Source organism: Falsiroseomonas selenitidurans (assembly GCF_012103215.1).
Lineage (GTDB): Bacteria > Pseudomonadota > Alphaproteobacteria > Acetobacterales > Acetobacteraceae > Falsiroseomonas > Falsiroseomonas selenitidurans.
Genome location: NZ_JAAVNE010000018.1, coordinates 1 through 54484, shown reverse-complemented (window position 1 = coordinate 54484; position 54484 = coordinate 1). Strand labels below are relative to the sequence as shown.

Annotated in this window: 58 protein-coding genes (1 of these 58 cut by a window edge); 33 read left to right on the top strand and 25 right to left on the bottom strand. The window is 72.6% G+C overall.

Annotated elements, in window-relative coordinates:
* From HEQ75_RS12820 to thiS, 5 genes are all read right to left on the bottom strand, one after another.
* A protein-coding gene (locus tag HEQ75_RS12820; RefSeq protein WP_168031066.1) for a class I SAM-dependent methyltransferase crosses the window boundary here: on the bottom strand, positions 1-19 show its beginning. It extends 755 nt beyond the left edge of the window; 19 of the gene's 774 nt are visible here — the first part of the coding sequence; its start codon is at positions 17-19; its stop codon lies beyond the left edge, outside the window.
* 58 nt (positions 20-77) lie between these two features.
* On the bottom strand, positions 78-800 hold the full coding sequence (locus tag HEQ75_RS12815; RefSeq protein WP_168031064.1) for a YdcF family protein: 723 nt from the start codon (positions 798-800) through the stop codon (positions 78-80).
* Between the two features lie 104 nt (positions 801-904).
* A complete protein-coding gene (locus tag HEQ75_RS12810) occupies positions 905-2035 on the bottom strand; it encodes a type III PLP-dependent enzyme (protein WP_168031062.1) in 1131 nt (376 codons plus the stop codon).
* 808 nt (positions 2036-2843) lie between these two features.
* Positions 2844-3686 (bottom strand): thiazole synthase, encoded by an 843-nt coding sequence (locus HEQ75_RS12805; protein ID WP_168031060.1) that lies wholly within the window; start codon positions 3684-3686, stop codon positions 2844-2846.
* Position 3687: 1 nt separating this feature from the next.
* Positions 3688-3909: a sulfur carrier protein ThiS gene (thiS, locus tag HEQ75_RS12800; protein WP_168031058.1), complete on the bottom strand. Its 222-nt coding sequence runs from the start codon at positions 3907-3909 to the stop codon at positions 3688-3690.
* A 143-nt stretch (positions 3910-4052) separates the two neighbouring features.
* On the opposite strand from thiS, the gene aroQ reads away from it, so the two are divergent.
* The 6 genes from aroQ (at position 4053) to HEQ75_RS12770 (ending at position 10958) form a co-directional block, all read left to right on the top strand.
* Complete coding sequence (gene aroQ, locus HEQ75_RS12795) at positions 4053-4508, top strand: type II 3-dehydroquinate dehydratase (RefSeq protein ID WP_168031056.1); 456 nt, start codon at positions 4053-4055, stop codon at positions 4506-4508.
* On the top strand, positions 4508-4966 hold the full coding sequence (accB, locus tag HEQ75_RS12790) for an acetyl-CoA carboxylase biotin carboxyl carrier protein (RefSeq protein ID WP_168031054.1): 459 nt from the start codon (positions 4508-4510) through the stop codon (positions 4964-4966). The genes aroQ and accB overlap by 1 nt, the downstream gene beginning before the upstream one ends.
* 31 nt (positions 4967-4997) lie before the next feature.
* The gene (gene accC, locus HEQ75_RS12785) at positions 4998-6341 is read left to right on the top strand and encodes an acetyl-CoA carboxylase biotin carboxylase subunit (RefSeq protein WP_168031052.1); all 1344 of its coding nucleotides are present in this window, start codon (positions 4998-5000) and stop codon (positions 6339-6341) included.
* A 294-nt stretch (positions 6342-6635) separates the two neighbouring features.
* Complete coding sequence (locus HEQ75_RS12780; protein WP_168031050.1) at positions 6636-7445, top strand: PRC-barrel domain-containing protein; 810 nt, start codon at positions 6636-6638, stop codon at positions 7443-7445.
* 53 nt (positions 7446-7498) lie between these two features.
* Complete coding sequence (locus tag HEQ75_RS12775; RefSeq protein WP_168031048.1) at positions 7499-7948, top strand: hypothetical protein; 450 nt, start codon at positions 7499-7501, stop codon at positions 7946-7948.
* A 253-nt stretch (positions 7949-8201) separates the two neighbouring features.
* Positions 8202-10958, top strand: a complete 2757-nt coding sequence (locus tag HEQ75_RS12770; RefSeq protein WP_168031045.1) for an HWE histidine kinase domain-containing protein — start codon at positions 8202-8204, stop codon at positions 10956-10958.
* 30 nt (positions 10959-10988) lie between these two features.
* On the opposite strand, the gene HEQ75_RS12765 is transcribed toward HEQ75_RS12770, so the two are convergent.
* Positions 10989-12038, bottom strand: a complete 1050-nt coding sequence (locus HEQ75_RS12765) for a maleylacetate reductase (protein WP_168031043.1) — start codon at positions 12036-12038, stop codon at positions 10989-10991.
* Between the two features lie 193 nt (positions 12039-12231).
* Here HEQ75_RS12765 and HEQ75_RS12760 point away from each other — a divergent pair, with 193 nt between their 5' ends.
* Genes HEQ75_RS12760 through HEQ75_RS12750 form a run of 3 tightly spaced genes read left to right on the top strand, consistent with a single transcriptional unit; the run spans position 12232 to position 15049 of the window.
* Entirely contained in the window at positions 12232-13527 is a 1296-nt protein-coding gene (locus HEQ75_RS12760; protein ID WP_168031041.1) for a 3-isopropylmalate dehydratase large subunit, read from the top strand.
* Positions 13524-14069 (top strand): 3-isopropylmalate dehydratase small subunit, encoded by a 546-nt coding sequence (locus HEQ75_RS12755; protein ID WP_168031039.1) that lies wholly within the window; start codon positions 13524-13526, stop codon positions 14067-14069. The genes HEQ75_RS12760 and HEQ75_RS12755 overlap by 4 nt, the downstream gene beginning before the upstream one ends.
* The gene (locus HEQ75_RS12750) at positions 14066-15049 is read left to right on the top strand and encodes a Bug family tripartite tricarboxylate transporter substrate binding protein (RefSeq protein WP_168031037.1); all 984 of its coding nucleotides are present in this window, start codon (positions 14066-14068) and stop codon (positions 15047-15049) included. Before HEQ75_RS12755 ends, HEQ75_RS12750 begins: the two co-directional genes overlap by 4 nt.
* A 4-nt stretch (positions 15050-15053) precedes the next feature.
* Here the strand turns inward: HEQ75_RS12750 and HEQ75_RS12745 are convergent, their stop codons facing one another.
* The 5 genes from HEQ75_RS12745 to HEQ75_RS12725 all read right to left on the bottom strand — a co-directional run bounded on the left by HEQ75_RS12745 (position 15054) and on the right by HEQ75_RS12725 (position 20425).
* Entirely contained in the window at positions 15054-15755 is a 702-nt protein-coding gene (locus HEQ75_RS12745) for an ATP-binding cassette domain-containing protein (protein ID WP_168031035.1), read from the bottom strand.
* Positions 15755-16963, bottom strand: a complete 1209-nt coding sequence (gene devC, locus HEQ75_RS12740; protein ID WP_328733797.1) for an ABC transporter permease DevC — start codon at positions 16961-16963, stop codon at positions 15755-15757. Before devC ends, HEQ75_RS12745 begins: the two co-directional genes overlap by 1 nt.
* Entirely contained in the window at positions 16960-18000 is a 1041-nt protein-coding gene (locus tag HEQ75_RS12735) for an HlyD family efflux transporter periplasmic adaptor subunit (protein WP_168031033.1), read from the bottom strand. Before HEQ75_RS12735 ends, devC begins: the two co-directional genes overlap by 4 nt.
* Positions 17997-18557, bottom strand: a complete 561-nt coding sequence (locus HEQ75_RS12730) for a TetR/AcrR family transcriptional regulator (protein WP_168031031.1) — start codon at positions 18555-18557, stop codon at positions 17997-17999. Before HEQ75_RS12730 ends, HEQ75_RS12735 begins: the two co-directional genes overlap by 4 nt.
* A 131-nt stretch (positions 18558-18688) precedes the next feature.
* Complete coding sequence (locus HEQ75_RS12725) at positions 18689-20425, bottom strand: cation:proton antiporter (protein ID WP_168031030.1); 1737 nt, start codon at positions 20423-20425, stop codon at positions 18689-18691.
* 114 nt (positions 20426-20539) lie between these two features.
* Between HEQ75_RS12725 and HEQ75_RS12720 the strand changes: the two genes are divergently transcribed.
* On the top strand, positions 20540-21343 hold the full coding sequence (locus HEQ75_RS12720) for an alpha/beta hydrolase (RefSeq protein WP_168031029.1): 804 nt from the start codon (positions 20540-20542) through the stop codon (positions 21341-21343).
* On the top strand, positions 21340-22062 hold the full coding sequence (locus HEQ75_RS12715; protein WP_168031028.1) for an SDR family oxidoreductase: 723 nt from the start codon (positions 21340-21342) through the stop codon (positions 22060-22062). The genes HEQ75_RS12720 and HEQ75_RS12715 overlap by 4 nt, the downstream gene beginning before the upstream one ends.
* Before the next feature lie 23 nt (positions 22063-22085).
* Here HEQ75_RS12715 and HEQ75_RS12710 read toward each other — a convergent pair whose 3' ends face one another.
* The 3 genes from HEQ75_RS12710 to HEQ75_RS12700 all read right to left on the bottom strand — a co-directional run bounded on the left by HEQ75_RS12710 (position 22086) and on the right by HEQ75_RS12700 (position 26216).
* A complete protein-coding gene (locus tag HEQ75_RS12710; protein ID WP_235961556.1) occupies positions 22086-24113 on the bottom strand; it encodes a TRAP transporter permease in 2028 nt (675 codons plus the stop codon).
* A gap of 140 nt (positions 24114-24253) precedes the next feature.
* Complete coding sequence (locus tag HEQ75_RS12705; RefSeq protein ID WP_168031026.1) at positions 24254-25273, bottom strand: TAXI family TRAP transporter solute-binding subunit; 1020 nt, start codon at positions 25271-25273, stop codon at positions 24254-24256.
* Positions 25274-25373: 100 nt separating this feature from the next.
* Positions 25374-26216, bottom strand: a complete 843-nt coding sequence (locus HEQ75_RS12700; RefSeq protein ID WP_168031025.1) for an FCD domain-containing protein — start codon at positions 26214-26216, stop codon at positions 25374-25376.
* Between the two features lie 94 nt (positions 26217-26310).
* Between HEQ75_RS12700 and HEQ75_RS12695 the strand changes: the two genes are divergently transcribed.
* The 6 genes from HEQ75_RS12695 (at position 26311) to HEQ75_RS12670 (ending at position 32640) form a co-directional block, all read left to right on the top strand.
* Complete coding sequence (locus tag HEQ75_RS12695; protein WP_168031024.1) at positions 26311-27519, top strand: CaiB/BaiF CoA transferase family protein; 1209 nt, start codon at positions 26311-26313, stop codon at positions 27517-27519.
* Between the two features lie 61 nt (positions 27520-27580).
* Positions 27581-28387, top strand: coding sequence for an enoyl-CoA hydratase (locus tag HEQ75_RS12690; RefSeq protein WP_209318519.1), 807 nt, complete (start codon positions 27581-27583; stop codon positions 28385-28387).
* Positions 28388-28495: 108 nt separating this feature from the next.
* Positions 28496-29473, top strand: a complete 978-nt coding sequence (locus HEQ75_RS12685) for a Bug family tripartite tricarboxylate transporter substrate binding protein (RefSeq protein ID WP_168031022.1) — start codon at positions 28496-28498, stop codon at positions 29471-29473.
* Positions 29474-29475: 2 nt separating this feature from the next.
* On the top strand, positions 29476-30750 hold the full coding sequence (locus HEQ75_RS12680; protein WP_168031020.1) for an MmgE/PrpD family protein: 1275 nt from the start codon (positions 29476-29478) through the stop codon (positions 30748-30750).
* Positions 30740-31888 carry an FAD-dependent oxidoreductase gene (locus tag HEQ75_RS12675; RefSeq protein WP_168031018.1) on the top strand — a complete coding sequence of 383 codons (1149 nt, stop codon included), beginning with the start codon at positions 30740-30742 and terminating at the stop codon, positions 31886-31888. The genes HEQ75_RS12680 and HEQ75_RS12675 overlap by 11 nt, the downstream gene beginning before the upstream one ends.
* An 8-nt stretch (positions 31889-31896) precedes the next feature.
* Positions 31897-32640, top strand: a complete 744-nt coding sequence (locus HEQ75_RS12670; RefSeq protein WP_168031016.1) for a maleate cis-trans isomerase family protein — start codon at positions 31897-31899, stop codon at positions 32638-32640.
* Between the two features lie 375 nt (positions 32641-33015).
* Here the strand turns inward: HEQ75_RS12670 and HEQ75_RS12665 are convergent, their stop codons facing one another.
* Entirely contained in the window at positions 33016-33453 is a 438-nt protein-coding gene (locus tag HEQ75_RS12665; protein ID WP_168031014.1) for a DUF6481 family protein, read from the bottom strand.
* 198 nt (positions 33454-33651) lie between these two features.
* On the opposite strand from HEQ75_RS12665, the gene HEQ75_RS12660 reads away from it, so the two are divergent.
* From HEQ75_RS12660 to HEQ75_RS12650, 3 genes are read left to right on the top strand one after another with little or no spacing between them, the layout of a single operon-like run.
* Entirely contained in the window at positions 33652-34404 is a 753-nt protein-coding gene (locus tag HEQ75_RS12660) for a DUF1796 family putative cysteine peptidase (protein WP_168031012.1), read from the top strand.
* Positions 34401-35615, top strand: coding sequence for a sulfotransferase family 2 domain-containing protein (locus HEQ75_RS12655; protein WP_168031010.1), 1215 nt, complete (start codon positions 34401-34403; stop codon positions 35613-35615). The genes HEQ75_RS12660 and HEQ75_RS12655 overlap by 4 nt, the downstream gene beginning before the upstream one ends.
* 52 nt (positions 35616-35667) lie before the next feature.
* The gene (locus HEQ75_RS12650; RefSeq protein ID WP_168031008.1) at positions 35668-37287 is read left to right on the top strand and encodes a peptide chain release factor 3; all 1620 of its coding nucleotides are present in this window, start codon (positions 35668-35670) and stop codon (positions 37285-37287) included.
* A gap of 1 nt (position 37288) precedes the next feature.
* Here HEQ75_RS12650 and HEQ75_RS12645 read toward each other — a convergent pair whose 3' ends face one another.
* Positions 37289-37672: an OmpA family protein gene (locus HEQ75_RS12645; protein WP_168031006.1), complete on the bottom strand. Its 384-nt coding sequence runs from the start codon at positions 37670-37672 to the stop codon at positions 37289-37291.
* 105 nt (positions 37673-37777) lie between these two features.
* Here HEQ75_RS12645 and recF point away from each other — a divergent pair, with 105 nt between their 5' ends.
* From recF to HEQ75_RS12615, 6 genes are all read left to right on the top strand, one after another.
* On the top strand, positions 37778-38926 hold the full coding sequence (gene recF / locus HEQ75_RS12640) for a DNA replication/repair protein RecF (RefSeq protein WP_209318526.1): 1149 nt from the start codon (positions 37778-37780) through the stop codon (positions 38924-38926).
* A gap of 202 nt (positions 38927-39128) precedes the next feature.
* Positions 39129-41585 (top strand): DNA topoisomerase (ATP-hydrolyzing) subunit B, encoded by a 2457-nt coding sequence (gyrB, locus tag HEQ75_RS12635; protein ID WP_168031004.1) that lies wholly within the window; start codon positions 39129-39131, stop codon positions 41583-41585.
* A gap of 112 nt (positions 41586-41697) precedes the next feature.
* Positions 41698-42204, top strand: a complete 507-nt coding sequence (locus HEQ75_RS12630) for an anthrone oxygenase family protein (protein WP_168031002.1) — start codon at positions 41698-41700, stop codon at positions 42202-42204.
* A 108-nt stretch (positions 42205-42312) separates the two neighbouring features.
* The gene (locus tag HEQ75_RS12625; RefSeq protein ID WP_168031000.1) at positions 42313-42660 is read left to right on the top strand and encodes a DUF1428 domain-containing protein; all 348 of its coding nucleotides are present in this window, start codon (positions 42313-42315) and stop codon (positions 42658-42660) included.
* Between the two features lie 14 nt (positions 42661-42674).
* On the top strand, positions 42675-43445 hold the full coding sequence (locus HEQ75_RS12620; protein ID WP_168030998.1) for a VOC family protein: 771 nt from the start codon (positions 42675-42677) through the stop codon (positions 43443-43445).
* Positions 43442-43879 carry a VOC family protein gene (locus HEQ75_RS12615; protein ID WP_168030996.1) on the top strand — a complete coding sequence of 146 codons (438 nt, stop codon included), beginning with the start codon at positions 43442-43444 and terminating at the stop codon, positions 43877-43879. The genes HEQ75_RS12620 and HEQ75_RS12615 overlap by 4 nt, the downstream gene beginning before the upstream one ends.
* 128 nt (positions 43880-44007) lie before the next feature.
* On the opposite strand, the gene fliP is transcribed toward HEQ75_RS12615, so the two are convergent.
* From fliP to flgF, 9 genes are all read right to left on the bottom strand, one after another.
* On the bottom strand, positions 44008-44733 hold the full coding sequence (fliP, locus tag HEQ75_RS12610) for a flagellar type III secretion system pore protein FliP (protein ID WP_328733785.1): 726 nt from the start codon (positions 44731-44733) through the stop codon (positions 44008-44010).
* Positions 44730-44996, bottom strand: a complete 267-nt coding sequence (locus HEQ75_RS12605; RefSeq protein ID WP_168030992.1) for a flagellar biosynthetic protein FliO — start codon at positions 44994-44996, stop codon at positions 44730-44732. Before HEQ75_RS12605 ends, fliP begins: the two co-directional genes overlap by 4 nt.
* A gap of 73 nt (positions 44997-45069) precedes the next feature.
* Positions 45070-45429 (bottom strand): hypothetical protein, encoded by a 360-nt coding sequence (locus HEQ75_RS12600; RefSeq protein WP_168030990.1) that lies wholly within the window; start codon positions 45427-45429, stop codon positions 45070-45072.
* A complete protein-coding gene (locus tag HEQ75_RS12595; protein WP_168030988.1) occupies positions 45426-45707 on the bottom strand; it encodes a rod-binding protein in 282 nt (93 codons plus the stop codon). Before HEQ75_RS12595 ends, HEQ75_RS12600 begins: the two co-directional genes overlap by 4 nt.
* A gap of 5 nt (positions 45708-45712) precedes the next feature.
* Positions 45713-46807 (bottom strand): flagellar basal body P-ring protein FlgI, encoded by a 1095-nt coding sequence (locus HEQ75_RS12590; RefSeq protein ID WP_168030986.1) that lies wholly within the window; start codon positions 46805-46807, stop codon positions 45713-45715.
* 2 nt (positions 46808-46809) lie between these two features.
* Positions 46810-47532 carry a flagellar basal body L-ring protein FlgH gene (gene flgH / locus HEQ75_RS12585; RefSeq protein ID WP_168030983.1) on the bottom strand — a complete coding sequence of 241 codons (723 nt, stop codon included), beginning with the start codon at positions 47530-47532 and terminating at the stop codon, positions 46810-46812.
* On the bottom strand, positions 47529-48518 hold the full coding sequence (flgA, locus tag HEQ75_RS12580) for a flagellar basal body P-ring formation chaperone FlgA (RefSeq protein ID WP_168030981.1): 990 nt from the start codon (positions 48516-48518) through the stop codon (positions 47529-47531). Before flgA ends, flgH begins: the two co-directional genes overlap by 4 nt.
* Positions 48518-49303: a flagellar basal-body rod protein FlgG gene (gene flgG, locus HEQ75_RS12575; RefSeq protein WP_168030979.1), complete on the bottom strand. Its 786-nt coding sequence runs from the start codon at positions 49301-49303 to the stop codon at positions 48518-48520. Before flgG ends, flgA begins: the two co-directional genes overlap by 1 nt.
* 12 nt (positions 49304-49315) lie before the next feature.
* Entirely contained in the window at positions 49316-50059 is a 744-nt protein-coding gene (flgF, locus tag HEQ75_RS12570) for a flagellar basal-body rod protein FlgF (protein ID WP_168030977.1), read from the bottom strand.
* Between the two features lie 162 nt (positions 50060-50221).
* On the opposite strand from flgF, the gene HEQ75_RS12565 reads away from it, so the two are divergent.
* The 7 genes from HEQ75_RS12565 to HEQ75_RS27850 all read left to right on the top strand — a co-directional run.
* Complete coding sequence (locus HEQ75_RS12565; RefSeq protein ID WP_168030975.1) at positions 50222-50725, top strand: flagellar basal body-associated FliL family protein; 504 nt, start codon at positions 50222-50224, stop codon at positions 50723-50725.
* Positions 50722-51924 carry a flagellar motor switch protein FliM gene (fliM, locus tag HEQ75_RS12560; protein ID WP_168030973.1) on the top strand — a complete coding sequence of 401 codons (1203 nt, stop codon included), beginning with the start codon at positions 50722-50724 and terminating at the stop codon, positions 51922-51924. The genes HEQ75_RS12565 and fliM overlap by 4 nt, the downstream gene beginning before the upstream one ends.
* A complete protein-coding gene (locus HEQ75_RS12555) occupies positions 51921-52373 on the top strand; it encodes a DUF6468 domain-containing protein (protein WP_168030971.1) in 453 nt (150 codons plus the stop codon). The genes fliM and HEQ75_RS12555 overlap by 4 nt, the downstream gene beginning before the upstream one ends.
* The gene (locus HEQ75_RS12550) at positions 52370-52966 is read left to right on the top strand and encodes a MotE family protein (RefSeq protein WP_168030969.1); all 597 of its coding nucleotides are present in this window, start codon (positions 52370-52372) and stop codon (positions 52964-52966) included. The genes HEQ75_RS12555 and HEQ75_RS12550 overlap by 4 nt, the downstream gene beginning before the upstream one ends.
* Positions 52967-52987: 21 nt before the next feature.
* Entirely contained in the window at positions 52988-53374 is a 387-nt protein-coding gene (locus tag HEQ75_RS12545) for a chemotaxis response regulator CheY (protein ID WP_168030967.1), read from the top strand.
* Positions 53367-53903, top strand: a complete 537-nt coding sequence (locus tag HEQ75_RS12540; protein WP_168030965.1) for a protein phosphatase CheZ — start codon at positions 53367-53369, stop codon at positions 53901-53903. Before HEQ75_RS12545 ends, HEQ75_RS12540 begins: the two co-directional genes overlap by 8 nt.
* Before the next feature lie 7 nt (positions 53904-53910).
* A partial coding sequence (locus HEQ75_RS27850) for a hypothetical protein (protein WP_456237390.1) occupies positions 53911-54484 on the top strand: 574 nt, incomplete at its 3' end.

The window sequence follows — 54484 nt, the reverse complement described above, 5'->3', positions numbered from 1 at the left end:
GCTGCGCGGTGGGAAGCATTTCTCGATTCCGTGAGCGGTCTGTTGCAACAGGCTCGGAATTAGCATGCGACCGACGCTCAGGTCGATGTGGCCCATAGGCGGTAGTAGGCCAGGCCCAGCCACTCGTGCAGCGCGAAATAGCTGTCCCGCCAGCCCGAAGCGCGGGGCACGAAGGCGCCGAGTGTCCAATCCGGCCAAGGGCTTGGCCGGACCGGCGCGGCAATCGGGTCGAGGCCGGCCCGGCGGAAGGCGAGCAGCGCCCGGCGCATGTGCCAGGCATGGGTCACCACCAGCACCCTTGCAATGCCGGCCTCGTGAAGCAGGGGGGCGCTCAGCGCCGCATTCTCCCAGGTGTTGCGGGAGGCTTCCTCCAGCCAGCGCGGCGCCAGGCGGAAATCATCGCGCAGGCTGCGCGCCATCATGGCGGCGAGCGAGGTGGTGGCGGGCGGCAGCAGGCCACCGGTCAGCAGCACCGGCAGGCCGCTCTCCCGCGCCAGGGCGGCGCCGGCGCGCAGCCGGTCGAGCGTCAGCGGGCCGGGCTGCGGCGCGGCGGGCGGGTTGCGGATGATGTCGCCGGACAGGATGACGATGGCCTGTGCCGCCGCCGCCGCGGCGGGCCGCGGCGGATCGAGGCTGGCCAGCAGCGGCTGCGACACCACGGGCATGCCGAGCAGCAGCAGCAGCACCAGCAGGCAGGCGGCCAGCGCCCGGCCGATGCGCGGCAGCAGCAGCGCCAGCAGCGCCGCCAGCGCCAGGCCGGTGGGTGGCAACAGCAATTCGGCCAGCAGGGTGCGGGACATGCGCCGGCTTCAGCATGGCGGGGCGGCCGCCGCCAGACACAAGCCGCGGAACGCCGGCGGCAGGGCGTCCGGCCCCGGGGCGTGTCCCGGGGCCGGAGCCAGGTTCAGATGTAGTGTTCGGCCAGCGGCCGGAAGCCGTTGAAGGCCTGGCTGGCATAGGTGGTGACGTAGGCGCCGGTGGAGAGCAGTTCCACCCGGTCGCCGGCGTCGAGCGCCATCGGCAGACGGTAGTTCGACTTCTCGTACAGCGTGTCGGTGCTGTCGCAGGTCGGGCCGGCGATGGTCACGGGACCCTCGGAGGCGCCGTCATGCGGCGTGCGGAACTCGTAGCGGATGGACTCGCCCTCGGTCTCCGCCAGCCCGCCGAAGCGGCCGATGTCGAGGTAGACCCAGCGGACCGGGTCCTCCTCCCCCTTGCGGGACACCAGCACCACCTCGGCGGAGACGACGCCGGCATCGCCCACCATGAAGCGGCCCGGCTCCACCACCATCTCCGGCAGCGCATTGCCGAAATGCTGCGTCATGGCGCCCATGATGGCGTCGCCGAAGGCGTCGATCTCCGGCACCTCGGCCCGGTAGCGCACCGGGTAGCCGCCGCCCAGGTTCACCATGCGCAGGTTGATGCCGGCATCCTTCAGATCGGTGAAGATCATCGCGACGCGGGCGATCGCCGCCTCATAGGCGCCGGTCTGGGTCTGCTGGCTGCCGACATGGAAGGAGATGCCGTAGGGGTCGAGACCCCACTCGGCGGCCTTCACCATCAGTTCCTTCGCCATTTCGGCCTCGCAGCCGAACTTGCGCGACAGTGGCCATTCGGCGCCCTTGTTCTCCACCAGGATGCGGCAATAGACGCGCGCACCCGGCGCGGAGCGGGCGAGCTTCTTCAGCTCCGGCTCCGAGTCGAAGGCGAACATGGTGACGCCGGCGGCGAAGGCGGCCTTGATGGCGCTCTCCTTCTTCACGGTGTTGCCGAAGGAGATGTCGGCCGGGCGCGCGCCCGCCTCCAGGCAGGCCTGGATCTCTTCCCAGGACGCCGCGTCGAAGGACGAGCCGAGGTCGGCCAGACGGTCGAGGATCGGCGCCGCCGGGTTGGCCTTCACCGCGTAGTAGACGCGGGCCAGCGGCAGGGCGGCCTTCAGGCGGCCGTAGTTCTGCGCGACGCGGTCCACGTCGAGCACCAAGCAGGGCGTGGCCGGCGCGCGGTCATGCAGGTATGCGGCGATTTTCGGGTTCATCGCGCCCGTACTCCCCTGGATAGAAGGAGACAGCCCCCGATGCGAGGGCAGCCCCGAGATTGACGAAACGGTCGAACGAACCAGCGACCAAGTGAGACCGGCGGGGTGAGCCGCCGGGGTTGCCAGAACGCCTGACGTCGTTGCGTGAACCTTGCGCCGCGGTGGACCGCTTCCTCAGCGGGCTCCGTGGGCCTGGGGCCATTGGCACGTGCGTACTTGCGTCTGCCGGCGATATAGGCCCGGTCGGGCGGGCGCGAAAGTGGAAATCGCATCGCCGGCCCGTTTTTTTTCCGTGGCCGATGGGTAAACGCCGGAAAGCCCCCCTGTCCCTCCCCCGGTCCCGCCGGGAAGCCTCCTGCGGAACCGATCATCCTCAAGCGAATCCGCCGGTAACGGCGAAGCCCACCCTTCCGCCACCCTGCCCCGGGGCCGCGAGGCCCTGCCGCGCGGCAGGGCCGGTCGCGATTCGCCATGGCGATGCCGGTGCCGCCGCCCTGCGTCACCGGGCGCGACGCCGGCCTCGACGCAGCAGCTCGCCCGCCGGCGCGGCGGTGCCTCGGCGTGTGTGAAGGATCGCGCTGACGCCCCCATGCCCCTTGCCATCCGCCGGCCGATTCCTGCGACCGCGGCGCCTTCGGGCAGGACCGCACGACGGCTCAGGGACCGCTTGGGAATGCCGGCGGCTGAGGGTCGGCAGGCGATTCTTCGGCCCGGCAAGGCGCCGGGCGCTGCCGATGCGGGTTGCATCGGCAAGCTTGCCAAGGCAGCGGGGAAGAAAAAGCGTCGCCGGACCGACCCGCTGGTGGTCTCAGACGGTGTCTCGGCGGATCAGGCCGCCGGTGGGGCTGGAGGGATCCGCCGCCGCGCTGCGCGGCATGCGGCCGGCCAGGAAGGCGTCCCGCCCCGCCTCCACCGCCGCCTTCATGGCGCGCGCCATGCGCACCGGGTCGCCGGCATGGGCGATGGCGGAATTCAGCAGCACCGCGTCGCAGCCCAACTCCATCGCCAGCGCGGCGTCGGAGGCCGTGCCGATGCCGGCATCGACCAGCACCGGGACCTTGGCCTGGGCGATGATGGCGCGGATCATGAAGGGGTTCGCGACGCCGAGGCCGGAGCCGATCGGCGCGCCCAGCGGCATGATGGCGACGCAGCCCATCTCCTCCAGCCGCTTCGCCGCCACCGGGTCGTCGGCGCAATAGACCATCACCTCGAAGCCATCGGCGATCAGCGCCGCCGCGGCCTCGAAGGTCGCCGCCATGTCCGGGTACAGGAAGGGCGGCGGGCCCAGCACTTCCAGCTTCACCAGGTTCCAGCCGCCGGCCTCCCGCGCCAGGCGCAGCGTGCGCACCGCATCCTGGGCGGTGAAGCAGCCGGCGGTGTTGGGCAGGTAGGTGTAGCGGTCGGGGGGGACGAAATCCTGCAGCATCGGCTGCGAGGCGTCCGACAGGTTCACCCGCCGCACCGCGACGGTGACCATCTCCGCGCCCGAGGCCTCGATGGCGCGCTGCGTTTCCGGCAGGTCCTTGTAGCGGCCGGTGCCGACGACGAGACGGGAGCGGAAGCGCCGCCCGGCCACCGTCCAGCCTTCATCGACCAGGCGCTCATCTGCCGCCCCATCGACCGGGGCATTCCTCTGCGGGATTCCGTCCATCTCAGCCGCCTCCGATGAAATGCACGATCTCCAGCCGGTCGCCCGGCGCCAGCTGCGTGCTGGCCCAGGCGGAACGCGGCACGATCTCCAGGTTCCGCTCCACCGCCACCTTGGGCGCGGCCAGCCCGATCAGCGCCAGAAGCTCCGCCACGGAAGCGCCTTCGGGCACCTCCCGCCGCTCTCCATTCACCTCGATGGCGATCTGCATGGCTGTCCCCGTCATGGCGCGAAGATGGCCGCCGGGCGGGCGGCGAACAAGACGCGTCGGGCGCGGGGCTGCCATCGCGCGGCTTGAGGTGGGGGGAAGCCCGTGCTAGCCCCGGCCACCCCGCTGATGCGGCTCCGCACAACCTGGGACGCACCCCCGTGACCCCGCCGCTGATCGCCGTGCTGAACGGCCCCAACCTGAACCTGCTCGGCACCCGCCAGCCCGAGATCTACGGCGCCGAGACGCTCGACGACGTCGAGGCGCTGTGCGCGGAATCCGCCGAGGGGCTCGGCCTTGCCATCGACTTCCGCCAGACCAACGGGGAAGGCGAGCTGGTGACCTGGGTGCAGGAATGCCGCGGCCGCGCCTCCGGCATCATCATCAACCCGGCCGGCTACAGCCACACCTCCATCGCCCTGATGGATGCCCTGAAGGCCGTGGACCTGCCGGTGATCGAGGTCCACATTTCCAACATCCACCGCCGGGAGGAGTTCCGGCACCTCAGCTACGTCTCCAAGGTCGCCACCGGCGTCATCGCGGGGCTCGGGATCACCGGCTACGCCCTGGCGCTGCAGGCGATGGCGGAGCTGCTGGCCGAAGAAGGAGAGCCCTGATGTCGGGCGTGATGTTCGACCCCGCGGCGATCCGCGAACTGGCCCGCATCCTGCGGGAGACCGACCTGACCGAGATCGAGCTGGTCGAGAAGGACAGCCGCATCCGCGTGGCGCGGCAGGTGACGGTGCAGGCGGTGGCGCATCTGCCGGCCGCCCCGGCGGCGGCGGCGGCGCCTGCCGTCGCCGCCCCTGCCGCGGCGGAGCCGGTCTCCGACGCCGCGCATCCGGGCCTCGTCGCCTCGCCCATGGTGGGCGTCGCCTATCTGGGGCCGGAGCCGGGCGCCGCGCCCTTCGTCACCCCGGGCAGCCGCGTGGCGCAGGGCCAGACCCTGCTGCTGATCGAGGCGATGAAGACCTTCAACCAGATCCGCGCGCCGCGCGCCGGCACCGTCACCCGGATCCTGATCGAAAGCGGCTCCCCCGTCGAATACGGCGAGCCGCTGATGATCATCGAATGAGGCCGCGCAGCCCGCGGCGGAACCGGCGCTGATGTTCCGCAAGGTCCTGATCGCCAATCGCGGCGAGATCGCGCTGCGGGTGCACCGCGCCTGCCAGGAGATGGGCATCCGCACCGTCGCCGTGCATTCCACCGCCGACAACACGGCGATGCATGTGCGCCTGGCCGATGAGAGCGTCTGCATCGGCCCGCCCTCGGCCCGCGACAGCTACCTGAACATGGCGGCCATCCTGTCCGCCGCGGCGATCACCGGGGCGGAGGCGATCCACCCCGGCTACGGCTTCCTGTCGGAGAATGCGAACTTCGCCGAAATGGTGGAGGCGCACGGCCTGGCCTTCATCGGCCCTTCCGCCGCGCATATCCGCATGATGGGCGACAAGATCGCCGCCAAGGACGCGATGCGCCGGCTCGGCGTGCCGCTGGTGCCCGGCTCGGAGGGGGCGGTGACCAGCGTGGACGAAGCCCGCGCGGTGGCCGAGCAGGTGAAGTACCCGGTGCTGATCAAGGCGGCTGCCGGCGGCGGTGGCCGCGGCATGAAGGTCGCCCGCTCCGAGGACGAGCTGGAGGAGGCGTTTCGCGTCGCCCGCGCCGAATCCAAGGCCGCCTTCGGCGATGACAGCGTCTATCTGGAGAAGTACCTGGACCGGCCACGGCACATCGAGTTGCAGGTGCTGGCCGACAGCCATGGCAATGTGGTGCATTTCGGCGAGCGCGATTGTTCCCTGCAGCGCCGCCACCAGAAGCTGGTGGAGGAGGCCGGCAGCCCGGTGCTGACCGGGGCGGAGCGCGATGCGCTGGGCGCACAAGTGACCCGGGGCCTGCGCCAGCTGGGCTACCGCAATGCCGGGACGCTGGAGTTCCTGTGGCAGGACGGCCAGTTCGCCTTCATCGAGATGAACACCCGCCTGCAGGTGGAACATCCGGTGACGGAGATGGTCTGCAACGTGGATCTGGTGAAGGAACAGGTGCGCATCGCCGCCGGCGAGACGCTCGGCTACGACCAGTCCGAGATCCGCTTCTCCGGCCATGCGATCGAATGCCGGATCACGGCCGAGGACCCCGTGACCTTCGCCCCCAGCCCCGGGCGGGTGGACGTGTACCACGCCCCCGGCGGGCTCGGCGTGCGCGTCGACAGCGCGCTCTACGCCGGCTACACGGTGCCGCCGCACTACGACAGCCTGGTGGCCAAGCTGGTGGTGCATGGCGCGACCCGGCCGGAGGCGATCGCGCGGCTGAAGCGGGCGCTGGCGGAGATGGTCGTCTCCGGCATCAAGACCACCCTGCCGCTGCACCAGCGCATCGTGGCCGACCCGGAATTCCAGGCCGGCGACTACACCATCCACTGGCTCGAGCAGTTCGTCGCCCGCCAGGGCTGACAGTTCCCGCATCCGGCGGCGCGGCCGGGCCTTCCCCGGCCCGGCCTGCCGAGGCGATCCAGGGCGCGCCGGCCGCCGCCGGCCCCTGGCCACCACCCTCCCCCCCCCACCGGCCGCCATCACCTTGCCGCGACCCCCGCCGGCCGGCACCGCGGCGGGCGCGTGGTGGTGGCCGTCTCCCGCCGGCCAGGGGCGGCGGCGCGCCGTGGCGGCGGCCGGGGGGGATGAGGCTGCGCCGCAACCCCGGCGCCGGCGAGGGGTTAGCCCGGCTGGACACTCGCGAAGGAGATGACGATGGCAGGCCGGCTTTCCACGCTCTGGCAATCCTCGACCATCATCGGCAGCAGCGTGCGCGCCAGCGATGGCGGCATCGGCAGCGTTGCGGACATCCTGTTCGACGATCAGGCGTGGACGGTGCGCTGGGCGGTGGTGGACACCGGCACCTGGCTGCCGGGCAAGCGCGTGCTGCTGCCGACCGCGGTGCTGGGGGAGCCGGATGCGGCCAGCGGCAGCTTCCCGGTGCAGGCAACGCGGCAACAGGTGAAGGACAGCCCCGGGGTGGAGCAGGACCAACCGGTCTCGCGCCAGCTGGAGACGGACATCCATGGCTACTACGGCTGGTCGCCCTACTGGTCCGCGGGCATCGCCACCCATCCAGGCATGGTGCCGCCGATGATGGGGGTGGCGGGCGCGCCCTCCCTGGCCGGGCGCGTGCCGGAGGGTGAGGCACCGCCGGGGCAGGCCGGGGCCGGTGCGGCGGTGCAGCGTGGCGACCCCCGGCTGCGCAGCCTGAACGAGGTGCGGGGCTACTACATCCAGGCCAGCGACGATTCGATCGGCCATGCCGAGGAATTCCTGCTGGATCCGCAGGGCTGGGCGATCCGCTACCTGGTGGTGGATACGCGCAACTGGTGGCCCGGGCGCAAGGTGCTGGTCGACCCGAAATGGATCGGCGAGGTCGATTGGAACGGCCAGATGCTGCATGTCGGCCTGACGCGGGAGCAGGTGCGCGGCAGCCCGGAATACGATCCCGCGGCAACGGCCGACCAGGACTACGAACAGCGCCTTTACGGCCATTACGGACGCATCCCGTATTGGCGCTGAGAACGGGCGGCCTCGCGGGGCGTTCTGGCAGGAACCGCAGGAAGCACCGCCCCATGACGCCTCAGCCCCTCAAGCCCGTCTCCGGTCGGGCCACGCCGGTCCGGCTGCCGGCGCTGCTGCTGGCCTGCACCGCGCTGCTCGCCGGCAATGCCGCCGCGCAGACCAGCCTGACCGAGCCCGCGCTGCCCCCGGGTGCCACGCGGCCGGCCCAGGCGGAGAGGGCGCCGCGTGGCGACGACACGCAGGCGCCGCGTGGCGACGACACGCAGGCGCCGCGTGGCGACGACACGCAGGCGCCACGTGGCGACGACACGCAGGCGCCGCGTGCCGACGACACGCAGGTGCCGCGTGAGCAGCCCGGCATCGCCCGTGGCGTGGTGCCGCCTCCACCCGGCATCGACCCGGGCATCCAGGGCAGCGTGCCGGAGCCGACGCCGAACACCACGCCGGTCATCCCGCCGCCCGGCACGCCGCAGGGCGCGCCTGGCGCGCAGCCGCGCTGAGGCCGCTTCGCCGAGAGCACGCTGCGTTCGCGTGAACGCAGCGTGCTCTGGAAGTCTCTGATTCCAGTGCAAGACATGCGCTCAGATGATTCCATCTGAACGCCTCTTGCTCCAGCCGCCGCCAGGCCGGGCGCATCCGGGCCGCCGGGCGCCGCTTCACGCAAGCGTGCGGCCCGGCCCCGCACCGCCGGCCAGCAACTGTGCCAAATATACATGTTCGGCCCGGGAGGGGCTGCCCTTGGGGATCAGAACAATGCCTAGCGTGCGGGGGGCGGGGCGGGGCGCGGCGGCGTCATTGGGGCGCGGTGGCCTTGGCCTGCGGGCGCATCTGCTGATCCTGGTGATCTGCGTGCTGTCGCCCGCCCTGCTCATCGGCAGCATCACCGCCTGGCAGCTCGGTGCCGCCTATCAGGAGGTCGCGGATCAGGGGCTGCGATCCGGTGCGCGCGGCCTGGCGGTCGCGGTCGATCGCGACATCGAGGTGGCGGTGGCCACCGCCACCGCCCTCGCCGGCTCCCGCGCGCTGCGGCTGCTGGAGGATGCCACCATCCCGCCGGGCGGCGCCGGCCTGCCGGCGGAGGATGAGGCGCTGGCCGATGTCGTGGCCCGGGCCACCGCGGTGGGAGAGGCCTTCGGTGGCTGGGTGGTGCTGGTGGATGCGGCGGGACGGCAGATCTTCAACTCCCTGCGCAGCCTCGGCACCGTCCTGCCACGGCCGAACAGCATGCCGTGGATCGAGCAGGCCCTGGCCACGGGCCAGCCGGTGGTCACCAACCTGTTCCATGGCAGCGTCTCCGGCCAGGCGGTGCTGGCGGTGGTGGCGCCGGTCATCCCGCGGCCCACGGCCCAGCCGCCGGGCGGCGTGCCGCCGATCCGCTTTGCGGTCATCCTGGCCTTCGACCCGGCGCGGCTGGCCAGCCTGCTCGGCCGGGTGCGCAACGGCGAGGTCGCCGGGCTGATCCAGACCGCGGATGGCACCATCCTGGCCCGCTCGGTCGGCCATGCCGCGGCGGTGGGCACGCCCGCACCGGGCTGGATCGCCGGCCCGATCGCCCGCAGCGCCAGTGGCCTGGCGGATGGCCCTTCCCTGGAAGGACCGCCCATCGTCGCTGCCCATGAACGGCTGGACCGGGTGCCCTGGAGCGTGGTGGTGACCATGCCGCTGGCGCGCTATTCGGCCGCCTGGAGACGGCCGATGCGCCGCCTGGCGCTGGGCGGCGCGGTGGCGCTGGGGCTCGGCCTGCTGCTGGCCGGGCTGCTGGCGCGGCGCCTGCTGCGGCCGGTGGACGCGCTGGCGCGCGAGGCCGAGGCCACCCAGGCCGGCCTGCCGCCACCGCCGCCGCAGGGCCGCTTCCCCATCGCGGAGTTCGAGGCGCTGCGCCTGGCGCTGGACCAGGCGGCCGAGTCGGCGCGGGTGCGGGCGGTGGCGGAAGGCCGGCTGGCGGCGGCGGAGGAAGCCGCGGCCGCGCTGCGGACGGAACGCGACCGGGCGCGGCTGTATTTCGATGTCGCCCAGGCCGTGCTGGTGGTGCTGGGCCCGGATGGACGGGTGGCCGGGATCAACCACCACGGGCTGGCGGTGCTGGGCCTGGAAAGCGAGCAGGCGGCGCTGGGCCGCGACTGGTTCCGCGATTTCCTGCCCGAACGCCTGCGCGGCCCCCTGCGCCAGGCCTTCCTGGCGTTGCACCACGGCGAAGCGCCGGAGACCTCGGCGCGCGAAGGCCCGGTGCTGCGCGCCGATGGCGCGGAGCGGCTGCTGGTCTGGCGCGACTGCGCGCTGCGCGATGACGAAGGCCGGCTGGTGGCGCTTGTCGCCGCCGGCGAGGACATCACCGAACGCCGCGCCGCCGAACAGCGCCAGACCGTGCTGGTGCGGGAGGTGGACCACCGCGCCAAGAACGTGCTGGCGGTGGTGCAGTCCATCCTGCGGCTGACGGAGGCGGAGCGGCCGGCGGATTTCGTGGCGGCCGTGGAAGGCCGCATCGGGGCGCTGGCGCGGGCGCACACGCTGCTGTCGCGGGAAGGCTGGGCGGGCGGGGCGCTGCGCGACCTGGTGGCGGCGGAGCTTGCCCCCTTCGCCGGGCGGCCCTTCGACGCGGCGGCGCCGGACGGTGCCGATGCCGGTGTGCCCCAGGGCAGCGCCCGGGCGGGCGAGCGCGTGTGGATCGAGGGGCCGCCGCTGCGGCTGGTGGCCGAGGCGGTGCAGCCCGTCTCCCTGGTGCTGCACGAACTGGCCAGCAACGCGGCGCGACACGGCGCACTCTCCCGCCCCGGCGGGCGGCTCACGCTGCGCTGGGCGTTGCAAGCCGGCGGGCGGCTGCGGCTGGACTGGCTGGAGCGCGGCGTGGCGGTGCCGGGCGTGCCGACCCGGCGCGGCTTCGGCTCCCGCCTGATCATGGCGACCATGGCGGGGCAGCTGGGCGGCAAGGCGCATTTCGACTGGCAGCCGGAGGGCCTGTCCTGCCGGCTGGACATCGCCGCCGACCGCCTCGCCCGGCCGCCGGGCCGTGACGGGCCGGCAGAGCCCGGCCCGTCCGACGAGGCCCAGGGCCAGCCCGCCACGGGGCGCCTGATCGGGCGCCGCGTGATGGTGGTGGAGGACGAACCCCTGGTGGCGATGACGGTGGAGGCGGAGCTGCGCGCGGCGGGCTGCCGCGTGCTCGGCCCCGCCGGCACGCTGCGGGAGGCCCTCGGCCTGCTGGAAGCACAGGGCGACCAGCCGCCGGATGCCGCGGTGCTTGATGTCAACCTGGGCGGCTACGCCGCCTTCCCGGTCGCCGACCTGCTGGTGATGCGCGGCGTGCCGGTGATCTTCGCCACCGGCTACGGTGAATTGCCGGAAGGCTGGAGCGGCGATGGCGGCCAGGGCCGCACCGCGCTGCTGCGCAAGCCGCTGGCCGCCGGCGCCCTGGCCGCGGCGCTGTGCCGCCTGCTGGCCGAGCCCCCGGCATCGGACCGTGGCGCGGCCGGTCCGCTGCCGCCGCCGATGGCGCTGTCCGCCAGCGCCTGAACGCGGCGGCGCGAAAGCCGAAGGCGCCGCTCAGCGGCCGCGCAGGGCGGCGCCGAGCAGGGCGCGGATCGCCGCGCGCTCCACCGGCCGGGGGTTCGGATAGGGCGCGGCCGTGGCGATCTCCGCCGCGCGGTCGAGGTCGGATTCGGCCAGGCCCAGCGCCGCCAGGCTGGCCGGCGCGCCCAGCCGGCGCGACAGCGCGAACAGCCCTTCCACCGCATCCGCCTGGCCCAGCGCGCGGGCGATGCGCGCCATCGCGGCCGGCGCCGCCGGGGCGTTGAACTGCACCGCCCAGGGCAGCACCGCGGCATGGGTTTCCGCATGCGGCAGGCCGAAGGACCCGCCCAGCACGTGGCACAGCTTGTGGTGCAGCGAGACGGTGACGGCGCCGAGGCAGGCGCCGGCCAGCCAGGCGCCCTGCAACGCCTCCGCCCGCGCGGCGCGATCGCCAGGTTCGGCCACAACCGCCGGCAAGGCGGCGGCCAGGGCGCGGATGGCCTCCTCCGCCATCAGGCTGGTGACCGGGTTCGCATCCGGCGCGTACAGCGCCTCCACCGCATGCGCCATGGCATTGAGGCCGGAGGTGGCGGACAGCGCCGGCGGCAGGCCCAGCGTCAGCGCCACGTCGTAGATCACCACCTGCGGCAGCACCGCCGCGCTGCGCAGCGCCAGCTTCCGCCCGGCCTCCGTCTGGCCGAGAATCGGCGTCATCTCCGACCCTGCATAGGTGGTGGGGACCGCGATCTGCTTCAGGCCGCTGCGCAGCGCCAGCGCCTTGGACAGGCCGATGGCGGAGCCGCCGCCCACCGCCACCAGCCCGTCGCCGCCCATCGCCCGCAGCAGGGCCAGCGCCTGTTCCGTCACCTCGACCGGCGTGTGCATCGCGGCCAGCGGGATGACGCCGGCCGCCAGCGGGCCGAGCTGCGCCGCCAGCGCCGCACCGCGTGCCGCCTGGCTGGGCGTGACCACCAGCACGGCGCGCCGCAGGCCGAGGCGCTCCACCTCCGCCCCCAGCGCCGCCAGCGTGCCGTCGCCGAATACCACGCGCATCGGCGCGGCCTCGTAGGTGAAGCGCTGCATGGACCCTCTCCCGCTGGCGGATTCGACCCGCGCAGGATCGGGTGGCCGGCGGATTCCGCAAGGGCTGGCGGCACCGGCGGGCTACCATCGGCCATAAGTCTGGTCCATAAACCTGAACGGATACGCCGCGCGACAAGCGGCGGGGAGGATGCATGCGGATCAGGGACACCGGGCGGCGGCCCGGGCCGCGTCGATGAGCCTGGCGCACGGCGGAGCGCAGACCATCGCCCAGAAGATCATCGCCGCGCATTGCGGGCGCGATGCGGTGGAGGCCGGCGACTACGTCACCGTCAGCCCCGACTATGTTGCCTGCCAGGAGCTGTTCTGGCCCGGCCACAAGCGCAACCTGGAGCGCATCGGGGTGGACCGCATCCCCCGCCCGGACAAGGCGGTGATGGTGATCGACCATTCCACCGCCGCCGCCATGGGCTCGCACCACCACGAAACCCACCGCACGCTGCGCGACTGGTGCGACCGCCAGGGCATCGAGAACTTCTTCGGCCCCGGCAACGGGCTGCGCCACCTGGTGCTGACGGAACGCGGCTTCGCCCGGCCCGGCACGCTGATCTTCTCCGACGAGGGCAACATCGCCTCCATCGGCGCGCTGGGCGCGCTGAACCTGCCGATCTCGACGGAGGTGATCGTCGCCATCATCCAGGACGAGAACTGGATCGCCGTGCCGCCCTCCGCCCGCCTCACGCTGACCGGCCGGCTCGGCTTCGGCGTCACCGCGCGGGACGTCATCCAGACCATCCTGCGGGACTGCACGGCCGATGGGCGCCTGCTGCAGTGCTGCGTGGAATTCGACGGGCCGGGCCTGGCCACGCTCAGCCTCGATGACCGCCAGGCGATCCTGGCCTCGCTGTTCCACGCCGGCGCCTACACCGGGATCATGGAGCCGGACGCGCTGGCGCTGGAATACGTGCGGGCGCGCGATGGCGGCCGGCCCTGGCAGGTGGTGCGGGCGGATCCGGGGGCGCCCTACATGACACGCCTGACCTACGACCTTGCCGCCATCCAGCCCATGGTGACGCTGCCGCCGGACGCGCATGGCGCGGTGCCGGTGGCGCAGGCGGCCGGCCAGCGCATCGACCAGGCGACCATCGGCTCCTGCGCCAATGGCCGGCTGGACGACCTGCGGGAGGCGGCGCGGCTGCTGCGCGGCCGCCAGGTGGCGCCGCATGTCACGCTCTATGTCACGCCCGGCAGCCGTGGCGTCTATGTGGAGGCGGCGCGGGAGGGGCTGCTGGCGGTGCTGGCGGAAGCCGGCGCCACCATCCTCGCCCCCGGCTGTACCACCTGCTGGGGCTACCAGGGCGTGCTGAACGAGAACGAGGTGCTGATCTCCACCCAGCAGTTCAACTACCAGGGCCGCAACGGCGCGCGCTCCTCCCGCGTCTTCCTCGCCGGCCCGGCGGTGGTCGCGGCCTCGGCGGTGGCGGGCCGCATCGTCGATCCGCGGCCGATGCTGGCGGGGGAAGTGGCATGACCACCGCCTGCCGCGGCCGTGTCTGGAAATTCGGCGACGACGTGCATGGCGATGACGGCATCATCGAATTCGCCATCATCCGTGACAGCTTCGGGAAGGAATTCGACGAGGCGGCGCTGCGCGCCATGTGCTTCCGCCGGCTGCGGCCGGAATTCCCGGACCAGGTGCGGCAGGGCGACATCGTCGTCGGCGGCCGCAACTTCGCGCACCACAACCATGTGGAGGTCAGCGTTGCCATGCGCGCCTCCGGCATCGCCGTGGTGGTCGTGGAAAGCTGCGATGCGGGCTTCCTGCGCCGGGCACTGAACCATGGCCTGCCGGTGATGACCTGCCCGGGCATCCACGTCGCGGTCGCGGATGGCGAGGTGCTGCAGGCCGATCCGGCCACCGGGACGGTGACGCTGCCGGATGGCCGAAGGTTGCAATCCCGCCCCTTTTCGGCCCGCATGGTGCAGATCTGGCAGGCTGGCGGCTCGATCCCGCTGCTGGAGCGTGAATTCGCGGCGCGCCGCGCCGCAACCAGGGAGGAAGACACCCCATGACAACCCGCCGCAACACGCTTCTCGCCGCCGCCGGGCTTGCCGGCCTGGCGGCCGGCCCGGCCCGGGCGCAGGCCTTTCCCGAACGGCCGGTGCGGCTGGTCGTCGGCTATCCGCCGGGCGGCAACGTGGACTTCACCGCGCGCCTGCTGCAGCCGGCGATGAGCCAGGCGCTGGGCCAGCCCGTGGTGGTGGAGAACCGGGCCGGCGCCGGCGGCATCGTCGGCACGGATGCGGTCGCCAAGGCCCGGCCGGATGGCTACACCATGCTGATCACCGGCACGGCGCCGGTCTCCATCTTCCCGGTGGCGATGGAACGCCTGCCCTATGACCCGCTGCGCGACTTCGCGCCGATCGGCATGGCCTACCGGGTGCCGATCGTGCTGTTGGTGGCGAAGGACATCACCTCGCGCACGCTGGCGGAGTTCGTGACGCGGGCGAAGGCGACGCCGGGCGGCTTCTCCGCCGGGACCGCCGGCACCGGCTCCGGCGCGCATCTGGCAATCGAGTTGTTCAACGCCGGCACCGGCGCCGGCCTGGTGCATGTGCCGTATCGGGGGACCGGCCCGGCGCTGAACGACCTGATCGCGGGCAACATCCCGGTGATGTTCGACCAGCTGTCCTCCGCCCTGCAGCTGCACGCCGATGGCCGCGCGCGCATCATCGGCATCGCCTCCGCCGAGCGCTCGCCGCTGCTGCCGCAGGTGGAGACGCTGCGCGAGGCGGGCATGGTGGAAGCCGAGCTCAGCACCACGCTCGGCCTGCTGGCACCGGCCGGCACGCCGGCGGCGGTGGTGGAGAAGCTGCGCGCCGCCCTGGCCGCCGCGCTGGCCGATGCCACGGTGGCGCAGCGCCTGGGCAGCCTGGGCGCGGTGATTCCGCCGGCCGCCAACATCACGCCGGCCTATTACGGCCAGGTGATCCGCGACGAGCTGGACATCTATCGCCGCGCCGTGCGGCTGGGCAACGTCAAGCTGGAATAGCGGCTCATCGCGCCGCGTTCCGCTCCGCGCTGGCGCCGACGATCCGCCCATCCTCCATCGCCACCACCCGGTCGGCGATGTCGAGGATGCGTGGGTCGTGGGTGACCAGCAGGATCGGCACGCCGCGCGACTTGGCCAGGTCGCGCAGCAGCATCACCACCTCATGCCCGCTCGCCTTGTCGAGCGCCGCGGTGGGCTCATCCGCCAGCACCAGCCCGGGCTCGGCCGCCAGCGCGCGGGCGACGGAGACGCGCTGGCGCTGGCCGCCGGAAAGCTGGGCGGGCAGCTTGTCCAGGTGCTCCGACAGCCCGACCTGGCCCAGCAGCGCCGCCGCGCGGTCCAGGCGCTGGCGCTCGGCCAGCGCCGCATCTTGCTCCAGCGCCATCGCCACATTCTGCCGCGCGGTCAGGAAGCCCAGCAGGTTGTGGCTCTGGAAGATGAAGCCGATATTGCGGCGCAGGCGCACGCGCGTGGCCTCGTTCGCGCCGTTCAGCTCCTGCCCCAGCACGCGGGCGCTGCCCTCCTGCATCGCGCGCAGCGCGCCGATCAGCGTCAGCAGCGTGGTCTTGCCACTGCCGGAAGGGCCGGTCAGCAGCACGATCTCCCCCGGCGCCACCGTCAGATCCACGTCCCGCAGCACCGCCTTGCGCAGCTCGCCCTCCCCGTAGGCGAAGGTGATTCCGCGCAGTTCGACCGGCGAGTCCATCAGAACATGTCCGCCGGATTGGCGTCCCGCAGCTTGCGCATCGCCAGCAGCCCGGCGACGGCGCACATGGTGAAGATCATCGCGAAGACGGAGCTGGCGCGCGCCACATCCATGGACAGCGGCAGGTAGGTGGCGCTGCCCACCACGTCATACAGCAGGGCGGAGACCAGCATGCCCGGCACGAAGCCCGTCACCGCCAGGATCAGCGCCGCACCCAGCACCACCTGGGACAGATAGAGGTTGGAATAGCCCAGCGCCTTCAGCGTCGCGTATTCCTTCAGGTGGCCGGCGATGTCGCTGAACAGGATCTGGTAGACGATCACCATGCCGACGACCAATCCCATCAGGCTGCCGAAGGAGAAGATGAAGCCGATCGGCGTCGCCTCCTCCCAGTAGCCACGCTCATGCGCATGCAGCTGCGCCTGGGTCAGGACCATCGCATCCGGCGGCAGCAAATCGCGCAAGCGGCGCTGCACGTCCAGCACATCGGCGCCGGGGCGCAGGCGGATCGCGACCAGGTCGATGGCGGAAACCTGCCTTTCCTTCACCACGCGACGGAAATTCACGTCCGACAGCACGATGTTGCCATCCGCGCCGAAGGAGGGCCCGATCTCGATCAGGCCGACCACCTCCATGTCCCGGTTGCCGACCTGCACCTCGAAGGGTCCGCGTTCCTCCAGCAGCCGCGCGACCGCGCCGAATTCGGGGCGGGACCGCCTGTCGAAGGCGATGGTATCGGCGCGCTTCAGCCGGTCCAGGATCGGCGCCAGGCCGGGGAAGTCCAGCACCCCCGCATCGGCCTCCACGCCGATCAGCTGGATGGAGCGGCGCGTGCCATCCTCCGGATTCCGCCAGGTGGCCTGGGCCAGGTAGATCGGCACGGCACGCTCCACCTCCGGCAGCGCCAGCACCTGCCAGGCGCGCGCGCGGGGCATGGGTTCGGGGCGGAAGCTCGCGGTGGTCAGCGGGTGCATCAGGAACAGGTCGCCGCGCATCGCGCCGATCACCGCGGTCGCGCTGTCGAACAGCGCGGCGCGGAAGCCGAGCTGCATGAAGACCAGCACGCAGGCGAACATGACGCCGGCGATGGCCGAGGCCAGCCGCGCCTTCTCCGACCATAATTGCCGCCAGGCCAGGCGCAGCGCGAGCAGCCCGGCCGCCACCGGCCCTGGCGCTCGGCGCGCGGCAAGGGTGACGCTCGCGCTCACGGCCGGATCGCCACCTGCACCTGCATGTTGGACCGCCGCGCCAGCGCCGCGGCGCCCTCCGCGCCGAGGGTCAACCGCACCTCGACCGTCCGCGCATCGACGGCGGCGACGGGGTCGGTGCCGGCCTGGGTGACGCGGCGCACCTGCCAGCCGATCTCGCGCAGCGTCGCCGGGAAGCGGCGCGGCTCCCCGGGCACGATGATCTCGGCCGGCGCGCCCGGGCGCAGCCGCGGCAGGTCGGTCTCGAACACCTCCGCCACCACGTCCATGGCGGTCAGGTCGGCCATTTCCAGCACGCCCTCGCTGCCCACGGCTTCGCCGGCGCGGGCGATCACGCGCAGCACGGTGCCGTCGATCGGCGCGCGCAGGCGGGCCAGGGCCGCTTCCGCACGGGCGCGGGCGACCGCGGCCTCGGCGGCGGCGTATTCCGCCTCGGCCAGTGCCAGATCCTCGGCGCGGGGGCTCAGCAGCGTGTCCAGCGCCGCCTCCGCCTCCGCGCGTTCGGCGCGGGCCTGGTTGGCGGCGTAGCGATTGCGCTCGGCGGTGGCCTCCGCCCCGGCGCCGCTGCGCTGCAACCGCTCCGCCCGCTCCGCCTCCCGCCGCGCGCTGGCCTCGGCAATGCGCAGGGCCTCGACCCGGGCGCGCTGGGCGGCGATTTCGCTGGGGCGGCCGGCGGCACGGGTGCGGGCCAGCCGGGCGCGGGATTGCGCCAGCTGTGCCTCGGCCTGGGCCAGGGCGGCGTCCTTCAGCCCGGCATCCTGGAATTCCGCCACCACCTGGCCGGCGCGCACGACATCGCCTTCCACCACCAGCAGCCGGGCGATCCGCGTGCCTTCCGCCGCATTGGCGGGTGCCAGGCGGCGGATCCGCGACGCCGGCTCCACCCGGCCCAGCGCGCCGACGCCGGCGGGCGCCGCGGGGCTGGCGGCGGCCGGGGCGGCCGGCGGCGCATCCGCCCGGCCGAACGCCCACCAGCCACCGCCGGCCAGGGCCAGCAGCAGCAGCGCGGCGCCGGCGAGCTTCGCCCGGCGCGTCATCGGCCGGTCTCCAGCAGGCGTTCAAGCGCCGCGCGCAGATCGGCGAGTTCCGCCGGCGTCAGGGTGTAGAGGCCGAAGACATGCACCATGAACAATCCATCCGTCGCGCACATGATGGCCTGGCCCACCCCAGGCGGCAGCCCATCCGCCGCGATCGCCGCGCGCATCCGGGCAAAGACGGCGCGCACCGGGTCGAGCAGCGCCGGGTCGTGGTGGAAAGCCGCCAGGAACACGGCGGCGGCGCGGTCCTGCAGCACGCAGGCGGCGACCGGCTCCTTCAGGGCCGAGGCCAGCAGGGCACGGGCGGCACGACCGCGGCCTTCCGGCTGGGCCGCCAGGGTGGCCGCGAAATCCGCCTCCATCACCTCCGCCAGCCGGCCGAGCATGGCCGCCAGCAGCGCCTCCTTCGAGGCGTAGTGATACAGCAGCCCGCCCTTCGAGATGCCGGCATCACGCGCCGCGGATTCCAGCGTCAGGGCCGGCACGCCGCGCGCCTGCACGATCGCCTCGGCGGCGTCGAGGATGCGGGTGCGGGAATCGGCATGCGCGTCGACCATGCCGTGTAACTATACCGTCCGGACGGTTTTTCAACCGCCGCGAAACGAAGCCAGCCTGGGCCCTTGTGAAGGCCTCGCGTCCGGGCGTTCATGCCGGGCTGTGGCTCTTCAAGGCCCTGATGGGCTAGCCTTCAGTTCCCGCCCTCCGGCTTGCGGCGGCGCAGCACGTCGACCGTGGCCTGGGCGGTGCTGGCCGCCAGGCCCAGCCGCTGCATCGCATAATCGGCCATGCCGAGGGCGATCTCACGCTCCCCCATCATCACCAGCCCGACCTCCGCCTCCGCCTCCAGCCAGGTGGCCTCGGTCTCGGAATGGCTGCGGACCACGGTCTGGATGGCGGGGTTGGCCTGGCGCGCCAGGCGCAGCACCTCCCGCGCCTCCAGCGCCCCGGGCAGGGCCAGGATCAGGATCCGGGCGCGCTCCGGCGCGGCGGCGGCGAAGACCTCGGGCCGCGTCGCATCGCCCCAGATGGTGGGCACCCCCTCGGCCTGCAGGCGCTCCGCGCTGGCGCGGTCCTCGTCCATCACGATCAGCGGCAGGTGATGGCGACGCAGCGCGCCGATGATGGTGGCCCCCACCCGCCCGGCGCCGACGATGATGGCGTGGTCCTTCAGCACCGGCCAGGGCGGCGGCGGCGGGGTGGGGCGGGCGCGGGCGGCGCGCGCCGCGCTGCGCGCGGCCATGCGGCGTTCCAGCGCCGGCGCCAGCGCCTCCGCCGCCTTCAGCAGCAGGGGGGTGGCGATGATGCTGCCGATCGCCGCCATCAGCACTGGGCCGCGCACCGTCTCCGGCAGCAGCGCCTGGCGGATGCCCATTTCCGTCACCAGGAAGGAGAACTCGCCGATCTGCGACAGGCCGGCGGCGACGATCAGGGCGATGCGCGGGCCGACGCCGAGCAGGAGCAGCAGCGCCAGGGCGCTGCCGCCGATGCCGAGGATGACGGAGAGCGTGGCGAGGAAGGCCGCCAGCGGCTGCCCGCCGACCGCGCCGAGATCCAGCAGCAGGCCCACCGAGACGAAGAAGATGGCGGAGAAGATGCGGGTCAGCGGCGTGGCTTCCGCCGCCGCCTGGTGGCCGACATCGCTTTCCCCCAGCAGCACGCCGGCAAAGAAGGCCCCCAGCGCGAAGGAAACGCCGAACAGCGAGGAGGCCAGCACCGCCACGCCCAGCGCCGCGGCCAGCACCGCCAGGGTGAACAATTCCCGCGACCCGCCGCGCGCCACCCGCGTCAGCACCAGCGGCAGCAAGCGGCGGCCGGCCACCGCCATCAGCAGCACGAAGGCGGCCAGCGACAGCGCGGCGCGGCCGAGTTCCCACAGCATCGCCCCGCCATCCCCGCCGCCGCTGGCCAGCGCCGGCACCAGCACCAGGGCGAAGACCACCACCAGGTCCTGCATCACCAGCCAGCCCAGCGCGATGCGCCCGGCCGTGCCGCCCAGCTTGCCGCGCTCCTCCAGCGATTTGGTGGCCACCGCGGTGGAGGAGATCGCCAGCACCAGCCCGAAGGCGAGCGAAGGCCCGGTCTCCAGCGCCAGGAAGCCCTGCCCCACCAGCGCCCCGAGCCCGAGCGCGATGGCGATCTGCGCCAGCGCCCCCGGCACCGCCACGCGCCAGACCGCCAGCAGGTCCGCGGCGCGGAAATGCAGGCCGATGCTGAACAGCAGCAGCGCCACGCCGATATCGGCCATGGCGGTGACCATGCCGCGTTCCGCCAGCGCGCCGGGCAGGTAGGGGCCGATGGCGACGCCCGCGGCGATGTAGCCGATCAGCGCCGGCAGGCGCAGCATCCGCGCGCCGCTCCCCATCAGGAAGGCGAGCAGGATGCAGGCGACCAGCGTCGCCAGCATGGGGTCGGGACCGTGGGGCATCGTGCCAGGATAGCGGCTGCAACCGCCACGGCCAGGGCAGCCGGCGCCGCCGGCGCGCAAAACGCCGCGCTGCCCGGTTGTCGGCGGCGGCGCGGCTTGCCACCATGACGCCGGATGCGAACCCCCGATCCCCACGAACTGCGCTTCGCGCGCGGCACCATGCTGGCCTGGGACCCGCCGGCACCCCGCCCCGGCGCCCCGGCGCTGCTGCTGCTGCATGGCGCGGCCTGCGGCGCCTGGGTCTGGAGCGAGGGCTTCGCCAGCCGGCTCGCTGCCGCCGGCCACGCCGTCTTCGCGCCGGAGTTCAACCGCGGCACGGCGGACCGGCCGGCCGGCCTGGCGGATTTCCTGGCCGATGCCCGCGCTGCGCTGGCGGCGCTGCAGCGGCCCGTGGTGCTGGTGGGGCATTCGCTGGGCGGGCTGGTGGCGCAGCGCCTGCTGGATGCGCCGCACGCCGCCGGCCTGGCCTTGCTGGCGCCGGCGCCGCCGGAGGGCCTGGCCTGGGCCAATTGGCGCCTTGCCATGGCGGACCCGCCGCTGTGGCGCGCGGTGGCGCGGATGACGGAGACCGACGGGCCGGCGGATGGCGCGCTGCGCCGCGCCCTGTTCGGGCCGGGCCTGCCGGAGGCGGTGGCGCTGCACCACCTGGCCCGGCTGCGGCCGGAAAGCCGCACCGCCCTGCTGGAAGCCCAGGCCCCTCAGCCGGTGGCGCCGGCCTGGGGGCTCGGCCGGCCGGCCGTGGTGTTCGGTGGCCGGCGCGACCCGCTGGTGCCGCCCGATGCCGTGGTGCGCACCGCCGCCTGGCACGCCGCGCCCTTCGCCCTGCTGGACGGCATGGGCCATGCCATGATGCTGGATCTGGGCTGGGAAGGCCTGGCGGACCGGCTGACCTATTGGCTCGAGGAGAGCTTCCGGTGAAGGAAACGGTGCTGGTCACGGGCGGTTCGGGCGGCATCGGCCGCGCCATCGCGCAGCGGGCGGCGGAAGCCGGCTGGCGGGTGGTGAACCTCGATCTGCGGCCGCCGGAACAGCCCCTGCCGGCGGAGGATTTCCACGCCTGCGACTTCGCCGACCTCGGCGCCACGCGGGCGGTGCTGGCGGCGGTGGCGGAGCGGCACGCGCCGACCCGGCTGGTGAACAATGTGGGCGTGGTGAGGCCGGCGCCGCTGGAGGCGACCTCGGTCGAAGACCTGGCGACCGTGATGGATGTCAACCTGCGCAGCGCCGTGCTGGCGGCGCAGGCGCTGCTGCCGGCGATGCGCGCGGCGGGCTTCGGGCGCATCGTCAACATCGCCTCCCGCGCCGCGCTGGGGAAGGAACTGCGGACGGCCTATGGCGCCAGCAAGGCCGGGCTGATCGGCCTGGCCCGGACCTGGGCGCTGGAGCTGGCGGCGGATGGCATCACGGTGAACGCCATCGGCCCGGGGCCGATCGCCACGGCGCTGTTCCGCAACGCCAATCCGGACAACAGCCCGCGGACCCGCGCCATCATCGAGGGCGTGCCGGTGAAGCGGCTCGGCACGCCGGAGGATGTGGCGAATGGCGTGCAGTTCTTCCTGGACGCGCGCAGCGGCTTCGTCACCGGCCAGGTCCTGTATGTCTGCGGCGGGCTGACGGTGGGGCTGGCGCCGGTCTGAACCGGCGCCCGGCGGCGCCGTCGTCAGGCCGGCGCCGCCTCACGCCGGCTGCGCAGCCAGTTCAGCCCCAGGATCGGCAGCGCGATCGCCGCACCGACCGCGGTGAGCGGGCCGGAAGGGGAAATGGTCAGCAGCGCCGCCACCACCAGGCCGATCTGCGAGGCCACGCCCATATGGGTGAAGGCATAGCCGGTCAGGCCGAGGCCCAGCGCCAGCACGCCCAGGGCGCAGGTGACGGTGACGAACAGGAAGGCGCCGAGCGAGAAATCCGGCACCATGATCAGCATCACCGGCGCATAGGCGAAGACGAAGGGCACCGTCGCCTTGGCCGCACCCAGCCGGAAGGCGGTGAGCCCGGTGCGGAAGGGATTGGAGCCGGCGATGCCGGCGGCGGCGAAGGCGGCGACGCAGACCGGTGGCGTCAGGTCCGCCAGGATCCCGTAGTAGAGAATGAACAGATGTGCCGCCAGCGGCGGCACGCCCAGCTGCACCACCGCCGGCGCAGCGATCGCCGCCAGCACGATATACAGCGCCGTGGTCGGGATGCCGGCGCCCATGACGATGCAGATCAGCGCCACGAAGACCAGCGTCATGAACAGGGTCAGCCCGGCCAGGCTGCCGAAGCTGGCCGGCAGGATGTCGAAGATCGGCGCGAACCACTGCGCCGTGCTGGCCGCCGCCTGGGTGACGATGAAGCCGACGCGGAAGCCGGCGCCGGTCAGCGTCACCACGCCCACCACCATGCCGACCGCCGCCGCCGCAGCGCCGACCGCCAGAGCGTAGCGCGCGCCCATGTCCAGCGCCTCCCACAAATCGCGCAGCGTCAGGCGGTTGCGCGGGTTCAGGAAGCCGACGATGACGCAGAGCGTGATGCCGACGAAGGCGGCAAGGTAGGGCGTGTAGCCATCGACGATGACCCAGACGAGGGCCACCAGCGGAATCACGGTGGGCCAGCCATCGCGGATGGTGGGCCACAGCTTCGGCAACTCCTCCTCGTTCATCCCGCGCAGGCCGAGGCGCTTGGCCTCGAAATGCACCTGCACGAAGACGCCCCAGAAATGCATCGCCGCCGGCACCGCCGCCGCGATCAGCAGCGTGGTCAGCGGGATTTCCAGGAACTCGATCATCACGAAGGCGGCGGCCCCCATGATCGGCGGGGTGATCTGCCCGCCGGCGCTGGCCGCGGCTTCCACCGCGCCGGCGAAATGCGGCTTGTAGCCGATCCGCTTCATCGCCGGGATGGTCAGCGACCCGGTGGTGACGGTGTTGGCGATGGAGGAGCCGCTGATCGAGCCGAACATGGCGGAGGACAGCACGGCGACCTTGGCCGGCCCGCCCGGGTAGCGCCCGGCGATGACGCTGGCCAGGTCGATGAAGAACTGGCCGAGCCCCATGCGGGTGGCGATCACGCCGAACAGCACGAAATGGAAGACGAAGGTGGCCACCACCTTGGCCGGGATGCCGAAGATGCCTTCCTGCGTCAGGTAGACATGGTTGACGAAGCCCGCCCAGTCGGAGCCGGGATGCGCCAGGACGCCGGAGAGATGGTTGCCGAACAGCGCATAGGCGATGAAGACGCAGACGATGGCCGGCAGGATCCAGCCCATGGCGCGCCGCGTCGCCTCCAGCACCAGCACCACCATGATGCTGCCCATCACCACGTCGGTCTCGCTGGGGTTGCCGATGCGGAAGGTCAGGTCGTCGAAGATCAGCGGCAGGTAGAGGGTGGCCGCCGTGACCGCGCCGGCCAGCAGCCAGTCCAGCACCGGGATGCCGCCGAGGCGCGGGCCGACCGAGAGCAGCCCGCCGGGGAACAGCAGAAAGATCAGGCTGAGCACGGCGGCCAGGTGGATGGCCTTGTGCCAATGCTCCGTCAGGATGCCGAAGCCCGCCGTGTAGTAGTGGAAGACCGACAGCGCGACGAGCAGCACGGAGACGAGCTGCGCGGTGAAGCCGCGCAGGTCGCGGAAGCGCAGCTCGGAATCGGCCTCCTTCTCCAGCCGCGCCGCGGCCTCCAGGTCAAGCTTGGTCGGCGCGGGGGTTCCGCTCATCGTCATGGATCTCTGTGGTACGGGGGGCTTGGCTCCCTCCCCGGGGGGAGGGCAGCGGGCGGTCGTGTCGGGGCCGGACGGGCAGGCCCGGCCCCCTCAGCCAATCCTCTCCCCCCGCCGGGGGGAGAGGGGAAGCGGGATCAGAGGATGCCGGCTTCGCGGTAGTAGCGCTCGGCGCCCGGGTGGAAGGGCACCACGCCGCGGCCGGTCAGGGCGCCTTCCTTGACGATTTCCTTGCCCTTGGCGTGGCCACGGTCCAGCAGGCCGCGGGTGGTCTGCGACCACAGCGACTTGGTGATGGCGTAGACCGTCGCCTCCGGCACGCTGTCGCGCACCGCCAGCAGGGCGCCGACCGTCAGGGTCGGCACATCGGCCTCCAGCCCCTCATAGGCCGTGCGGGGGATGTTGCCGGTGCCATAGAAGGGCGCGCGCTCGATCACCTTCTGCGCCTCGGCGCCCTGGATCGGCAGGATGCGGCAGCCGGTGCGGCTGCAGAATTCGGTGAAGGCGGCGGCGGGGTAGCCGACCACGGTGAAGGTCGCGTCCAGGCCGCGATCCTGCATCCGCTCGGTGCCCTGCGCCTGGTTCAGGTATTCGGCGTTGTATTCCCGGCCGGCGCGCAGGCCGTTGGCTTCCAGGATCATCTCCGCGCCGATGCGCGCGCCGCTGGCCTGCAGGCCGATGGCGATGCGCTTGCCGGCCAGGTCCGAGAAGCCGCGGATGGCGCTGTCGCGGCGCACCACGGCGTGGATGTGCTCGGGGAAGAGGTGGGCGACGAAGCGCAGGCGTTCCAGCTTCGGCCGGCCCTCGAACAGGCCGGTGCCGGTGTAGGACCAGTGGAACACGTCGGACTGGGTGAAGCCCGCTTCCGCATTGCCGGACTGGATCAGGTTCACGTTCTGCACGCTGCCCTGGGTGGCCACCGCCACGGCGACCATGCCGGGCACGCCATCGGTGGCGCCGGCGGTGTTGCAGGGCGCGCCCGGCGGGCAGGAGATGGCGTTCGCGATGATGCCGCCGATCGGATAGTAGGTGCCGCCGGCGGAGCCGGTGCCGATGCGGAAAAACTGCGGTGCCTGCGCGGCCGCCAGGCCGGGCGCCAATGCCGTGCCGGCCGCGGCCAGGCCAAGCCCGCGCCGCGTGATGCTGAGGTGAGTCATTCTTCCATCCCCGTTGCTGACGTCCTAAGGGCGGAACCCTACCGCAGGAACGTCGCGGATGAAAATCATCCCCGGCGGATCGCGCCGCAACGGTTTCCTTTCAGTTGGTTGCGGAACGCGCAGCCCGGCGCGGCCGCCCGCCAGGCGCGGCGGGCGCCTTTGCGGGCGGCGGGCCGGGGTCGCGGGCCGCCGAGTCGGGCGCATGCGTCGGGCCGGCATGGGTGGCGCTGGCATCGGTGGATTGGAAGCGGCGCTTGCCACCGGCGATATGCGCCTCCCCCGCCGCGCGCGCCGCGGCGGCATCCCCGGCGGCGATGGCGGCCACGATGCCGGCATGCTCGGCGTTGCTCTCCCGCATGTTCTCCGGCTCCACCAGCGCGCGGCGGCGGAACAGGTGCAATTCGTTGCCCAGATCCTCGTACAGCCGGCGGGTGCGCGGGCCGCCGCCGCGGGCCAGCAGGGCGGCGTGGAAGTCGAGGTTCAGCCCGTAATAGGCCGGCGCGTCATCCGCCCGCCGCGCCTGGTCCATCCGCGCCACCAGCGCCTCCAGCGCCGCCCGGTCCGCCGCGCTGGCAGTGCCGGCCAGGCGGGCGCAGGCCAGGCCGGTCAGCGCCGCGCGCAGGTCGTAGATCTCCAGCGCCTCCGCCGTGCTGACGCTGCGGACATAGGAGCCCTGGTTGCGCACCGAGACCACGAGGCCGGAGCGTTCCAGGCCCCGCACCGCCTCCCGCACCGGGCCGCGGGAGACGCCCAGCCGCACGGCCAGCTGCTGTTCGTTCAGCCTTTCGCCTGCCGCCAGGGTGCCGGCGAGGATCATCGCCTCGATCTCCTGCGCCACCAGGGAAGCGAGCGAGCGTGTGCGCACGATTTCCAGCGCCGTGGGCTCCACCAGCCTTGGCTCCGGCATGGTGGGCGCGACCACCGGCGGGTTTTCATCCTCCATGGTCGGGAAGTTGCCGAGGGCAAGTGCAGTCTGTCAACAGTTTGCCCGCGCGCCGACCGGTGCTAGGAACCACGCTCGCGAAGGAGGTTCCCCGATGTCCCAGACCGATGCGCCGGCCGCGCCGCAGGCGTCCACCGCGCTGTCCCGCTTCACCGTGCTGGACCTGACGCGGGTGCGCTCCGGCCCCACCTGCGTCCGCCAGCTGGCCGATTGGGGCGCCAACGTCATCAAGATCGAGATGCCGGAGGGCCTGGACCAGGGCGACCCGATGGGCGGCCCGCGCCAGGGCTCGGACTTCCAGAACCTGCACCGCAACAAGCGCGGCATGACGCTGAACCTGAAGGACAAGGACGGCGTCGCCCTGCTGAAGAAGCTGGTCGAGAAGGCCGATGTTGTGGTGGAGAATTTCCGCCCGGACGTGAAGACGCGGCTCGGCATCGACTATGAGGCGCTGTCGGCGGTGAACCCGCGGCTGGTCTATGCCAGCATTTCCGGCTTCGGCCAGGACGGCCCCTATGCAGGCCGCCCGGGCTTCGACCAGATCGCCCAGGGCATGGGCGGGCTGATGTCCATCACCGGCCTGCCGGGCCAGGGCCCGGTGCGCGTCGGCATCCCGATCGCCGACCTCTGCGCCGGGTTGTTCGCCGCCCAGGGCATCTTCATCGCGCTGCTGGAGCGCGAGGTCTCGGGCAAGGGGCAGTGGGTGCAGACCAGCCTGCTGCAGGCGCAGATCTTCATGCTGGACTTCCAGGCCAGCCGCTGGCTGATGGAAGGCCAGGTGCCGAAGCAGGCGGGCAACAACCACCCGACCAGCATCCCGACCGGCGTGTTCAAGACCAGCGACGGCTACATGAACATCGCCGCCTCCGGCCAGCGCATCTGGGAACGCTGCGCGGACGGCCTCGGCCACCCGGAATGGAAGGCTGACCCGCGCTTCAGCAGCGGCGCGCTCCGCAGCGAGAACCGGGACGCGCTGAACGCGATGATCGAGGCGGTCACCCAGACCAACACCACCGCCCATTGGGTGAAGGCGCTGAACGACCAGGGCGTGCCCTGCGGCCCGATCTACAAGGTGGACGAGGTCTTCGCCGATGAGCAGGTGCAGCATCTGGGCATCGCCCAGGCGCTGAACGGCGGCGACCGCAACGTCGCCTATGTCGGCCAGCCCATCGGCCTGTCGCGCACGCCGTCGCACATCGTGACGCATCCGCCGGCGATCGGCGAGCACACGGACCAGGTGCTGGCCGAGCTCGGCCTGGACGCCGCGACCATCGCCGACCTGCACGCGCGCCAGGTGATCTGAGGTTTTCTCCCTCTCCCCGCCGGCGGGGGAGAGGGCTTTCAAGGCGGAGAGGGTGGGTGCGATGGACGGCATGATCGTGACGGGTTCGGAGAAGATGCTGGCGCGGAAGGCGGACGGCATCGGCTGGGTGACCTTCAACAACCCCGAACGGCACAACGCCGTCTCCATGGAGATGTGGGAGGCGCTGGAGCGGATCATGGCCGACTTCACCGCGGACCCGGAGGTCCGCGTGGTTGTTCTCACCGGAGCAGGAGGTCGCGCCTTCGTCTCCGGTGCCGACATCTCGAAGTTCGAATCCGAGCGCAGCGGGGAAGCCGCCGTCGCCGCCTACCAGGCGCAGACGGCGCGGGCCTATGATTCGGTCTCGGACTGCCCGAAGCCCACCATCGCCATGATCCAGGGCCATTGCATCGGTGGCGGCACCGCGCTGGCGGTGTGCTGCGACATGCGCATCTGCGGCGAGACGGCCAGCTTCGGCGTGCCGGCGGCCAAGCTCGGCCTGGGCTACCCGCTGCACGGGCTGCGCAAGCTGGTGGACCTGGTCGGCCCCTCCTTCGCCAAGGAGATCTTCTTCACCGCGAAGAAGTGGTCCTCCGAGGATGCGCGGGTCATGGGCCTGGTGAACCGGGTGGTGCCGAACGACCAGCTGGAAGCCTTCGTGACGGATTACGCGAAGACCATCGCCGGCAACGCGCCGCTGACGGTGGGCAGCGCCAAGTTCATCATCGGCCAGGCGCTGAAGAACCGCGGCGAGGCGGACGAGGCGACCTGCGACGCCATGGTCAAGGCCTGCTTCGCCAGCGAGGATTATGTGGAAGGCCGCCGCGCCTTCATGGAAAAGCGCCCGCCGCAGTTCAAGGGCCGCTGAGCCGGCAAGGGGGGGCGCCGCGGATTTGGCTCCCGCCCCCGATTGGCGCATGCTGGGCGGCGCCGGGCGCGCCGAGCCGCGGATGCGCCGAGAGCCGGAGACACGACGATGATGCACGCCACGCGACGCCTGATCCTTGGGGGTGCGCTGGCCGCGCCCTTCGCCGCAAGGGGCCAGGATGCGTGGCGCCCGACCCGGCCGATCCGCCTCGTGGTCCCCTTCTCCCCCGGCGGGCTGACGGACATCCTGGCGCGCGCAGTGGCGGAGCAGGTTGCGCCGCGGCTCGGCCAGCCGGTGGTGGTGGAGAACCGCGCCGGCGCCGGCGGCAACCTGGCGGCGGAGAACGTCGCCCGCGCCACGCCGGACGGGCACAGCCTGCTGGTGGCGACCCAGGGCATCATCGCCATCAACAAGGCGCTGTTCTCCCGCCTCGCCTATGATCCGGACGCGGATTTCGTCGCCATCGCGATGATGGCGCAGCAGCCGAACCTGCTGGTGGTCTCGCCCAAGGCGATGCCGGATGTCACCACGCTGGCGCAGTTCATCGCCCGCGCCAAGGCGCAGCCCGGCCTGCCCTATGGCTCCAACGGCGCCGGGTCCTTCACGCACCTGTCCATGGAATTGCTGCGCAGCGTGGCGGGGCTGGAGCTGACGCATGTGCCCTACCGCGGCAGCGCCCCGCTGCTGACGGACATGATCGCCGGCACCATCCCCGTGGCCTTCGACGGGCTTGCCACCTCCTCCCCCCAGGTCGGCCCCGGCGGGGCGCTGCGGGCCATCGCCGTCACCTCCGCCACCCGCTTCCGCGCCATGCCGGCGGTGCCGGCGGTGGCGGAGACGGTGCCGGGCTTCGATGCCAGCCCCTGGTACGGCATCTTCGCGCCCTCGAAGCTGGACGAACCGGTGCTGGCGGCGCTGGAAGCCGCCTTCCGCGCCACGCTGGAAAGCCCGCAATGGGCAGCCCTGCTGGAGCAGCGCAAGGCCGACGCCATGCCGCAGGGCCGCGCCGCCCTGGCACCGCTGATGGCGCGGGAACGCCTTGTGTGGCGCGAGGCGGTGGCGCGGTCCGGCGCCCGCGCGGACTGATCTTGCAGGACATCATCGACTGGGCCTTCGCCGGGCCATCGACGGCGGGCCCTGCGGGCGAAGCCGCCGCCGGCAAGGCGCGGCGGCTGCTGCTGGACAGCCTGGGCTGCGCCCTGGCCGGGCTGGCGCATCCGCGCGTCGCCGCCTTCGCCGCGGCGATGGCAGCGCCCTTCCCCGGCAAGCTGCACCTGGCCGGCGCCATGCTGGCCCCGGGCGCGGCAGCCGCCGTGCTGGCGGCGGCCACCTGCTGGGACGAGGCGAATGAGGGGCTGGCCCGCGCGCATGGCCGGCCGGCGCTGCCGGTGGCGCCGCTGGCCCTGGTGGCGCGCGCGCAGGGCGCCGACCCCGCCCTGGCCCTGGCCGCCTTCGCCCTGGGGTATGAGGTCGCGGCCCGCGCCGGGGAGGCCTGGCGCATCCGGCCGGGCATGCATGTCGATGGCTCCTGGCACAGCCTGGGCGCCGCCGCGGCGGCGGCGCGGCTGGCCGGGCTGGATATGGCCGGGGTGGGGCGCGCGGTGCGCCTGGCCGCCTGCCAGATCCCCTTCGCGCTGTATGCGCCGATCGCGGCCGGGATGGATGGCCGCAACAGCTATGCCAGCCACGCCGCGCTGCTCGGCCAGATGGCCGCCGCCGCCGCCGCCGCCGGCATGGACGCCCCGAGGGAGGGATTCGCCGAGGCCCGCCGCATCGCCCTGGGCCATGAGAGCCCTGCCGTGACGGCGCCCGCCGGCACCTTTCTGCTGCTGGAGTCCTACCAGAAGCCACATGCCGGCGTCCGCCACGCGCATTATGCGGCCGAAGCGGCACTGGCGCTGCGGCCGAAGGTGCAAGGCGTGCCATCCCGCATCACCATCGCCACCTATGCGGAGGCGCTGCGCTATGCCGGCAACCGGGCGCCGCGCGCGGCCATCGCCGCGCAGTTCAGCCTGAGCTGGGCGGTGGCGGCGGCCCTCGCCCAGGGCGGGCTCGGCCCCGCCGCCTATACCGAGGCGGCGCTGGCGGACCCGCGGATCAGGGCGCTGGAAGCGGCGGTGGTGCTGGAGGAGGATGCGGCGCTGACCGCCGCCGGGGCGCGCGGCGCCACGGTGCGCATCGGCGCGGCGGAAGCCCGCGTCACCAGCGTCACCGGCGATGCCGACCGGCCGATGTCGGAGGATGAGACGGTGGCGAAGTTCCGTGCCTATGCCGGCCCCGTCCTGGGGCCGGACGGCACACGGCGCGCCATCGCCGCCCTGCTGCACGATGCCCCGGCGGAAGGCCTGTTCGATGTACGGTGAGACCGAGATCGCGATCGTCGGCGCCGGCCCGGTGGGGCTGGCCCTGGCCCTGGCGCTGAGCCGCAGCGGCATCGCCGTGCGGGTGCTGGAGAAGCGGCCGGGCCTGTCCGCCGCCTCCCGCGCTTCCACCTTCCACCCGCCGACGCTCGATGCGCTGCACGGCCTGGGCGTGCTGGCGCCGCTGCTGCCCGGCGGGGTGCGGGTGGACCGCATCCTGTGGCGACAGGTGGAGGACGGCGCCAGCGCCAGCCTCGACCTTGGCATCCTGGCCGGTGAGACGGGCTTTCCCTTCCGCTGGCACCGTGAACAGCAGGACCTGACACCGGCGCTGCTGGCCGCCCTGCCCGAGGGCTGCGTGCGGTTTGCCGCCGGCGTCATCGCCCTGGCGCAGGATGCCGAAGGCGTGACGCTGCGCGCGGCGGATGGCAGCACGCTGCGCGCCCGCTACGCGGTGGGCTGCGACGGCGCCTCCGGCGCGCTGCGCGGCCTGGCCGGCATCGGGGTGGAGACCAGCGACTACGCCCACCGGGTGCTGCGGCTGCTGACGCCGCTGGACCTGCGGACGGTGGTGCCGGGGCTGGACGGGCTGGGCTACCTGGCCGATGCCGAGGGCACCTGTTCCCTGCTGCGCATGCCGGCGGTCTGGCGGCTGATCTTCCGCATCCCGCCGGCGATGTCGGACGAGGCCGCGATGGCGGAGGACCACGCCCGCGCCCGCATCGCCCGCTTCCTGCCCGAGGCGCGCGACCTCGAGATCGCCGGGCGGGATGTCTATGGCGTGCAGCGCGCCATGGCCACCGCCTGCCGCGCCGGGCGGGTGCTGCTGGCGGGCGATGCCGCGCACCTGACCAACACCCGCGGCGGCATGAACATGAATGCCGGCATCCACGATGCCATGACGCTGGCCGCGACGCTGGAACGCGTGCTGGATGGCGGCGAGGACCGGCTGCTGGACCATTGGGCGGAAGCCCGGCTGCGCGTGGTGCGGGAGGCGCTGCTGCCGCGCACCGACAGCCGCGTGGCCGCCGCGCCGGGGGCGGAGGTGGCCCGCATGGCGGGGCTTTCCCCGGCCCAGGCGCTGGATTGGGCGCGGGAGGCCTCGATGCTCGACATCGCCACGGCGGGCACCCCGGCATGAGCGCCAGCATGTCCCCTTGGCCCGCGCCGCGCCACCTGCCGACGCACCGCATCGGCCTGCTGGCCCCTTCCGCCAACCCGGCGGTGGAGCCGGAACTGCGCGACCTGCTGCCGCCAGGGGCTGCGCTGCATGTGACGCGCCTGCCGGTGATGCCCGGCACCACGCTGGAACAGCGCAACGCCGCCTATCCGGCGGCGATGGAAGCGGCGCTGGGCGATTTCGGCGACCTGGCGCTGGATGCGGTGATCAGCGGCATCACGGGCCCCAGCTACGCCCTGGCGCCGGAGGCGGATGCGGCGGTGCAGCAGCGCCTGGCCGCGGCGGCGGGCCGGCCGGTGATCCTGGCCGCGCGCGCCCTGGCCGCGGCGCTGGCGGCGCTGGGCCGGCAGCGGCTGCTGCTGTTCTCGCCCTATCCGGGCTGGCTGACGGAGCGCGCTGAACGCTACTGGCGCGCCGCCGGGCTCGAGCTGGTGGAGAGCTTCAAGCTTTCCGACCGCTTCCGCGCCTATGAGCTTTCACCGGAGGAGGTGGCGGACGGGCTGGCACGGCTGGCGCCGCCGGCGGATTGCACGGTGCTGCTCTCCGGCACCGGGATGCCGACGCTGGATGCGATGGGCTGGATGGCCGGTCGCCTCGGCGTGCCGATGGTCTCCTCCAACCTCGCCTGTGCCTTCGTCGCGTGCCGCGACCTGGGGCTGCGGCCCGGCGCGGCGCTGGGCGCGTGCTGCCCGGAGCTGGCGGCGAAGATCTGACACGCGGCGCACCAGGGTCCGACCTGCGGCCCGAAGGGCCGTGCGCGCGACCGCGCCCGGTGGCGCGCCGCGAAGCCGGCGATTGAGGCGGTGACCGGTCACGATCACCGGGCTTCGGTGCAAGAGACCCTTGGGAACACCAGCGGGTCGGTTCGGCGGGCGCTTTTCCATCCCTGCTGCGTTGCCCACCTTGGCGCTGCAACCAGCATCGGCTGCGCCCGGCGCCTCGCACGGTCGACAAAGCGCTTGCCGACCCTCGGCCGCCGGCATTCTCAAACGATCTCTGAGGTCCTGATCCAGGCGCAAAAGCGCCGGATACGCAAAAGGCGGGGTTTCCCCCGCCTCGACCCATGCCGGGATGTGCCCCGCCGCAGGCTACTTGGTGCGCGCCTTGCGGGCGGCGTAGCGCGCGTCGCGCTTGGCCTTCTGCTCCGCGGCCATGGCCAGGGCACGGGCCTTCTTCTCGGCGTCGAGAATGGAAGCGCGGTTGGCGGCGTCGATCTCGGCGGCGCGGTTGCGCATCGCCTCCTCGGCGGCCAAGCGCTCCGCCTCGCGCCGGGCGGCAGCGGCGGCGGCTTCGGCGGCGGCCTTCTCGGCGGCAATCCGGGCGGCTTCCGCGGCCTTCTCGGCGGCGCGCTCGGCCAGGCGCTGGGCGCGCGCGTCCGCGATGGCCTTCTGCTCGGCCAGCTTGGCCTGCACCGCGGGATCGTCGAGGCGCGACTTCAGCGCCTGGAACTTTTCCGCTGCCTTCTTACGGGCCTCTTCCGCCGCATTGCGACGGTCATTGAAGTCGAACAGTTTTCGTGCCTGCATGGGCGCCTATGTAGCCGTTGCGCACCCCGGGGAAAAGGGGGGATCGCTGCGCGTCCGGCGCAACCCTCACCCCATGCCGATGCTCGGGCGCCGCGATCGGCGCCCGGCCCCGCGGGCCCGGCAGCTTGTGCGCCGACGCCGGCGCCCATAAAGCTGGCGCTTCACGCACAGGGACGCCACCCAGGCATGGATGACGGGATGCACGACCCCGACCTGGTCTTCAGCCTTGGCCCCAATTGCCGCAACACCTGGAATCTCCGTCACCATTTCGAGACCGACCGCGCCTATCCCTTCGATTGGTGGATCACGCCGGCGAAGTCGATGCTGGCGCTGCTGGAGCCGGGCTTCCGCTTCCAGGTGGCGCGCGAGGATCTGGCGGTGACCGAGCCGGCGGATGGCACGAACAGCGTCTACAACCGCCGGCTGAACCTGCTGCACCACCATGATTTCGACCGTGACGGCGCGCTGGTGCGGCCGATCGCCGAGGCGGCGATCGAGCGGCTGAACGCCAAATACACCGCCCTGTTCGCCCGGCTCTGGGCGGATCTGGCGCGGGCGGAGCGGCCGCTGGCGGTACTGAACGGCAGTTTCGGCGGCTGGCCCGGTGGCACCCCGGATGGCGGCAGCAACCCGGCGCTGAACGGCTTTCTCGCGCCCCGGGACCTCGTGGCCGCCCTGCGCGGCAGGCTGGGGGCGAAGCTGCGGGTGGTGGTGGTGGAGATCGGCAAGCCCCGGCGGCTCGACCTCGACGGCGGCACGGTGATCCGCCTGCCGGACAGCGGCGCCCGGCTGCCCAACCTGCCGCCCGGCCAGGGCTATGCGGAGCCGGTGCACATCTTCCAGGAAGCCTTCGCCGCGCTGGGACTGAAGCCCGGGCCCCTCGGGCTGCGGGAGGATGCGGCGGCCAGCCTCGCCATCTCCAACAACACGCCGCGGGTGCGCCTGGCGTGACGGCGCCGCACCACGTCTTCCTGCATGTGCCGAAGACCGCGGGGTCCTCGCTGCGCACCGTCCTTTCGCGCCAGTACGGGGCGCGGCATGTGCTGTATGTGGACCTCGGCGCCGGCGACCGCCGGCCGATGCCGGAGATCGGCGCGCAGCTGCGCCAGGTGATGGCGACCCGGCCGCCGGTGACGCTGCTGACCGGGCACCAGTTCCTCGGCCTGCATGAGGCGCTGCGGGAGCCCTGCCTGTACTTCACCATGCTGCGCGACCCGGTGGAGCGCGTGCTGTCCGAGTACTTCTACGCCTTCAGCTACCCGCACCACCAGCAGCGGGCGGAGATCCTGTCGGGCGCGCTGACGCCGATGGGCTTCCTGACCGGCCGCCACGGCCGCGGCGAGGCGCAGGCGCAGCAGATCGCCGGCCGCGCCACGCGGCCGCTGCGGGACGCGGCGCTGGCCAATCTGCGGGACGCCATCGCCGTGGTCGGCGTGGCGGAGGATTTCGACCGCTCCCTGCTGCTGATGGCCCGCCGGCTGGGCTGGGGGCCGCCGCTGTACGTGGCCCGCAACGTGACGCGGCTGGACCCGGCACAGGAAGCGGCGCGGCGGCAGGCCCGGGCAGCGGCGGCGGCGCATCGGGCGCTGTTCGCCACCGACCTCGCCCTGCACGAAGCCGCCCGCGCCCGGCTGGCCGCAGATTGCGCGGCGGAGGGGCCGGATTTCGAGGCGGCGCTGGCCGCCTTCGGCCGCTGCCAGGCGGCGCTGGCGGAAGGCGCCGGCGACCTGGTGTATGAACGCTACGAATTCCGCGCCGACGACGCCCTGCCGCCCTGGGCGGCGGCGGTGCAGGCCAGCGCGGACCATGCGCTTCTCGCCGCCTTCCTGGCCGCGCCGCCGGTGGCCCACCCCCGGCCGCGCAACCTGCTCGGCCGGCTGGACCGGGTTCAGGATGGCACGCTGCATGGCTGGGCCACGGACCTTCTGGCAGCCGGGCCGGTGACGCTGCGGCTGGTGGCCGAGGGCGCGCCCCTGCCCGCCCCCTGGGCCGCCACCCGGGCGCAGCTGCACCGGCCGGACCTGGCGGCGGCTGGGATCGCCGGGGGATTCTGCGCCTTCCGCCTGAAGCTGCCGGAGGGCGCGGCCGGCCGCCCCGGCCTGCGGCTGGTGGCGGAGGGCACGGACCTCGCCATCCCCGACCCGGACCGCCTGCTGGGCTGACCGGCTTCCGGCCTGAATCGCAAAGCGCCGCGCCCGGGGCTATATGCGGGGCATGAGCGATACCTCCGCCACCGATATCGTCGCGCGCGAAGCCGCGCGGCGCCGCACCTTCGCGATCATCGCGCACCCGGACGCCGGCAAGACCACGCTGACGGAAAAGCTGCTGCTGAAGGGCGGCGCCATCCAGCTCGCCGGGGCGGTGCGCGCCAAGGGCAATGCGCGGCGCACCCGGTCGGACTGGATGAAGATCGAGCAGGACCGCGGCATTTCCGTCGCCACCTCCGTCATGACCTTCGAGCGCGACGGCATGGTGTTCAACCTGCTGGACACGCCGGGCCACGAGGATTTCTCGGAGGACACCTACCGCACCCTGACGGCGGTCGACGCCGCCGTGATGGTTCTCGACGCCGCGAAAGGCATCGAGAGTCAGACTCGAAAACTGTTCGAGGTGTGCCGGCTGCGGGACATTCCCATCGTCACCTTCGTCAACAAGATGGACCGGGAGGCGCTGGACCCCTTCGCGCTGATCGACGAGATCCAGCAGACCCTGGCGCTGGACGCCGCCCCCGTCGCCTGGCCGGTGGGCCGCGCCAGCACCTTCTGGGGCACCTACGACATCCTGGCGAAGCGCCTGATGCCGGTGGATGCGACGGAGGAAGGCGGCATCGCGGTGGAGGGGCCAGACGACCCGCGCATCGCCGCCCTGGTGGGCGAGGAACGTGCCACGCAATTGTCGGAGGACATCCTGCTGGCCGAGGCCGGCCTGGCCGCCTTCGACCTCGCGAAATTCCGCGAAGGCACGCTGACACCGGTGTATTTCGGCTCCGCGCTGCGGGATTTCGGCGTCGGCCACCTGCTGGAGGGGCTGGCGGACTACGCGCCCCCGCCGGGCGACCGCGCCGCGGACAAGCGCCCGGTGCATGCGGCGGAGGACAGGCTGACCGGCTTCGTCTTCAAGGTGCAGGCGAACATGGACCCCAACCACCGCGACCGCGTGGCCTTCCTGCGGCTGTGTTCCGGCCGGCTGACCAAGGGCATGCGGCTGCGCCAGGTGCGCACCGGCAAGCAGGTGCCGGTGAACGCGCCGCTGTTCTTCTTCGCCAAGGAGCGCCAGGTGGCGGAGGAGGCCTGGCCGGGCGATGTGGTGGGCATCGCCAACCACGGCACGCTGCGCATCGGCGACACGCTGACCGAGGGCGAGGACATCAACTTCCGCGGCGTGCCCAGCTTCGCGCCCGAGATCCTGCGCCATGTGCGGCTTGGCGACCCGATGCTGGCGAAGAAGCTGCGCACCGCGCTGGACCAGCTGGCGGAGGAAGGCGTGGTGCAGGTGTTCCGGCCGCTGGATGGCTCCCCGCCCGTGGTCGGCGTGGTGGGGCAGCTGCAGCTGGACGTGCTGAAATCCCGCCTTTCCTTCGAATACAGCGTGCCGGCGGGATTCGACGAGACCCGCTGGCAGACCATGCGCTGGATCTCCTCGCCCAAGGGCGACCGCGCGGCGGTGGAACGCTGGGCCACCACCAACCGCGGCGACACGGCGACCGACCATGACGGCGAATATGTCGCCCTGTTCGGCAGCGACTGGCGCCGCAAGCGGGCGGAGGAGGAGTTTCCCGACCTGCGCTTCGACGCGGTGCGGGAGCAGAGCGGGCTGGTGGCGATGGTGCGCTGAGTCAGCGCGCCACGATCTCCACCCTGCGGCTGAAGGGGTCCACCAGCCGCCCGGCCTGGCGGTCCGGCAGGGCGGGGGTGGTGACCTCCAGCCTGTCGGGATCGACGCCCAGCCGGCGCAATTCCTCCGCCACCGCCACCGCGCGGCGGCGGCTGATCAGCCCGTCCAGCCGCGGCCCTTGCTGTTCGCGGGCGAAGCCGCGCACGGCGAGGCCCGGCGCCGCCCCCCGCGCCTGGGCCGCCTGCCAGTCCGCCGCGATGCCGGCGAGCAAGGCCAGGCAATCCTCGTTCAGCTCCTCCCCGCCCCGGGGGAAGGTGCAGGCCGGTGGCGGCGCCTGCGCCAGGACGGGGGTGGCGAGGAGGAGAAGCAGCGGAAGAAACCTCATGCCGGCAGCCATCCCATGCCCGGCCGGCGATGGCGAGGCCCGTCTTGACGTTCCAGCTTCGTTCGCCTTAATCGCCACGCAGGCCGCAAGCCCGGAACGCGCATCCTGACCCCCGCCCCCACGCTCCGCCTCGCCCGCCTGCGGCTGACGGATTTCCGCTCCTACCCCGTGTTCGAGCAGCGGTTCAGCGGGCGGATCGTGGCGATCGCCGGCCCCAACGGCGTGGGCAAGACCAATCTGCTGGAGGCGATCAGCCTGCTCGGCCCCGGGCGCGGGCTGCGCGGTGCCCCGGCGCGGGAGATCGGCCGGCGGGCGGCGGGCGCGCCGCCCCTGCCCTGGGCTGCCTTCGGCGCCTTCGAGGGGCCGCAGGGCGCGGCGGAGATCGGCACCGGCACGGTGGGTGAGAGCGCCGAGGGCAGCCGCCGCCGCTACATGATCGACGGCGAGCCGGCGCGGAACCAGGCGGAGCTGGCCGGGCGGGCGGCGGCCGTGTGGCTGACGCCGCAGATGGACCGGCTGTTCCAGGAAGGCGCCTCCGGCCGGAGGCGCTTCCTGGACCGGCTGGTCTGGGCGCTGGAGCCCGGCCATGCGCGGGAGGTGGCGGCGCATGACACCGCCATGGCCGGGCGCAACCGCCTGCTGGCGGAAGGCCGGCGCGATGCCGCCTGGCTGGCGGCCCTGGAGGATGCGATGGCCCGCCATGCCGTGGCGGCCGTCGCCGCGCGGCGGGCGCTGGGCCAGCGGCTGAACCTGCTGCTGGAAGCCGGCACCGCCACCGGCGCCTTCCCGGCGGCGCGGATGGACCTGGCCTGCCCGATCGCCGCCGCGCTGGACGAGGCGCCGGCGCTGGCGGTGGAGGACCGGCTGCGGGAGGATCTGGCCCGCTGCCGCGCCCGCGACGCCGCGGCGGGCGGCGCCGCGCAGGGCGCGCATCGCAGCGACATGACGCTGGTGCACCTGCCGAAGGGGCTGGAGGCGGCGCTATGCTCGACCGGGGAGCAGAAGGCGCTGCTGGTCTCCGTGGTGCTGGCGCATGCGGCGCTGATCGGCGCGGCGCGCGGCTACGCCCCGCTGCTGCTGCTGGACGAGGTGGCGGCGCATCTGGACCTGGCGCGGCGGGAGGCGCTGTACGCGGCGCTGGCCGCCCTGCCCGCCCAGGTGTTCCTGACCGGCACGGAGCCCGACATCTTCGCCCCCCTGCTGGGCGCGGCGGAGGCCTTCCGGGCGACGCCGGAAGGGCTGCTGGCGGCCTGAGCCGCGGGACGATCGGCTGCGGGCCGCAAACCCTTGAACAGGCTTGCGGATTTTCCCCGCAGCGGATTCGGGCGGGCGGGCAAATGCCGCCGTCCCGGGGTGGCATCCGGGGCGCCGCTCCGGTAAACTACCAGCGCCGCAACCCGCGCGAATCCCTGCTATAAGCATGGTTTCACATCGCCATTCAGGAGCCTCCGCCGGCATGTCCGACGCCGCCGCGCGCGCCAACCCGCCGAACCCGCCGATTGAGGGGGGCGGGGATGTCTATGACAGCGCCTCGATCACCGTGCTGCGCGGGCTCGAAGCCGTGCGCAAGCGGCCGGGGATGTATATCGGCGACACCGATGACGGCTCCGGCCTGCACCACATGGCCTTCGAGATCATCGACAATGCGGTGGACGAGGCGCAGGCCGGCTTCGCCACCACCTGCGACGTGGTGCTGAACGGCGATGGCAGCGTCACCGTCACCGATGACGGCCGCGGCATCCCCGTGGACATCCATGCCGAGGAAGGCGTCTCCGCCGCCGAGGTGGTGCTGACCCGGCTGCATGCCGGCGGCAAGTTCAACCAGAACAGCTACAAGGTCTCCGGCGGCCTGCACGGCGTCGGCGCCGCGGTGGTCAATGCGCTCTCAGAATGGATGGAGGTGCGCATCTGGCGCGACGGCCAGGAGCATTTCATCCGCTTCGAGCATGGCGACACGGTGCAGCCGCTGCGCGTGGTGGGGGAGTCGACGCATCAGCGCGGCACGCAGGTGACCTTCAAGCCCTCCGCCGGCACCTTCACCAAGACCGAATACGAATACCCCATCCTGGAACGCCGGCTGCGGGAGCTGGCCTTCCTGAATTCCGGCCTGAAGATCTCGCTGCGCGACGACCGGCACGTGCCGGCGGTGGAGGCGCATTTCGAGTTCAAGGGCGGGCTCGTCGCCTTCGTCGAATGGCTGGACCGCAGCAAGGAGCCGATCTTCAAGCCGCCGATCAGCCTGGTGACCAAGGCGACGGAGGGCATCCGTGTCGAACTGGCGATGTGGTGGAACTCCAGCCCGCATGAAGTGGCGCTGTGCTACACCAACAACATCCCGCAGCGCGACGGCGGCAGCCATCAGGCCGGTTTCCGCCAGGCGCTGACCCGCGTGGTGATGAAATACGCCGAGGACCTCGCCAAGAAGGAAAAGGTCGAGCTGATCGGCGACGACATGCGCGAGGGCCTGACGGCGGTCCTCTCCGTGAAGGTGCCGGACCCGAAATTCAGCTCCCAGACCAAGGACAAGCTGGTCTCCTCCGAGGTGCAGCCGGTGGTGCACATGGCGGTGGCCGATGCGCTCTCCCACTGGTTCGAGACGCATCCGAAGGAAGCCAAGCTGGTGCTGGAGCAGGTCGTGCTCTCGGCCGCCGCGCGCAAGGCGGCGCAGCTGGCGCGCGACAAGGTCGGCCGCAAGAACGCGCTGGATATCTCGACCCTGCCCGGCAAGCTGGCCGATTGCCAGGAGAAGGACCCGGCGAAATCCGAGATCTTCCTGGTCGAGGGTGACAGCGCCGGCGGTTCCGCCAAGCAGGGGCGCGACCGGCGCTTCCAGGCCATCCTGCCGCTGAAGGGCAAGATCCTGAATGTCGAGCGGGCGCGGATGGACAAGATGCTGTCCTCCGCCGAGATCGGCACGCTGATCACCGCGCTCGGCACCGGCATCGGCCCGGGGCCGGAGGATCGCGGCGGCTTCTCCGCCGACAAGCTGCGCTACCACCGCATCGTCATCATGACGGACGCCGACGTGGACGGCAGCCATATCCGCACCCTGCTGCTGACCTTCTTCTTCCGGCAGATGCCCTCCCTGATCGACCGCGGCCATCTGTATATCGCCCAGCCGCCGCTCTATCGCGCCAAGCGCGGCCAGGATGAGCGCTACCTGAAGGACGACCGGGCGCTGGAGGATTTTCTTCTCGAAAAGGCGCTGGCCGGTGCCCGCATCCGCTTCGCCGATGGGCGCGAACTGGCGCGGGAGGAACTGGCGGAGGAGGTGGAGCGGCTACGCCAGGTGGCATCCCGCATGCGCCGGCTGGCCACCCAGGTGCCGGCGGGCATCATCGAGCAGGCGGCGGTCGCCGGCGCCCTGACGCCCGATGCGGACCGCGCCCTGGCCGGCGCCGCGCTGCTGGCGACACGGCTGGACGCGCTGGCCCCGCCCTCCGAACGCGGCTGGAAGGCCACGGCGGATGGCGCCGGGCTGCAACTGTACCGCGTGGTGCGCGGCGTGACGGAACGCCACACGCTGGACCCGGCCGCGCTGCGCAGTGCGGAGGCGCGCTGGCTGGATGAGCGGCGGGAGATGTTCGCCCGGGACTACGCCGCCGGGCCCGCCGTGCTGGCCTTCGATTCCACCGAGACCACCCAGCACGGCCCGCTGCTGGCCTTCGACCGCGTCCTGGCCCAGGGCCGCCGCGGCCTGACCATCCAGCGCTTCAAGGGGCTGGGAGAGATGAATCCCGACCAGCTCTGGAAGACCACGCTCGACCCCGCCGCCCGCACCCTGCTGCGCGTCAGGGTGGAGGATGTGGAGGATGCGGAGCAGGTGTTCTCGACGCTGATGGGCGATGTGGTCGAGCCGCGCCGCGAATTCATCGTCGGCAATGCGCTGAAGGTGGCGAATCTGGACGTGTGAGCCGTCCACGGCGGCGGCCGCCCCCGGCCGCCCGCAAAGTTTCATCGTCTTGCGGCACGGCAGGGGCGCCGCAGGGTGGCCCCCGGGCGGCCTGCCGATGTAATCCCGGCACATGCCTATCCTTGCCGCAATCCTGCTTGGCCTGGCGGTCCTGTCCGCGGGCTGGAGCGCCGGCTTCTTCTGGAGCTGGAGCTTCACGGTCATGCCGGGGCTCTCCGCCGCCGCGCCCCTGACGGCGGTGGAGGCGATGCGGGCCGCCAATGCCGGGATCCGCACCGCCTTCTTCGCCTTCGTCTTCTTCGGCCCGCTTCCCCTGGCGCTGGCCGCCGGCGCCGCGCAGGTGGCCCTTGGCGCGCGGCAGCGTGCCGGGGCCGCCGGCGCGGCGGCGGTGGTCTACGGCCTGGGCGTGATCCTGGTGACGGTGCTCTTCAACCTGCCGCTCAATGACAGCCTCGCCCAGGCGCAGGTCACCGCGACCAACGCCGCCGAGACCTGGGCGGGCTATGCCGGACCCTGGACCGCCTGGAACCACCTCCGCGTCGCGGCCAGCACCGCCACCATGCTGCTGCTGGTGCTGGCGGTCGCGCTGGGACGCGGCGGGCGGCCGGGCGCAGGCTGAACCGGGCGGCGCCGGGCCCGCTCGCTCAAGCGTCCGTGTCAAGATCAGGCTGGACGACCCTGGCGCGACCTATTACTTAACCTGTCAGTTATGTTTTGGAGGGCGAGGATGAACTACGTCGATGGCTTCGTGGCCGCCGTGCCCGCTGCCAACAAGCAGGCCTATCTGGACCACGCCCGGCAGGCTCTGCCGATCTTCAAGGAGTTCGGCGCGCTGCGCCTGGTGGAATGCTGGGGCGATGACGTGCCGGACGGCAAAGTCACCGACTTCAAGGGCGCGGTGCAGGCCAGGGCGGAGGAGGTGGTGGTCTTCTCCTGGATCGAATGGCCCTCCAAGGCGGTGCGCGACGCCGGCATGAAGCGGATGATGGAGGATCCGCGCATGAAGGACATGCAGATGCCCTTCGACGGCCAGCGCATGATCTATGGCGGCTTCCAGCCCATCCTCGACGCCTGAAAGGGGATCCGGACATGGCAAACCCGCATGGCAGCTTCATCTGGTACGAGCTGCTGACCAGCGATCCCGAGGCCGCCACCCGCTTCTATGCCGGGCTGCTCGGCTGGCATGTCAGCAGCCATGACGGCCCGAATGGCGGTCACCCAGGCTACCGCATCCTGAGCCATGGGGCGGAGGCGGTCGGCGGCATGATGCAGGCGCCGGAGGGCGTGCCGCCCGGCTGGCTCGGCTATATCGGGGTGGATGACGTGGACGCCGCCCTCGCGGCCATCACGGCCGATGGCGGCCAGGTGCAGATGCCGGCGCGGGACCTGCCGGAGGTCGGCCGCATCGCCATGGTGACGGACCCGCATGGCGCCCCCTTCTACGTCATGCGCGGCGCCAGTGACCGCGAGAGCACCAGCTACGCGCCGGATGCGGTGGGCCATTGCGCGTGGAACGAGCTGGGCGCCGGGGCGCTGGAGCCGGCGGTGGAGTTCTACGCGCGGCATTTCGGCTGGTCGCGCGGCGCGCTTCTGCCGATGGGCGAGATGGGCGGCTACCAGCTCATGGAACAGCAGGGCCGCGCCTTCGGCGCCATCATGCCGCAGCAGGGCGGCGCGCCCCCGATGTGGCGCTTCTACTTCCGCGTCCCCGCCATCGAGGCCGCGGCGCAGCAGGTGAAGGACGGCGGCGGCCAGGTCCTTCACGGCCCGGCGGAGGTGCCGGGCGGCGACCGGATCCTCATCGGGATGGACCCGCAGGGCGCCATCTTCGCGCTGGTCGGCAAGGCCGGTGCGGCATGACCCTGGTCATCCAGTTCCTGTGGTTCGCGCGGGACATGCAGGCGGCGGTGCGCTGCTACACCGCGCTGATCCCGGGCTCCGCCATGGGGCCGGTCCGGACCCCCATGGGCGGTGTCGAGGTCGTCGACTTCAACCTTGGCGACCAGCGCTACCGCGCCATGCAGACGGGCGCGCCCGAGGCCTTCAACCACAGCGTCTCGATCTCCGCCGAATGCGCGACCCAGGCGGAGATCGACCATCTGTGGGAGAGGCTGAAGGAAGGCGGCGCGGAGCAGCGATGCGGCTGGCTGCGCGACCGCTGGGGCCTGTCCTGGCAGATCGTGCCGCGGGAGATGGGCGCGCTGATGTCCGGCCCCAACGGCGCGCGGGTGGCGCAGGCGATGATGGGCATGGTGAAGCTCGACCTCGCCGCGCTGCGCCGCGCGGCGGCGTAGAGCGTGATCCGCGAAAGCGGAACCGCCGCAGCGGTGAAGCACCCTCTCGGCAGGGGGCAGACCATGATCCGTCTTTGTGGATCATGGTCCAGAGCACGCTGCGTTCGCCTGAACGCAGATTGCTCTGCTCACCCCGTCGCGAAGCCCTGCACCAGGCTTCCCGCCAGCAGCCGCCAGCCATCCACCAGCACGAAGAACACCAGCTTGAAGGGCAGCGAAATGGTGGGCGGCGGCAGCATCATCATGCCGAGGCCCATCAGCACGCTGGCCACCACGATATCGATGATGAGGAAGGGCAGGAACAGCAGGAAGCCGATCTCGAAGGCACGGCGCAGCTCCCCCACCATGAAGGCCGGGACCAGCGCGCGCCAGGGCATCGGGCTGCCGGCTTCCGGCGGCGCCAGCTTCGCCAGATCCAGGAACAGCACCAGGTCGGCATCGCGCGCATGCGCCGTCATGAAGGCGCGGAAGGGCTCCGCCGCCGCCTGCAACCCGGCAAGCTCGGCGATCTCGCCGCGCGTCATCGGCTGCAGCCCCTGCTGCCAGGATTGCTCCAGCACCGGCGCCATGACGAACCAGGTGAGGAACAGCGCCAGCCCGATCAGCACCGGGTTCGGCGGCACGCCCTGCGCGCCGATGGCACTGCGCAGCAGTGACAGCACGATGATGATGCGCGCGAAGGCCGTGGCGATCACCAGCAGGGACGGCGCCAGCGACAGCATCCCGATCAGCGCCGTCAACTGCACCAGCCGCGCCGTGGCGCCGGCCCCGTCGCCGCCGATATCGATGTTCACGCTCTGCGCCAGCGCCGCGCCGGGCAGCAGCAGCAGCAGCGGGCCCAGCAGGCGCCTCACGGCTTCGCGTCCGGCAGCTTCAGCACCAGGTCCTGCGGGCCGCCCACCAGGCACAGCACGTCCTGCCCGTCGCAGCGCAGCAGCAGCAGGCGGCGACGGCCATCGATCGGCAGCGCCTCCACCAGCGCCAGGCGGCGCGGGCCACGTGGCGCCGCGCCGGGCGCCAGGCCGAAGCGGCGCAGGGCGCGCGCCACCAGCAGGATCAGCAGCAGCACGGCGGCGAGCGCGGCCATGGCCGTGCCCAGCGCCTGGGGGTCCATCATCGCGGCCTCCTGCCACGAAAGCGTCGGTCGGCAGGAAGCGGTGGCGCGGTTGCGGCCGTGTTAACCTGGCGCTTCAGGCCTTGACCGAAAGCGACACCGGCGCGGCCTGCGGCCGCCGCGGCACCGCGTAGCCGGGCATGGCGGCGGGGCGGCTCGCGGCGCGGGCAATGACGCCGAGGACGCGCGCCTGCAGCGCCATCGCCGCTTCCAGCATCTCCCGGTTCAGCGCCACCGCCTGGCGCAGCCGGTCGATCCGCAGCGCCATGGACCGGTCCGGCGCCAGCCCGCGCAGGCGGACGAAGGCCTCCACCGCGCGCGTCTTCTCCGGCTGCATCGCCGCCGCACCCAGCAGGTCGCGCGCCTTCAGCGCCTGCGTCTCCGCCCGCAGCGCCTGTTCCAGCGCCTCCACCGCCGCCGTCAGTTCCCCGCTCATCCGCCCTGCCCCCGCAACTGGCGCATCACCGAATCGGCGATGCCGAGCCCGCCGGCGCGCGCGATGGCGCTGCCGAATTCCTGCACCAGCAGCGGCCGCCACTGCGCTTCCGCCTGGCCGCCGGAAAGGGGCCCCTTGCTGCCGAGGCCGGCGAACATCTCCTGCAGCATCACGCCGAGCACCTGGCCCTCGAAATTCTCGGCTGCGGCGCGGCTGGCATTGGCGGGCGCGCGCGGCGTGGCGGTGAGGCCGGCCGGCGGCAGCGGGGGAAGGTCCATGCGCGTCACCTCACTTCGATATCGGCCTGCAATGCGCCGGCCGCCTTGATGGTCTGCAGGATGGAGATCATGTCGCGCGGCCCGACGCCCAGCCGGTTCAGCCCCTCGACCAGGTTCTGCAGCGTGGTGCCGCCGGGCAGGATGCCAAGCCGGCGCTCGGACTGGTCGTCCACCTCCACATTCGTGCGCGGCACCACGGCCGTCTGGCCACCGGCCAGCGGGTTGGGCTGCACCACCTGCGGCGTCTCCGTCACGCGGATGGTCAGGTTGCCCTGCGCGATGGCGACGGTACTGATTCGGACATTGGCGCCCATCACGATGGTGCCGGAGGCTTCCTCGATCACCACGCGCGCCACCTGGTCCGGCGTGACCCGCAGCTGTTCGATATCCGCGACGAAGCCCACCGGGTCACGCCCGCCGAGCGAGACGGTGATGCTGCGCGGATCCGTCGCCACCGCCGCTGGCCCGCGCGCGAAGCCATTGATGGCGGCGGCGACGCGGCGCGCCGTGGTCAGGTCCGGGTTGCGCAGCGACAGGCGGATCTGGGTGCGGGAGGCGAAGGCGAAGGGCACCTCGCGCTCGACGATCGCGCCGTTGGCGATGCGCGCCGCCGTCGGCACGCCGCGGGTGACGGAAGCCGCCGCCCCGCGGGCCGCGATGGCGCCGGTGGCCAGCGCGCCTTGCGCCACGGCATAGACCTCGCCATCCGCGCCCAGCAGCGGCGTCACCACCAGCGTGCCGCCGGTGAGGTTGGTGGCATCGCCGAGGGCGGAGACGCTGATGTCGATACGGCTGCCGGTGCGCGCGAAGCCGGGCAGGTTCGCGGTCACCATCACCGCCGCCACGTTGCGGGTTTCCAGCTGGCGTTCCTGGTCGCGGGTGTTCACACCCAGCCGCTCCAACATGCCGATCAGCGATTGGCGGGTGAACACCGCGTTGCGCAGCCGGTCGCCCGTGCCGTTCAGCCCGACGACGAGGCCGTAGCCGACAAGCTGGTTGTCGCGCACCCCCTCGACATCCGCGATGTCCTTGATGCGGACACCGGTTTGCCCGAATGCCGGGCTGGCCAGAAGGATGAGAAGCAGGAGGATCGCGCGCATGGTCAGAAGGGCAGGATGATGTCGAGAAGCTGCTGACCGTAGCGCGGCGCCTGCACGTCGCTGACCGTGCCGCGGCCGCCATAGGCGATGCGCGCCTCGGCCAGCCGGTCATGCTTCACCGTGTTGTCGCTGGCGATGTCCTGCGGGCGGATGATGCCGGAGACCTGCATGTCCCGCAGCTCCTGGTTCACCCGCACCTGCTGCCGCCCGGCGACCACCAGGTTGCCGTTGGGCAGCGTCTGCGTCACCGTCGCCGCGACACGCAGCGTGATGGTTTCCGTGCGCTGGATGGCGCCGCCACCCTGGCTGGCGCTGTCGGAAGCCCCTGACAGCAGCTGCGACGGATCGATCCCGTTCGGCAGCAGCCTGCCATAGCTGCTCTCCAGCCCCAGCAGCCGCGGCAGGCCGAGCGATTCGGTGTTGGCGCGGGTGCGCTGCGTGCTGTTCTGCAGGTTCGCCTGGTCCGTGATCTGCACCAGCACCGTCACCAGATCGCCAACCTGCGCCGCGCGCTGGTCGCGCAGGAAGGTGCGGCTGCCCGGGCGCCACAGGGAATTCGCCTCCGGCGGCGCCACCTGCGCCGTCGGCATCGGCATGGAGATCGGCCGCAGGTCCGGGCTTTCGATCGGCGCCATGCTGGGCGCGCGACCGACCTCGGAAAGGCGTTGCGCGGTGCCGCAGCCGGCGAGGAGAAGGACCAGCAGCAGGGGGGCTGGGCGCATCATCTGGAACGATCCCGTTGCGCGGCGCGGGCCGCGAGCCTCTGATTCACCCCGCCGGGGCCAAGGGCGCGGACGCGGCGGCGGTCCAGCACCTCCGCCCGCACCGCCTGGTTGCTGGACAGGTTCAGCACGGTGATGGCGCGGCCGCGGAAGCCGTCTTCCAGCGCCACGGCCTGGGCGCTGAGCGACAGGCCCGGCTCCTCCACCACCAGCAGCACCGGCTGGTCGCGCGCGACCAGCGGCACGGCGACGACATCCGCCTCCCGCACCGGCTGGCCGGCGGCCAGGCTGCGGCGCAGCCGCTGGCCGACCAGATCCTCCAGCGAGTCCGCCGCACCGGCCGGGGCGCGATCGACCGGCATGCGGTGCGATTCCAGATCCGCTTCCTCCAGCGTCTCACCGTTGCGCAGCGCGCGCGTGGCCAGCACGGCGTCGCGCATCACCACGGTGCGGCCGGCGATGCGCTGGCGCAGCGTCGGCATGCCTTCGGCGACGATCACCAGCGTGGCGGAAAAGCGCTGGCTGCCAGCGGCCCAGCGGGCATCGTCCACGGCGACGCGCGCTTCCGGCGCATTGGCGGGCACGGTGGGCGGCGTGAAGCCGGGCGCGTCGATCTCCTGCGCCGGATCGGCACCGAGGACGACAAGCTCCGCCTTCAGCGGCTCGAACAGGGTCTCCAGCGCCAGGACGCGACCGGGGCGTTCCACCACCACGCGTTCCTCGCCGCCCAGCGGCCGCCAGGCAAGGCCGTAGTCGCGCGCGATCATCGCCAGCTGCGGCGATTCCACCACGAAGCGGCGGCCGGGCGCGGGCGACGGGCCCAGCGTGGCGTCAGCGCGCGGGCCGGCATTCTCGAACAGGTCGCCCAGCGTCACTGTCGCGCCATCCACCGGCGCCCAGGCGCGCGGCGCCGGGGCCGGGAGCAGGACCTGCCCCAGGACCGGCAACGGCGACAGCAGAAGCCAGGCGAACAGCGCGGCGCGGCGCATCAGCGCATCCGCGTCAGGGTGGACAGCATCTCGTCGCTCGCCGTCACCACCTTGCTGTTCATCTCATAGGCGCGCTGCGCGGTGATCAGGTTGGTGATCTCCTGCACCACGTTCACGTTGCTCTGTTCCAGGAAGCCCTGCATCACCTGGCCGTAGCCGACGGCGCCGGGCACGCCGGGCTGCGCCTCGCCGGAAGCGGGGGTGGCCAGGAACAGGTTGTCCCCGGTCGCCTCCAGCCCGCCCTCATTGGCGAAGATGGCGAGCTGGATCTGGCCGACATTCTGCGGCTGCACCTGCCCGTCCAGCTTCACCAGCACCTCGCCCGCCGCGTTGATCGTCACGTCGCGCGCCGCCGCCGGCACCACCACGCCGCCGGAGACGGCGAAGCCATCCGCCGTGACGATGGTGCCGTCCGGCGCCAGGCCGAAGCTGCCGGCCCGCGTATAGGCCGTCTCGCCCGAGGGCAGCGTGACGGGGAAATAGCCGTTGCCGCGCACCGCCAGGTCGAAGCGGTTCTCCGTCTGCGTCAGGCCACCCTGTTCGGAGATGCGGTAGATCGCCGCCGTGCGCACGCCGAGTCCGAGCTGCGCGCCGGAAGGCAGCACCGTGCCCTGGTCCGAGCTCTGCGAGCCGGCGCGGCGCAGGTTCTGGTAGATCAGGTCCTGGAATTCCGCACGGCGGCGCTTGAAGCCCGTCGTGCTCATGTTGGCGATGTTGTTGGAAATGACTTCGACGTTGGTCTGCTGCGCCTGCAGGCCGGTCGCTGCGATGTCGAGTGCGCGCATGTGCGGAGGCTCCTATCGGCGCTTGAGGATGCGGTCGACGGCGGACCCCAGCCGCTCGCCTTCCTTCTCGATGAACTGGGCGGCGAACTGGAATTCACGCAGCGCCGCGGTCAGCCGCGTCAGCTCCGCCACCGGGCTGACGTTGGATTCCTCCACCGCGCCCTGCACCACGCGCGGGGCGGGGTCGGGCTGCGCCTCCACCCCCTCGGGCGCGGCGAACAGGCGGTTGCCCTCCGCCAGAAGCTGCTGCCGGTCCTCGAAGCGCACCACGCGCAGCCGGCCGATCTGGCCCGTCTCGCTGGCGATCGTGCCGTCGCCCTTCACCTCGATCCGGACGTCGCCCGGCGGCAGCCGCAGCGGCTGCCCGCCCTCGCCCAGCACAGGATTGCCGTCCGGGTCCACCACCAGGCTCTCGGGCGACAGGGTGAAGTGGCCGGCGCGGGTGAAGCGCTCGCCGCGCGGCGTCTCCACCGCGAAATAGCCCTCGCCGGACAGCGCCAGGTCCAGCGGGTTGCCGGTGTGCTGCAGTGAACCGGCGGCGTTGTTGCGCCAGGTGGCGCGGTCCTGCGTGAAGGCCAGGCGCTGGCCGCCGGCGGGCGCATCGATGCCGGGCTGGCGCGTCAATTCCTGCGCGAAGATGGCCTGGCTGGCCTTGAATCCCGGCGTGCCGGCATTGGCGATGTTCGCCGCCAGCACATCCGTCGCGCGCCGCTGCGCCGCGAGGCGGGAGAGCACGATGTAGCCTGGCGTGTCCAAGCGGCTGCCTCCTGTCTGACCTGCAACGTGCCGGGCCCGCCCCGTGCCGCGGACCATCATCTAGGCGCCAGTTGTTGCCGGTTTCTTGCGGCGCGCCGGCCCGGCAAGGAGGCATTAACAGCCGCGCCATAGACCGATCCCGCATTCCAGGACGGAGGCGGTGTGAGCACAGCGGTCGCAGCGACGGAGGCACCCCCGGCCAGGCGTGGCAAGGGCCGGCTGTTCGTCATCCTCGGCGTCGTGCTGCTGCTGCTGGCCGGTGGCGGCGCCGGCGCCGCCTTCTTCCTGAAGCTCGGCCCCTTCGCCGAGGCCGCGGCGGAAGCCGGCGAGGCCGCGGCGGAACACGCGCCGCCGCCTGCGCCGCCGGTCTTCGTCGAGATCCCCGACATCGTCGCCAACCTCAATGTCGGCAATCGACGCGCAACCTTCGTGCGTCTGCGCTCTCGCCTCGAGGTTGCGCGGGCGGAGGATGTGGCGGTGGCGCAGGCGGCGATGCCGCGGCTGCTGGACCTGTTCACCACCTATCTGCGGGAGACCCGGCCGGAGGAGTTGCGCGGCAGCGCCGGCACGCACCGGCTGCGCGAGGAATTGCTGGCGCGGGCCAACCTGGCGACGCGCGCCGGCGCGGTGACGGACGTGCTGTTCGTCGAGATGATCGTCCAATGAGCGGCGCCGGCGAGCCGGAGGAGGAGGAGGGCGACCTCGACTGGGGCGCCGCGCTGGACGAGGCGGCGCAGGGCGAGGCCGCGGCGACCGCCGCCGCCGAGGCCATCCTGGCCGGCGCCGCGGGGCCGGAGCCGTCGCCGCCCGGGCTCGCCACGGCCGAGCCGCCGCTGGCGATGCCGCAGCCCAGCCTGGCGCCGGTCGAGCCGACGCGCGTGCTGAACCAGGCCGAGATCGACAGCCTGCTGGGCTTCGGCGACAGCGGCGGGGCCGAGGAACAGGGCGGCAGCGGCATCGAGCGCGTCATCGCGCGCGGCCTTGTCTCCTATGAACGCCTGCCGATGCTGGAGATCGTCTTCGACCGGCTGGTGCGGCTGATGTCGACGGCGCTGCGCAACTTCACCTCGGACAATGTCGAGGTCTCGATCGACGGCATCACCTCGCTGCGCTTCGGCGACTACCTGAACTCCATCCCGCTGCCGGCCATGATCTCCGTCTTCAAGGCGGAGGAGTGGGACAATTACGGCCTGGTCGTCGTCGATTCGGCGCTGATCTATTCCGTGGTGGACGTGCTGCTGGGCGGGCGGCGCGGCACCTCCCCGATGCGCATCGAGGGGCGGCCCTACACCACCATCGAGCGCACGCTGGTGCAGCGCCTGGTCGGCGTGGTGCTGTCCGACCTTTCGGACGCCTTCGCGCCCATCTCCAACGTCCGCTTCCGCTTCGAGCGGCTGGAGGTGAATCCGCGCTTCGCCGCCATCTCCCGCAACTCCAACGCCGCCGTGCTGGTGCGGCTGCGCGTGGACATGGAGAATCGCGGCGGCGAGCTGCAGTTGCTGCTGCCCTACGCGACGCTGGAGCCGGTGCGGGAGCTGCTGCTGCAGCAGTTCATGGGCGAGAAGTTCGGCCGCGACAGCATCTGGGAAACCCACCTGGCGGAGGAGCTGCGGCAGACCGGCGTGGCGCTGGACGTGGTGCTGGACGAGCAGACCATGTCGCTGGCCGACGTGCTGCGGCTGAAGGTGGGCGACAGCATCGCGCTCGGCGTCGGCCCCGGCGCGCCGGTGCGGCTGCGCTGCGGCGACACGTCGCTGTTCGAGGGCCATGTCGGCCGCCGCAACGACCGGCTGGCGGTGCGGGTGGACCGCGTGCTGCCGCGCGGCGAACACGGCCGCAGCCTGCTGACGGAGGAGGAGGCATGACCATCGCCGATCTGGGCTTCGACCACCTGCGCTGGCTGGTCGAGGCGCTGCTGCTGCTGCTGATCGTCGCGGCGCTGCCCACCGCCATCCGCCTGGACCGCGCGCTTTCCGCGCTGCGGCGCGACCGCGGCGCGCTGGCCGAGAGCACGCGCAGCTTCGCCGAGGCGACGCGGGAGGCGGAGCAGGTGATCGCCCGGCTGCGCAACGCCGCCGATGGCGCCGGGCGCGGCGTGGCCGAGCAGGTGCGCATCGCCACCACGCTGCGCGAGGATCTGCGCTTCCTGTCGGAACGCGCGGAGACGCTGGCGGACCGGCTGGAGGCCGGGCTGCGTGCACCGCGCACGGAGCCGGAGGCGGCCGCCAGCGGCAGTGGCCAGGTCACCAGCCTGCCGCGCGCCCGCGCCGAGGCGGAGCTGCTGCGGGCGCTCGGGCGGCGGCGCGAGGCATGAAGGCGATGCTGACCATGCGCGCGATGCTGCTGCTGGCGGTGGCGCTGCTGCTGCTGCAGGCTGCCAGCCTGGGCTCGCAGCTGCCGGGCCTGTCCGCCGGCCTGCTGCCGGCGCCGGCCCTGGCGGCGGATCCGGCACCCGCGCCCACGGCCGCGCCCGCGCCGGCCGCGGCGGAGCCCGCAACGCCGGAGATCGAGGCCACCGCCGCCGCGCTGCGCGCCCGGCGCCAGGCGCTGGAGGCGCGCGAACAGGCGCTGGCGGCGCGGGAGGCGCTGGTCGCCGCGACGGAACAGCGCATCGAGGCGCGGCTGGCGGAGCTGGTCTCGCTGCAGGCGCTGATGGAACGCGCCGACACCGCGGCGCGGGACCGCGAGGAGGCGCATTGGCGGTCCCAGGCCAAGCTGTACGAGGCGATGCGCCCGCGCGAAGCCGCCGCCGTGTTCAACGAGCTCGACCTGCCGGTGCTGGTGCAGGTCCTGCAACGCATGTCCGAACGCAAGGCCGCGCCCATCCTCGGCGCGATGCAGCCGGAGCGTGTCCGCCAGCTCACCGTCGAGCTGGCGCGGCTTCGGACGACGCCTCCACCCGGCTAGACAGACAGAAGGACCCCTGCCGTGAGCTTCGACCACAACACCAAGGTTCTCGTCGTCGACGACTACAAGACGATGACGCGCATCATCCGCAACCTGCTGAAGCAGATCGACATGAACGATTCGGATGAGGCCAGCGACGGGCATGAGGCGCTGGCCAAGCTGCGCGCCGGCAATTTCGGCCTGGTCATCAGCGACTGGAACATGCAGCCGATGACCGGTCTGGACCTGCTGCGCGAAGTGCGCGCCGATGCCCGGCTGAAGCACCTGCCCTTCATCATGGTGACGGCGGAAAGCAAGACGGAGAACGTGGTCGCCGCCAAGCAGGCCGGCGTGTCCAACTACATCGTCAAGCCCTTCAACGCCGAGACGCTGCGCGAGAAGATCGCCAAGGTGATGGTCCATGCCTGACGCAGGCGCCCCCGACATGCACATGCACCTGAACGCCACCGTCGGTTCGCTGATGGCGGAGCTGGACGCGCTGAGCCGCATCATCGCCGATGCACGCCTCGAAGTCGCGGCGCTGCGCGCGGATGACGGCGATGCGCCGGACATCCCCGCCGCGACGGACGAGCTGGCGGCCATCGTCTCCCACACCGCGCAGGCGACGCACGAGATCCTGGATTCCTGCGAATCGCTCTCCGCGGTTTCCGGCAAGCTGGGGCAGGAGTACGCGCAGCCGCTGGATACCGCCATCACGCGCATCTACGAGGCCTGTTCCTTCCAGGACATCACCGGCCAGCGCATCGCCAAGGTGGTGGCGGCACTGCAGGCCGTGGAACGGCGCATCGCCGGGGCGCGCCAGGGCATGCTGACCCGCCCCGTCGTGGTGGTGCCGCCGCCGCCGGCGACGCCGGCCGCGCCGGAATCGCTGCTGAACGGGCCGCAGATGCCGGGCGCCGGCATCAGCCAGTCCGCCATCGACGCGTTGTTCGACTGAACGCCGGATGCGGGCAACCCGAACCGGGGCGGGGCTGCGCGCCGCGCTGCTCTGCGCCACGCTGCTGCTGCCCGCCGGCCTGGCGATGGGCGAGGAGCCGGCCCCGCCACGGGTCGGCATCCGCACCGGCATCCATCCCGGCTTCACCCGCATCGTCTTCGACTGGCCGGAGCGCGTGGGCTACCTGCTGAGCCAGTCCGGCAACAAGGCGGAGCTGAGCTTCGCGCGCCCGGCGCGGCTGGACACGGCGGCCCTCGCCCGGCCGTTGCGCAACCTGCTGGCGGCGGAGCAGCAGGCGGAGGGCCTGGTGCTGACACTGCGGCCCGGCGTGCAGCTGCGCCACCTGGTGGTCGGCAGCCGGGTGGTGCTGGACCTGCTGGACCCCGGCACCGCCGCGCGCCGCACGACGACCAGCGCGCGCGATCCGGTGCGCCAGGCGGCGCCCGCCCCCGTCGCAGCATCCGCGCCCGCCCCCGTCGCCGTGCCGGCGCCCGCCCCCGTCGCAACATCCGCGCCCGCCCCCGTCGCCGTGCCGGCGCCCGCCCCCGTCGCCGCGCCGGCGCCTGCCCCCGTCGCCGCGC

Excerpts from the sequence above, each read along its gene's own strand:
- HEQ75_RS12685 (WP_168031022.1), top strand. The coding sequence starts at position 28,496 with ATGATGCACGCCACGCGACGCCTGATCCTTGGGGGTGCGCTGGCCGCG.
- HEQ75_RS12540 (WP_168030965.1), top strand. The coding sequence starts at position 53,367 with ATGCCTGACGCAGGCGCCCCCGACATGCACATGCACCTGAACGCCACC.
- flgA (WP_168030981.1), bottom strand. The coding sequence starts at position 48,518 with ATGCGCCGCGCCGCGCTGTTCGCCTGGCTTCTGCTGTCGCCGTTGCCG.
- HEQ75_RS12745 (WP_168031035.1), bottom strand. The coding sequence starts at position 15,755 with ATGGACTCGCCGGTCGAACTGCGCGGAATCACCTTCGCCTACGGGGAG.
- HEQ75_RS12660 (WP_168031012.1), top strand. The coding sequence starts at position 33,652 with ATGCACGACCCCGACCTGGTCTTCAGCCTTGGCCCCAATTGCCGCAAC.
- HEQ75_RS12780 (WP_168031050.1), top strand. The coding sequence starts at position 6,636 with ATGGCAGGCCGGCTTTCCACGCTCTGGCAATCCTCGACCATCATCGGC.
- HEQ75_RS12605 (WP_168030992.1), bottom strand. The coding sequence starts at position 44,996 with ATGATGGACCCCCAGGCGCTGGGCACGGCCATGGCCGCGCTCGCCGCC.
- HEQ75_RS12665 (WP_168031014.1), bottom strand. The coding sequence starts at position 33,453 with ATGCAGGCACGAAAACTGTTCGACTTCAATGACCGTCGCAATGCGGCG.
- gyrB (WP_168031004.1), top strand. The coding sequence starts at position 39,129 with ATGTCCGACGCCGCCGCGCGCGCCAACCCGCCGAACCCGCCGATTGAG.
- HEQ75_RS12595 (WP_168030988.1), bottom strand. The coding sequence starts at position 45,707 with ATGGACCTTCCCCCGCTGCCGCCGGCCGGCCTCACCGCCACGCCGCGC.
- HEQ75_RS12735 (WP_168031033.1), bottom strand. The coding sequence starts at position 18,000 with ATGACGCGCCGGGCGAAGCTCGCCGGCGCCGCGCTGCTGCTGCTGGCC.
- HEQ75_RS12695 (WP_168031024.1), top strand. The coding sequence starts at position 26,311 with ATGTCCCAGACCGATGCGCCGGCCGCGCCGCAGGCGTCCACCGCGCTG.
- HEQ75_RS12650 (WP_168031008.1), top strand. The coding sequence starts at position 35,668 with ATGAGCGATACCTCCGCCACCGATATCGTCGCGCGCGAAGCCGCGCGG.
- HEQ75_RS12700 (WP_168031025.1), bottom strand. The coding sequence starts at position 26,216 with ATGGAGGATGAAAACCCGCCGGTGGTCGCGCCCACCATGCCGGAGCCA.
- HEQ75_RS12620 (WP_168030998.1), top strand. The coding sequence starts at position 42,675 with ATGGCAAACCCGCATGGCAGCTTCATCTGGTACGAGCTGCTGACCAGC.
- HEQ75_RS12765 (WP_168031043.1), bottom strand. The coding sequence starts at position 12,038 with ATGCAGCGCTTCACCTACGAGGCCGCGCCGATGCGCGTGGTATTCGGC.
- HEQ75_RS12670 (WP_168031016.1), top strand. The coding sequence starts at position 31,897 with ATGTCCCCTTGGCCCGCGCCGCGCCACCTGCCGACGCACCGCATCGGC.
- accC (WP_168031052.1), top strand. The coding sequence starts at position 4,998 with ATGTTCCGCAAGGTCCTGATCGCCAATCGCGGCGAGATCGCGCTGCGG.
- HEQ75_RS12755 (WP_168031039.1), top strand. The coding sequence starts at position 13,524 with ATGACCACCGCCTGCCGCGGCCGTGTCTGGAAATTCGGCGACGACGTG.
- HEQ75_RS12705 (WP_168031026.1), bottom strand. The coding sequence starts at position 25,273 with ATGACTCACCTCAGCATCACGCGGCGCGGGCTTGGCCTGGCCGCGGCC.
- HEQ75_RS12750 (WP_168031037.1), top strand. The coding sequence starts at position 14,066 with ATGACAACCCGCCGCAACACGCTTCTCGCCGCCGCCGGGCTTGCCGGC.
- HEQ75_RS12710 (WP_235961556.1), bottom strand. The coding sequence starts at position 24,113 with ATGAGCGGAACCCCCGCGCCGACCAAGCTTGACCTGGAGGCCGCGGCG.
- HEQ75_RS12690 (WP_209318519.1), top strand. The coding sequence starts at position 27,581 with ATGGACGGCATGATCGTGACGGGTTCGGAGAAGATGCTGGCGCGGAAG.
- fliM (WP_168030973.1), top strand. The coding sequence starts at position 50,722 with ATGAGCGGCGCCGGCGAGCCGGAGGAGGAGGAGGGCGACCTCGACTGG.
- HEQ75_RS12615 (WP_168030996.1), top strand. The coding sequence starts at position 43,442 with ATGACCCTGGTCATCCAGTTCCTGTGGTTCGCGCGGGACATGCAGGCG.
- thiS (WP_168031058.1), bottom strand. The coding sequence starts at position 3,909 with ATGACGGGGACAGCCATGCAGATCGCCATCGAGGTGAATGGAGAGCGG.
- HEQ75_RS12675 (WP_168031018.1), top strand. The coding sequence starts at position 30,740 with ATGTACGGTGAGACCGAGATCGCGATCGTCGGCGCCGGCCCGGTGGGG.
- HEQ75_RS12630 (WP_168031002.1), top strand. The coding sequence starts at position 41,698 with ATGCCTATCCTTGCCGCAATCCTGCTTGGCCTGGCGGTCCTGTCCGCG.
- HEQ75_RS12555 (WP_168030971.1), top strand. The coding sequence starts at position 51,921 with ATGACCATCGCCGATCTGGGCTTCGACCACCTGCGCTGGCTGGTCGAG.
- HEQ75_RS12550 (WP_168030969.1), top strand. The coding sequence starts at position 52,370 with ATGAAGGCGATGCTGACCATGCGCGCGATGCTGCTGCTGGCGGTGGCG.
- HEQ75_RS12810 (WP_168031062.1), bottom strand. The coding sequence starts at position 2,035 with ATGAACCCGAAAATCGCCGCATACCTGCATGACCGCGCGCCGGCCACG.
- flgH (WP_168030983.1), bottom strand. The coding sequence starts at position 47,532 with ATGATGCGCCCAGCCCCCCTGCTGCTGGTCCTTCTCCTCGCCGGCTGC.
- flgG (WP_168030979.1), bottom strand. The coding sequence starts at position 49,303 with ATGCGCGCACTCGACATCGCAGCGACCGGCCTGCAGGCGCAGCAGACC.
- HEQ75_RS12590 (WP_168030986.1), bottom strand. The coding sequence starts at position 46,807 with ATGCGCGCGATCCTCCTGCTTCTCATCCTTCTGGCCAGCCCGGCATTC.
- HEQ75_RS12770 (WP_168031045.1), top strand. The coding sequence starts at position 8,202 with ATGCCTAGCGTGCGGGGGGCGGGGCGGGGCGCGGCGGCGTCATTGGGG.
- HEQ75_RS12720 (WP_168031029.1), top strand. The coding sequence starts at position 20,540 with ATGCGAACCCCCGATCCCCACGAACTGCGCTTCGCGCGCGGCACCATG.
- HEQ75_RS12625 (WP_168031000.1), top strand. The coding sequence starts at position 42,313 with ATGAACTACGTCGATGGCTTCGTGGCCGCCGTGCCCGCTGCCAACAAG.
- HEQ75_RS12760 (WP_168031041.1), top strand. The coding sequence starts at position 12,232 with ATGAGCCTGGCGCACGGCGGAGCGCAGACCATCGCCCAGAAGATCATC.
- HEQ75_RS12645 (WP_168031006.1), bottom strand. The coding sequence starts at position 37,672 with ATGAGGTTTCTTCCGCTGCTTCTCCTCCTCGCCACCCCCGTCCTGGCG.
- accB (WP_168031054.1), top strand. The coding sequence starts at position 4,508 with ATGTCGGGCGTGATGTTCGACCCCGCGGCGATCCGCGAACTGGCCCGC.
- HEQ75_RS12815 (WP_168031064.1), bottom strand. The coding sequence starts at position 800 with ATGTCCCGCACCCTGCTGGCCGAATTGCTGTTGCCACCCACCGGCCTG.
- HEQ75_RS12730 (WP_168031031.1), bottom strand. The coding sequence starts at position 18,557 with ATGGTCGACGCGCATGCCGATTCCCGCACCCGCATCCTCGACGCCGCC.
- HEQ75_RS12805 (WP_168031060.1), bottom strand. The coding sequence starts at position 3,686 with ATGGACGGAATCCCGCAGAGGAATGCCCCGGTCGATGGGGCGGCAGAT.
- HEQ75_RS12725 (WP_168031030.1), bottom strand. The coding sequence starts at position 20,425 with ATGCCCCACGGTCCCGACCCCATGCTGGCGACGCTGGTCGCCTGCATC.
- HEQ75_RS12775 (WP_168031048.1), top strand. The coding sequence starts at position 7,499 with ATGACGCCTCAGCCCCTCAAGCCCGTCTCCGGTCGGGCCACGCCGGTC.
- HEQ75_RS12600 (WP_168030990.1), bottom strand. The coding sequence starts at position 45,429 with ATGAGCGGGGAACTGACGGCGGCGGTGGAGGCGCTGGAACAGGCGCTG.